Genomic DNA, 57,671 nt, shown 5'->3' with positions numbered 1-57,671 from the left:
AACAGCGCGGTTCGCTATCGATCTGGATTGATACTGAGATGCCCTGGCAAGCGGCTCCATCTGTTGATCGACGCGACCGGGATCAAAGATGAAGGCGAACGAGAACGGAACGCCCGCAAGCATGGAGGCTCAAAGAAGCGCCTGTGGCGTAAGTTTCACCTCGGTTTGAACGAAGGAACACTCACGAAAAGTAACTTCGTCGACGTACCTATGCTGCCCGATCTTCTGGACCAGATCCAATCCGACCAAGAGATTGCCAACATGATCGTTGTTGGGGCGTACAACACACGCAGATGTCACGTAGTGATCGCCAAAAGGGGAGCCGCCGTCATTATCCCACTGCGTAATAAAACCCAACTTTGGAAACCAATTACGGCGCGCGAAACGAAACTGTGAGGGCATGCAAGTGTCTTGGACGTGCACAACTAGGGTCAGGACTTATAGCGGTTAGATTACGACTGCTGCAAGGGCGATGGCTGAGAGGAAGGTCTTCGGGAACCATTCGTAGCGGGTTGTCGTAAGACTTCGGGAAGAAGGGCCCCAGATGCGTTATCTGCGCGTCCATCAGCCTGAAGAGATCAAGCAAGTTCACCGCTCAGTTTTCGAACCATGAAACACGCCGCAACGCGGAAATCAATTGGTCCGGACCCTAGCGCGTGAATGGCTTTCGGTCCCAACTAATCGAAAGCCAGTTCATGATCTCCTTCAAAGGCGCACAATATCCCAAGAATGCGATTTTCTTTGCTGTGTTCTTCTATTTTCGATACGGTTTGTAGTACCATGACCTCGAAGATATCATGCCCGAGGTTGGCGCTGCGGCAGATCAACGATGCTGAACTGTTGGGTGACAAAATACGCTAGTTCAATCGCCGATGTCGCGCGGAGGCGAAAGGGACCGTCCGACCGTTCCTAGAGATTGGACGATACATACATCAAGGTGAAAGTAGCATGGGTTTGTCTCAATCGAGCCGTTGACTCCCACGGCAAGGCACTGGGCTTCATGTTTTCACAGTGTCAAAGCGAACTCGCCGCTACCAAATTCTTCGCGTGGAAGCTGGAGGCCAACGGCCTTCCGAGAAAGATCATCATGGACAAAAGCGGAGCGAGTACGGCTGGCATCAAAGTTAAAAAAACAAGATGCTGAAGGGCTTAGGCTGCCCGATCACTATCGAAATGGTTAGGCGGAAGTATCTGAATAACGTCGTGAAATAGGACCATTGCTTTATTAAGAGACGAACTCGGCCGATGATAGGGTTCAAGTCCTTCGCCATAGCGGCGGCTAGACTTGACGGGTTCAAAGTGGCGCATATGATCCGTAAAGGTTAGATTATGTCCGGAATCTGTTCGTTTCGTCAATTCGCAGAACTGGCGGAATGAGCCGCGGGTTCGGTGCAGACTCTTCGGTCAATAAGACACTTTGCAACAGATCCCCGCCTGATCGTGGAAACGGCGTGGGTTTATGCCGATTATCACTGATAAACAGACCAATTTTTAATGTCTGCTAGAACTTTACTCCCAGTCATACAAAAGCTGATCTTTCTTGGTGTTCGAAAACGCCTTGTGAAGGACTGCAAATACCAGAAGTATAGCGGACATGACATCAGACCCTGTCAGGCCGGACCAAGATGAGGACGACACAGCGCTCGGGCCTCCAAGCATCTATGATGCCGACCCGTCGGAAGAGGATGACCTTTGGTTTCTGCCTGACGACGGTGACGGAGAGGTGGAAGAAGATTTCCTGCTACCGGGGCCAAGGGCAGATCGTCGCCTGCTGTTCGATCCACGCGATTGGCGGGCGGCGCAGGCCGAGCTTTCCTACGAACTGGCCGATCTGGCTGCCACGTTCGGCGCATTGGATGAGCGTCTTAGGGCCGGACCCAAGGGATGGACTCATCGGTTGGCCCTTATGGATGTCTCAGATTTGGGTTGGTGGACCGGTGATCGCATCGGCGTCGATCGGCTGGCTTTATGGACGGGTTTGCGCATTGGGGCGACCGGAGAAGATGTGCAGGCGCTGTTTCGTGCAGGTTGGGCTGTCCGCCGATTGACCTCGGGGGCGGGTCCGTCGGAAGGGGGATGGGCCTTGGGTCTGACGGCGTTTCTGGATCGACTGGCTCAGGGAATCGAGGAGGTTCCAGAAGCGGTTGCCGATCTGGCTGAAGTGATGGAGAACGCCGAGGGCCTGCATCCGGTCACGCAGGCTGCAATCGGGTTTCATGCTTGGCGAGCGCTGTCTGAAAGGGTTGGGCAGGACACCGAAGCCGCAATCATCGCCGCCCGGCTTGGCGCGACTATGGGCCGGGGCGGAGCGATGTTCATGCCGCTGGCGCTGTCTGGGCCCGGAGCCTTGCGCGGGGTGGGGGCGACGGATGAAAAGCTGTCGGCGTGGATCAAGGGGGCAGGGCAGGCGGTTCTGGCTGGACTATTGCACCTTGATCGCGTGAACGCGTGGGAGGACCGTGCCCGTGACGCCATCCACGACCTGAGCGGGCGCACGCCGCCCTTGTTGATTGATGTTCTCAGGTCATGGCCCATGGTTTCAGCGCCTTTGGCACAAGAGTTGACGCAAGCCTCTCGTGCGGCGGTTCAGCGCAACATAGATCGCTTTACAGATCGGGGTTTGATCCGCGAAGTGACGGGGCAGGGACGTTATAGGGTCTGGACGGCTGCGCTGTAGTCCATGATCCAATCGCGAAAAGCGCGGGCCGAAGGCCGCAGGGCTGCGTGTGACTGGTATATCAGGTGATACGCCTCTTGGCCTGGGACTGTGACCCCGTCCAGACATGGCACCAGACCAGACAACGACATGATCCGATCTGACGCCGGGGTGCGGGCCAGCGCGATGCCGCCTCCGCTGGCGGACAGTTCTGCGGCCATTATTGAATTATCAGCGAAGAAGTACCGGGCTTGCCCTGCTGGTAACCGAAGAGCTTCGAAAAGGTGTGGCCAGCTTGCGCGGTGCGTAGACACCTCAATCAGAGTAAACCTGAGCAGGTCTTGAGGCTGATTTATCTGGGCCGCCACGTCCGGGGGCGCAACTGGGTAAAGATGTTCGCGAAGCAATTCATCCCCTTCGGTTCCAAATAGGGACGGGTTTCCAAAAACAACCTGAAGGTCGGTAAACCGGTTAGCAAAGTCAGAGATCACGTTTCCGGTGGTCAGTGACAAGTTGATCTGCGGATATGATGCATGGAAGTCCGGCAACCCTGCCGCCAGAACCCCATGCGCGAACAGCAACACGGACTGAACGTAAAGCCGTTGTTCCCTTGTTTCCCCAAACAGTCCGGTCGTCGCAGTTTCAAGCATCAAAAGCGATTGCTGAACCGACGGCAAATAAGCGCGACCAGCTTCGGTCAGGGTGACGGAATGCGCGTGACGGCGGAACAAGGGTGTCCCAAGCTGCGTTTCCAGCGCCTTGACCTGCTGGCTGACGGCTGCGGCCGACATGTTCAATTGCGCGGCTGCGCGAGAGAAGCTCTCGGTTCGTGCGGCCGCCTCAAACACGCGCAACCAATTCAGGGACGGGATACGGGTCGCCATGCGACATAGGCTAAGCTGAACTTAGCCTGACAGGCAAGAGATCGCGTTCTGTGAAATTTGAGCCCTGCCTTATCCTCTACCAATAATGCATCGGGGAGGAGCACACATGTCTGATCAAACCGCCAAACATCAGTCTGCGCTGACCCAAGCGCAGTCGGCCCGCTATTGGGAAGACGGCTTCCTGTTTCCTCTGAGCGTATTTTCCGAGCAAGAAGTGTCTGAGATACGCGCCGAATTCGAAGAAATCGAACGAGACTGGCGGGACGCGGATCTTCCGTTGCCGTTTAATACTTACAATCGGGTCAATGCACATTTGGTCATGCCGATGGCGGCGCGTATTGCGCTTGATGCCCGTGTTCTGGATGTGGTTCAGGGCGTATTGGGGCCGGACATCATGATCTGGTCTGCCGAGTTCTTCATCAAAGAACCTGGGACCAAGCACTCGGTTGGGATGCATCAGGACCTGACATATTGGGGTATGGGCGAAACACCGGATCAGGTGACTGCGTGGATCGCCCTTTCGCCGGCAACCGTGGAAAGCGGATGCATGGATTTTGTGCGGGCAAGCCACAAAAATCCGATTCTGCCGCATAACGACACGTATTCGGAAACCAACCTGCTGTCGCGCGGACAAGAGATCGATGTCGAGGTTGCCGAAGAAGACAAGACCCACATCGAATTGAGGCCCGGACAGATGTCTTTGCACCACGGTTTGACGATACATGGTTCGGGGCCAAACCAGTCAGATGACCGGAGAATTGGTCTGGCGATTCGGTATCTGAACCCAAATGCAAGGCAGCTCATTGCTGAACGTGATTACGCGATGCCAGCGCGGGGAGGGGACGCACAAAGCAATTTTCTGCAAGTCGAGCCGCCAAAAGCACTGTTCTCGAAAGAGGCGCTCGCCCTCTATGAAAAAGTACGACAGGATCAAAGCAAGGCACTGGCGCAAGGCGCTGACAATTCGGTTCCGCTTTATGCGGCGACCTAAGCGGTGTTTACCGGCCAACGCCGACGTAGCTTTGAAACCCGGCTTTCAGGGCCGCCCGTTTGGAATAGATGTTGCGCAGATCGACCATCTGCGGCGACTTCATCGCAGCCGCAAGTTCCGGCAGGTTAAGCGCGCGGAACTCGTTCCACTCGGTCAGCAGAACGACAACATCTGCGCCTTCGGCAGCAGAGTAGGGATCGTCACACCATTCAACACCGGGAAGCAAGGCTTCGCCCTCGGCGCGGCCTTGCGGATCGACGACGCGAACCGTCGCGCCGCCACCGATCAGGGCCGGTATGATCGCTAGCGACGGGGCATCACGCATATCGTCTGTGTTTGGTTTGAAGGTCACGCCGAGGACAGCAACGGTTTTTTGATTGAAGCTGTCACTACACGCGTCGCGGATCTTCTCGATCATCCGCTTTTTGACCCCGTCATTCACACGAATAACCGTTTCGGTGATTTGCATGGGATATGCATGTTCCTGCCCGATCCGGGCTAGAGCGGCGGTGTCCTTGGGAAAACAGGAACCTCCATAACCGGGTCCTGCATGTAGGAATTTGTTACCGATCCGACCATCCAGACCAATGCCGCGGGCAACTTCTTTGACGTCAGCATTCACGCGTTCGCACAGTCCCGCGATTTCATTGATGAAGGTGATCTTTGTGGCCAGAAAAGCGTTCGCCGCATATTTTATCATCTCGGCGCTTTCCAGATCCGTTGTCAGAATTGGGAAGTCGCGAAGGTAAAGCGGGCGATAAATCTCGGCCATGACTTCGGCGGCGCGTTCACTTTCGACGCCCACGACAACCCGATCGGGTCGCATGAAATCGTCAATCGCGGCCCCCTCACGCAGAAATTCGGGATTTGAGGCGACGTCAAAATCAGCGCCAGGATTGGCGTCTGAAACAACCGTGTGAACTTGGCGGTTCGTCCCGACCGGAACCGTCGATTTGGTGACAATGACGGTATAGCCTGTTACGGCCTGGGCAATCTCTTCTGCGGCGGCCATGACATATGTCAGATCGGCGTGGCCATCGCCCCGGCGGGTCGGAGTTCCGACCGCGATAAAGACTGCGTCAGCACCATCGACGGCAGCGGCAAGGTCGGTGGTAAAGCTTAGGCGGCCTGAGGCCACGTTTTTTGCCATCAGCGCGTCAAGCCCGGGCTCATAGATAGGAACCTTCCCTGCCTGCAGCATTTCGATCTTCTGGGCGGCTTTATCGACGCAAACTACGTCGTGGCCAAAATCCGAAAAACACACGCCCGATACCAAACCGACATAACCGGTTCCGATCATCGCTATACGCATATTTCGTTTCCTTTCTCCGAAATGACGGACCTGGCGCGTATTCACGCAGGAAAGTTCCGCCGCTTTCAACGCTTGCTGACGGCCTTGGCTTGCAATCCGGGGTATCTTGCTGTTTCTGAGAGTGCAATCAGCCAGATTGAGTTTTGTGGAACGCGACGATGACAAAAACTGCACTTATTACCGGTATTACAGGGCAGGATGGATCATATCTGGCCGAATTTTTGCTGGCAAAAGGCTATGAAGTTCACGGTATCAAGCGCCGGGCGTCCTCGTTCAATACGCAGCGCATAGATCATATTTATCAGGATCCGCACGTCCCCAACCCGCGTCTGCACCTGCATTACGGTGACCTGAGCGATACGTCCAACCTGACCCGAATCATTCAGGAGGTTCAGCCGGACGAGGTGTATAACCTTGGCGCGCAATCTCACGTGGCGGTCAGCTTTGAATCGCCCGAATACACAGCCGACGTGGATGCGATCGGCACGTTGCGCTTGCTGGAGGCCATCCGGTTTTTGGGTCTGGAAAAGAAAACACGGTTCTATCAGGCGTCTACATCCGAACTTTATGGTCTGGTTCAGGAAACCCCACAGCGTGAAACCACGCCGTTCCATCCGCGTTCACCCTATGCGGTAGCCAAGTTGTATTCTTACTGGATCACGGTGAACTACCGCGAAGCCTATGGCATGTATGCGTGCAACGGTATCCTGTTCAATCATGAAAGCCCGCGCCGGGGCGAAACCTTTGTGACACGCAAGATCACCCGCGGTCTGGCGAATATAGCGCAGGGCCTCGAGGACTGCCTGTATATGGGCAATATCGACAGCCTGCGGGATTGGGGCCACGCCAAGGACTATGTGCGGATGCAGTGGCTGATGTTGCAACAGGATCAGCCCGAAGACTTCGTTATTGCCACCGGTGTTCAGTACTCCGTTAGGCAGTTTATCGAATGGTCGGCTGACGAGTTGGGAGTTTCGCTTGAGTTCACGGGCGACGGTGTGGATGAGATCGCAACTGTCAAATCTGTTCGCGGCGATAAGGCGCCTGCGCTGAAGCAGGGCGACGTGGTGATGCGGATCGACCCTCAGTATTTTCGCCCTGCCGAAGTTGAAACCCTGTTGGGCGACCCGTCAAATGCCAAAAACAAACTGGGGTGGGAGCCTGAACTGACCGTTCAGGAAATGTGCGCCGAAATGGTGTCGGAAGACCTCAAAACAGCCAGACGTCACGCTCTGCTGAAAGAGCATGGGTTCGATCTGCCTGTCAGTCTGGAAAACGGCTGAGGAGGGGCATATGCGCAAAATCTACGTTGCCGGGCATCGCGGTATGGTCGGAGGCGCGATCCTGCACCGTCTAAAAGATCGCCAAGCGGCGGGTGAAGCGCTCTCGCTGATCACGCGCACCCATGCGGAACTGGACCTGACCAACCAGTCTGCTGTGCGTGATTTCATGCAGGCGGAACGCCCCGACGTTGTCATTCTTGCTGCGGCCAAAGTGGGCGGAATTCACGCGAATAATACGTACCCTGCCGAGTTCATTTATGAAAACCTGATGATCGAGTGTAACGTCATCCATCAGTCATTTGCCGCAGGCGTAACCTCTCTGCTGCAACTGGGTAGCTCGTGCATCTATCCGCGTGCTGTCGCACAGCCGATGCGTGAAGACGCCCTGCTAACTGGCGTATTGGAGCCGACCAATGAACCCTACGCGGTAGCAAAAATCGCCGGAATCAAACTGTGCGAAAGTTATAACCGCCAGCACGGGGTCGATTATCGCTCGGTCATGCCGACAAACCTGTACGGGCCCGGTGATAACTTTCACCCGGAAAACAGTCATGTGCTGCCTGCTTTGATCCGCCGTTTCCACGAAGCGCATCGGGACGGGTTGGACGAGGTGGTTATCTGGGGCACTGGTAAACCGCGTCGAGAGTTTTTGCATGTGGATGACATGGCCGAGGCATCGCTGTTTGTACTCGACCTGCCCCGCGATGTTTATGAAGAGAATACGCAACCCATGCTGAGCCACATAAACGTCGGATGCGGAGACGATATCTCGATCGCTGAACTGGCTGCAATGGTCGCCAAGACGGTCGGATTCACCGGGCGGATTGCGCAGGATGCCAGTAAACCAGACGGGACCATGCGCAAACTAATGGATGTCTCCCGGCTTGCCGACATGGGGTGGCGCGCGCAGGTCAAACTTGAAGAGGGAATACGCGAAACCTATGCGTGGTTTCTTGAACAGGGCGATGCTGACCTTCGGGCCAAATAGCCGCCCAAACCAGCGTCTGGGCGGCATTGCGGGCGTTACCGCCAGCGGCCAATGGCAGTAAGCGCAGGCGCGTGCAGACCCGGATCAGAGTTGACCGAAAAGACTTTGTACACCACCTGCAAGTCCGACGGTGCATCAATCCCCATAAAGCGGCTGGTGCTGCTGCCACTACCGCTGACGACCGGAGCGGAACCCGCCGCAAAGGCAATCGGAAACGTCCAGACGTCGGTCCCGCTGGCGAACAGAGAACCGTCTGACGCTGTGCAGGAAGTCGGTTTCAGTGTCGCGGTGCAGATTTGCGTGCCGTCTGCAAACCGAACATAGTCCCCGTCAGGTGTTGTTCCGCGTTCAATGACCGCTCCGGTCGGTGCGTCGCCATTTGCAGATACTGTGCCCAACAGGTTGCCGGGGCCGTAGCCGAAGTCTGCGCGCATCAGGCGACCCGGCGTTGTATCATCTGAACTGTTTTGAACGGCTGCACCGCTTGCAATGGCAGAGGCCGGGTCAAAGCTGAGCGCGTCGGTCCAGTTGCTTCCGTCCGGTGAGACCTTGATGGAAAATCCTGTGGTGCCGGACAGCCCCATTTCTGCATGACCGGTCCAATTTGATTGAAATAGCAAAGATGCAGTTTCGCCCGCGTTGGCCTTGTTGATTTTCAACTGATGACCTTGCCCATCATGGCTGAGCAACGACGCGGAAGACCGAACAGACAGACGATTTGTTTCGTCATATGTCGCGGAAATGCCGATCCCTTTCAGGTTTTGGGTTGCAATAGGGGCATCAGCCCAATCTGACCCGTCCCAGACGATCAGCCGGGATTGGCTTTCATTCCAGGCGCGCCATCCTGATACTGGGCTTACGAAATGCCACGCATTGTCCAGCCACGCGGCCAGTTTGCCAGCTTGCCCTGCCCAGTCACCCGTAGGCGCCGCCCCCAGAGCGTGAACTTCTCCCTGATCCGGTGAGGGCGGAGGATTGATTGCGCCTGTCGAGGCGACGCTCAACTGTACGATCACGTCCAGTTTCCTGAGTGCTTCATTATGCGTGACGTGTTTCTGTGCCTGCGATTGTTGAATAAATGGCAAGTCCAGTCGGGGTGAGTTTTGTGACACGGGGTCCTCCTGTGGCCGTCGAAATGACATACGCAATGTGGGCCACAGTGAGTGCAGAGATGTGAAGCCTTCCCGATTTGCACGAACGCATCAGAAAAGAATTGTTAATTATTGGGGATTGGACCCGGTCGGCACGGGGCTGGCTTCAGTTGCTGCCACCAGCCCGGTGCTTGGTCATGGGTATCCGTGTGCGTTAGGCGGCCCTTACTGAGCCGCCTTGTCCGCAGAAATCACTTCGTGAATGTATTCGCGCAGGTCGTCACGCAGATCTTCGCGAGACAGTGCATATGCGACCGTTGCCTGCAGGAAGCCGGACTTGGATCCGCAGTCAAAACGCTGACCTTCGAACTTGTAGCCAAAAACCGGAACACCGTTTCCGATATCTTCGGCGATCGCATCGGTAAGCTGGATTTCGCCACCGCTGCCCTTTTTCTTCTGGTTCAGGTTATAAAGAACCGATGGTCCCAGGATATAGCGCCCGATTACGGCCAGGTTGGACGGCGCGTCCTCTGGTTTGGGTTTTTCCACCATGCCTCGGGTGCGCACGACGGATCCGATATTCTCACCAACATCCAGCACACCATAAGATTGGGTTTTTTCATGCGGAACTTCCATGGCCGCAACCATATTGCCGCCGGTCTCTTGGTAGGCTTCGACCATCTGCTGCAAGCAGGGCTTTTCGGCGGCGATCACATCGTCTGGCAGCATAACGGCAAAAGGCTCGTCCCCGATCAGGCGGCGCGCGCACCACACGGCGTGCCCAAGACCCAGCGCCTTGTGCTGCCGGATATAGGCAATCGCACCGCTCTCCATGTTGGTGGCATTAAGCGTTTCAAGAAGGTCCGTCTTACCTTTGGCCTTTAGCTCTTGCTCAAGGATGTGGTTGTGGTCGAAATAGTCTTCGAGCGCGGATTTCCCCCGCGAAGTTACGAAAATAAACTCGGTGATACCGGCCGCACGCGCCTCGTCGATTGCATATTGTACAAGTGGTCGGTCGACCAGCGTCATGATCTCTTTGGGGACGGACTTAGTTGCCGGCAAAAAGCGTGTACCCAGACCCGCAACTGGAAAAATCGCCTTGGTGACCTTGCGTGCCATGTTACCTCTCAAGTTAAAAAAATTTGCCCGAAAATCGCTTTGCTCTCGTGGCTTCGTCTTAGGCTGTGCGCGCAGAATGATCAACGCCGTTTGATGCAGGATGCTGCGTTATGAGAAATGGTGCCATCACGAGGATTGGGAGTCAAAATGAACTGCGGCAACATGCAGCGGGAAAGCTGAGTATTTTTGCCAAAAAGGAAACAATAATATCGAATAGTGGAAAATTGTTTGCCTACTATCTGATTGATTTGTTCAATCCCTAGGCGGAATTGAAAAACGCCCGAAGCCTGTAGACAGGTGTCGGGCGTCTTTGCTTACGCGTTGGCCATGATTGCCTCAAGTGGATCGTGTTCGGCCACAAAATGATCGGGCTTCACCTCGTTTAATTGAGGCACATAGTCTGTCTGCCCTGCAGACAAACGGCTGGGCAGGAACCGCAACGCCGCTTTCGGATCCATTGGTGAAGGAAGTTCACCCGGCAGTTTAAGCCTCTGGCGGCTGCGCTCGACATCCGGGTCCGGGATTGGCACCGCAGAGATCAATGACTTGGTGTACGGGTGAATAGGTTCGGAACAAATGGCCTCACCATCACCCAATTCGACGATCCGGCCGAGATACAGAACCATGATCCGGTTTGATACGGCACGAACCACGGACAAGTCGTGGCTGATAAAGATCATCGACAGGCCAAACTCCTGCTGGAGCTCGCGTAACAATTCGACAATCTGGGCCTGAATCGAAACATCCAGCGCGGATACGGCCTCATCACAAATGATCAGCTTGGGCTTGTTGATCATCGCCCGCGCGATACCGACTCTTTGGTTTTGTCCGCCGGACAGTTCATGCGGGTAGCGGTTGATCATGTTTGCTTTCAGGCCAACCCTCTCCATCATCTCGGCAACCATCTTCTTACGCTCCCGCTCTGTCAGGTCGGGGCGATAGGTCTTAAGTGGTTCAGCGATCGAAGCTGAGATTGTCATTCTGGGATCCAGACTGGCCAGCGGGTCTTGGAACACGATCTGCAAATCCTTGCGGTATTTGTTCAGTTCCGCCCGCTTTAGTCCAACGATGGGATGACCGAGCCAACTGACATTACCGCCGCTGGGTTCTATAAGCTGTAGTACGGCGCGCGCCAATGTCGACTTGCCGCAGCCCGACTCGCCCACGACACCCAAGGTTTCGCCCTTGCGGATGTCGAAGGTCACACCATCAACTGCTTTCAGAGGTACCTTGCGTCCGAACAGACCGCCAGAGACATGGATCGGGAAGTGAACCTTGACGTCATCGACCTTAAGCAAAGGTTCTTCGGTTTTACCAAGCGCCTTGGGTGCGTCCCCAGCATCAATGCGCGGCATCGCTTCCAGTAGGGTACGGGTGTATTCGTGCTGCGGTGCGCGAAAGATTTCGCGCGTGTCGCCAGCTTCGACAAACTGTCCCAGACGCATCACCTGAATACGGTCGCACATACGCGCAACAACACCCATATCATGCGTGATCAGGGCGATGGCCGTGCCTTCGTCCTTTTGCAGGCGGACCATCAGGTCTAAAATGTCCGCCTGAACCGTTACATCCAGTGCCGTTGTCGGTTCATCCGCGATCAGCAGTTTAGGACTGCACAGCATCGACATTGCGATCATGACACGCTGACGCATGCCGCCCGACAGTTCATGCGGGTATTGGTCCAGACGACGCTTTGCCTCAGGGATGCGAACACGATCCAGCCATTCAAGACACCGGGCACGGGCTGCATTTCCTTGCAAGCCTTCGTGAACCTGTAGCACTTCGCGCATTTGCTGGCCGATCCGCAAATGCGGGGTCAATGCGGTCAGCGGATCCTGAAAGATCATGCCAACGTCGTCGCCCCGGATCTGGTTCAGCTTGTTCACGGGCAGGTTCAGGATTTCCTTGCCGTTCAGCAAAGCCGACCCGCTGGCGCGCCCGGCCGGAGGCAGCAGCCCCATCGCAGCCATAAACGTCTGGCTTTTACCCGATCCGCTTTCGCCAACGATGCCCAGACACTCGCCTGGATTGATGTCAAAGCTGATGCCCTTGACGGCTTCGACAACACCATCCGGTGTATCGAATTGCACGCTCAGGTCCTTTACAGAAAACAGACTCATTTCAGCGATCCTTCGGGTCCAAGGCGTCACGCAGGCCATCGCCGATGAAGAACATCGTGATGATGATGGCGACGTAGAATGTCAGGGGGAACATCAATTGCCAGAGGGTTCCGTAGCCCATAGTACCAGCACCCTCGGCGATCAGACGGCCGAGTGAGGTATAGGGTTCCGAAATTCCCAAACCCAGGAACGAGATAAAGCTTTCGGTCAGGATCATCTCGGGCACCAGCAACGAGGCATAGACAATCACAACACCCAACAGGTTCGGCAGGATGTGGCGATACATGATGGTGAACTCACTAACGCCAGCGGCGCGTGCGGCCTCAATGAATTCACGGTTTTTCAGGGTTAGTGTCTGCCCGCGAACGATCCGCGCCATCGTCAGCCACCCAACCGCGCCAAGGGCGATGAACAGCATAAAGAACGACCGGCCCGCCACGACCAGAAGCAGGATGATGACCAGTGTGGCCGGGATCGCCAGCAAGATGTCAACGAAACGCATCATGATGCCGTCGGTGCGGCCACCGATATATCCGGCCGCAATCCCATAGCAGGTTCCCACGATCAGCGCGGTCGCGGCCCCGATCAGCCCCACCAAAAGCGATGTGGTGGTCGCCTGAATGACACGGCTGTACAGGTCGCGCCCCAGATCATCGACGCCAAAGAAATGCCCGGTCTCGACCGAAGGCATCCCCATGCCCCGGACGTCACCCATGACATTCCAGTCGATTTCTTCGTTATTCCACACGGCAAAATAAGGCCCGATTAGCGTGAACAGAACGATCAGACCCAGAATGAACAGACTGGCCATTGCAGCCTTATTGCGGACAAACCGCATACGCGCGTCCTGCCAGAGCGAGCGGCCCTGAATGACCGTATAGTCGGTGATATCCTCGGCCAGATGCGCGGCTTTTTGTGATTTTCCAAGCATTGCCCGCCCCTCAGTAACGAATTTTCGGATCGAACCAGGCATAGGCCAGGTCGGTCAGCAGGTTCACCAGCACGGTCAGAACGCCATACAGGATCGTGACGCCCAAGAGCACGGCATAGTCTCGTGATAGGGCGGACCCCACATAGGCTTGTCCCAACCCACCGGTTGAAAAGTAGATGTCGACAAAGACCGAACCGGTCAGAACGTAAACAAAAACTGGCCCAAGATAGGATACGACCGGCAGAAGCGTGGGTTTCAGCGCGTGCCGCCAAATGACGGTTCTTGTCGGCAAGCCCTTGGCGCGTGCGGTGCGGATAAAGTTCGAGTTCAGAACTTCCAGCATCGAAGATCGGGTGATCCGGGCGATCGACCCCATGTAAGAGGTCGCCAGAGCGATCACCGGCATGATCAGGTAAGGCCATTGCCCTCCGTTCCATCCGCCCCCGGGCAACCAACCCAGCCAAAGGGTGAAGGTCAGGATCAGGATCGGCCCCATGATGAAGTTCGGCAGCGCCTGTGCCGCGATCCCCAAACCAACTGCGAAATAGTCGATCCAGCTATTGTGCTTGATCGCAGCAGCGATCCCAAGGCTGACACCCACGGCCGTCGCGACAAGGAAGGACAGCGAGCCATAAGTCAACGAAATTGGAAAGCCCTGCGCGATGATGTCATTCACGTCGCGGTCCTTGAACTTGAAGGACGGGCCGAAATCAAAATGCACGACAATGTTGTACAGATAGTCCCAAAGCTGTTTCCACAACGGCTGGTCCAGCCCGTACCGCGCTTCGATATTGGCCAGAACCGCCGGCGGCAGTGGCCGCTCTGACGTGAAAGGTCCACCGGGTGCGAAGTGCATCAAAAAGAAACTTGCAACGATCAGCAAAAGGATCGTTGGGACGGCGATCAGCAACCGCCGGACGATATAGGCAAGCATTTCATGCCCCCAATTATTGGCTTTGCCCCAAAGAGGTCTCCGGGGCAAAGCGTGATCAACAGATGATTATTCAGCGATTTTGTAGAGGTTCTTGGAGTACCAGTTCTGCTCTACGTTATTGACCGGCCAGTTCCCGACGTCGCTGTCCATCATGTAGACGCCAGCATAGTGGTAGATCGGGATTACAGGGGTCTCTTGTGCGATGATCCGCTCGACTTCGGTATACAGAGGCGCGGCATCGTCCGATGTTTTGGCTTGGGCCAAAAGCTCATCAACTTTGGCATTGTTATACTTGCCGTCGTTGTAGCCTGAGTCCGATTGCAGCAGGTCCAGGAAGGTTGAGGCTTCGTTATAGTCGCCACACCAAGCGCCACGGGCCAGATCGAAGTTCTGGTTGCCGCGCTCTTCCAGGAAGATCTTCCATTCCATGTTGGCGAGTTCGGCGTTTACACCCAGCTTCTGCTTCCACATCTGGCTAAGCGCCACGGCGACTTTCTTATGAGCTTCCGAGGTGTTGTAGACCATCTCAAAGCTCAGTGGATTGTCAGGACCATAACCTGCGGCAGCCAGCAGTTCTTTGGCCAGTTCGTCGCGTTCCTGCTGAGACATCGAAGCCATTTCAACTTCGGGAACAGTGAACCCGGCGGTCGCCTCAGGGGCAAAGGTGTAAGCCTGAGGCTGGCCACCTGCCATGATGTTTTCCGTGATGATCTTGCGATCTACTGCCAGCGACAGCGCTTGGCGAACATTCGGGTCCTTGAATGCTTCGGGGCCACCGTCGGATAGGTTGAATGTGTAGTAATAGTTGCACAGGCGCGGGAAGCTAATGGCTTCGTCCGGGTGCTCTTTCTGCAGGCGTGGGAATTGACCTGCGGGAACCTCGGTGCGGTCCAGTTCACCAGCCAGATACCGGGTCAGGGCGACGTTTTCGTCGTTGATGACCAATGCGACAACCTTGTCGACGATAGTGTTGTCGTTGTCCCAGTACATTTCGTTACGCTCGCGAACCGAGCGTTCCTGCGGCAGGTGTTCGGTCAGAACATAAGCCCCGTTCGAGACGATGTTTTCAGGCTTGGTCCACGCGTCGCCAAACTCTTCGATGACTTTCTGCGGGGCAGGGAAGGTCGTGGAATGCGTGGTCATCTGCGCAAAATAGGGCAGAGGGGCGCTCAGCTTGATTTCAAGCGTGTGGTCGTCAATTGCGGTGACGCCCAGCTCATCCACAGGTTTATCGCCTGCAATGATTTCAGCCGCGTTTTCAATCGACATCAGTTCCATGAACCAGGCGTAAGGCGAGGACAGCGCAGGATCGACGGCGCGTTTCCATGCGAAGACAAAGTCACCAGCGGTTACCGGGTCACCGTTTGACCACTTGGCGTCATCGCGAAGGGTAAAGGTATAGACGTCTTTGGTGTCGTTGGTGGTGAATTCGGTGGCGACGCCAGGAACCAGATTACCGTCTTCGTCCTGGTTCATCAGACCTTCAAACAGGTCGCGCACAATCTCGGCGCCCGATACGTCCTCGACGACCTGCGGGTCGACCGAGCTGTGTTCGTCCAGAATACGATAGGTGAATGTCTGATCATCCGCCAATGCTTCGCCGGTTTCAGGGTGCGTTCCGGCGGCCAGTGCCGCGCCGGTGATCATGGTCGAGGTCAGCAGCCCCGCCAGCGTTGTCCGAATATGTTTGTTCATATTTTTTACTCCCGTTTTTTGGCGGCATTGTTGGCCATCCCAACAAGATGGCAGAGAGCCGCCTTGTTTGTCCGACTGCGAAAGAGCGTGTACAGGTCCGAAAATTGCTGAATTGGTTCGCAAAATGGGCTGCGCCGCAGTCTTTCGGTTTTCAGTCGGGAACGTGGTTGCAAAAGTCGCCTTTCACTGAAGCCGACGTTGGCATTATTTAAAAAAAGGTTAAAGCCTCTGCCCGCAAATTAGGCAGTTGTATGCGAATTGTGAAGGAAACGGTGGGGCGCCGGAAATATTATGATGAAACTAGATGCGTTCTTAACATTTTCGTGAACGGTGGCAGCGCAGGACGGCGCCTGACGCTGCGTAAGCCTTTTGACAAACGGCCTCACATATCGCGAATCGCTATCGGCTTAGGGTTGTTTTCATATCTGCGGCAGGGAAACAGGTGGGCACCTGACCGGTCGCTTCCTGCCAGCGCCCGATCGAACGACGGGTTTTGAACCCCGCAAGGCCGTCCGCACCGCCAACGTCATGCCCCTTATGTTCAAGGGCGCGCTGCATAGCTGCGATGTCCGAACGATAGAGATCACCCACTTTGCCCCACTGACCTTGGAAATCGCCGACACCGTATTCAATCCGATCCCCGACATGGCCGACGAAAAGGGCATAAAGATCGCTTTTGTTGTATTCCTTCAGAACATAGAAATTCGGCGTCACCAGAAAGGCCGGGCCACTTCGTCCCGCAGGCATCATCAGGAATCCTTCGCCAGAAAGCTCATGTTGCGGGAAAGGCTTGCCCGAAACTCTGGAAACCCCCATCTTTGCCCAGCCCTGTATTGGGCGTCCCTGATCCGGCCCTTCAAGGGCGCAGGATATGGACTTTGGCACAGAAACCTCGAATCCCCAGTCGCGGCCGGACACCCAGCCATGTTGCGCCAGATAGTTCGCAATAGATGCCATCGTATCCTCGGGCGATGTCCAAATATCGGATCGTCCGTCGCCATTGCCGTCCGCCGCAAAGGTCAAAAAGCTTGACGGCATGAACTGTGGTTGCCCCAGCGCACCGGCCCAACTGCTTTTCATTTCACCCGGCGGCGCATGCCTCGCTTCGGCGATTTGCAATGCCGAGATGAGCTCGCCCGCGAAGTACTCGGATCTGGTGCTCATGAAGCCCTTTGTTCCCAGCACTTCGAAGACGTTATGTCGGATCGGGACCTGACCGTATCCGCTTTCCCGCCCCCAGATGGCCAGAATGATGTGGGATGGAACACCGGTCTTGATCTCAATCTGGGTAAGGGTTGTCGCGTGGCGCTGTGCCATCTTTCGGCCGACGGATGTTGCGCCCTGCACTGTGTTGGCCTTGAAATACCGTGCAGGTGAGCCGAATTCGGCCTGTTTCTGCTGTTTAGGTATTTTTTGTGTCCCCCCCGGAGGGATCAGATCGGGCAGTTTCCAATTAAGGGTAACGCCGTTAAAGGCGCGCTCCATCGTGCGTCGGGAAACACCTTTGGCTTTGGCTTGTGGCCAAACGGTTTCCCATAACCACGTCTGGAATTGCCGCTCAACCGCTCCGCGGTCCAGTGCGGTTGCGTTTGTGGGAAGACACCAGAGGCCAAGTATCACGATAAGCCAACGCATGTGCATAAGGTCTCGCCTGAGGATTGCAGCAAGTCAACACCGACGTCTGACGGCAATTGTCTGCGCGTAATTCCGCGGTTGATCATACCGGGTGCAGGACAATCCCCGGTTACGAAAAACCTTGAGAAAACTCGGAAGTCTGCCGATAGTTGCCTGTAATCAGAGGCAGGAAAGGACAGACAGGAGTGGCCACTATCAGGTTCACAAACGTGTGGCAGACACTTGGTATTGCGATCACAGTTTTCGCTCTTTGCTCGCACGCAGCCTGGGCGAGTGACAGTTTCCTGGATCCACGTGGCCCAATCGCCGAGGTTCAGAGGCTTCACCTGCTGCGCGCGACGGTCCTGATCATGTTGGCGGTTTTGCCTGTTTTGGTTCTGGTACCCTTGATTGCCGTGCGTTACCGGCGACGCAAAGAAGGTGCCGCCGAGTATCGGCCAAACTGGGACTTCTCGTCCCCACTTGAATTCGTCATGTGGGGTATTCCGGTTCTGATCGTGGCCGTATTGTCCTTCTATCTTTGGAAAGCCACCCATCGTCTGGATCCGTATACAGCGCCCTTTGGTGAAACACCTGCCTTAAATGTGCAGGTCGTGGGATTGGATTGGAAATGGCTGTTTATCTACCCGGACCTAGGCATCGCCAGCGTTGGCGAGATGGGGATACCCGTCAAACAGCAGATTGCGATGACGTTGACCACGGACACCGTGATGCAATCTTTCATGATCCCCGCTCTGGCAGGCCAGATCTATGCCATGCCGGGAATGACAACCAAACTGCATGTTGTGGCAGACGCCCCGGCGACCATGCAGGGTGAAAATACACAATATAACGGCCGGGGCTTCACCAAGCAAAAGTTTCAGACCCTGGCCATGCAGCCAGACGCATTCTCCGATTGGGTCGACACTGTCCGGGCCAACGGAATTCCCTTGACCGCAGACACATACCGAACATTGGCCATGCGCACGGACCGAGATGAGGTGCAGGCCGCTTTGGGTACATCTGACATGCCGGATAATGCACTGTATTTCACCACAGAAGGCGCGGATTTGTTTCAGACAATCCTGCACCGATACCACCACGGAGAACCGTTGCCCGCAGATCAACAGCCGGGAACGGCAGAATACGGGCAGGAGGCGCAGCAATGAGTTCTGCGGATACGAGTTTCTTTGGCCGACTAAGCTGGGAGTCGTTCCCTCTGGCCGGCCTCATCCAAACTCCGAACGCGAATGAAATCGTCGCCAATGCCGCTGCGGGCGTTGTGATCGTTGGTATTCTGGTTGTTGTCGGCGCCTTGACGTGGTTCCGCCTTTGGGGACCACTTTGGCGCGATTGGCTGACAAGCGCAGACCACAAGAAAATCGGCATCATGTATATTGTCTTCGCGATTGTGATGCTGGCGCGCGGGGTCCTTGAAGGCGTGGTCATGCGCGCGCAACAAGCAGCGGGTCCTGGCGACGGGTTTCTTGAAGCCGAACACTTTGCCGAATTGTTCAGCACGCATGGCACCATCATGATCTTTTTCGTGGCCGTGCCTTTTGTTTTCGGACTGGCGAACTTTCTGGTTCCCTTGATGATTGGTGCGCGCGACGTCGCATTTCCCGTGATGAATCAGATCAGTCTTGGTCTGACAGTCTCGGCGGGGATGATGCTGATGGTTTCTTTGCTTGTCGGTGAATTCTCGACCGGGGGCTGGACGGCTTATCCGCCCTATACGGGTGCCGCTTTCAATCCCGGAGTTGGGCCGGACTACTGGATTTGGGCAATCGTTGTTTCGGGGATCGGGACGACGCTGACCGGGATCAATTTCGCGGTCACGATTTACAAGTTGCGTGCGCCGGGCATGAAATTCATGCGTTTGCCGATGTATTGCTGGACGATTATCTGCAGCTCGATCCTGATCGTATTTGCGATGCCGCCGCTGGGTGTCGCGGCCTTGATGCTGGCCGCCGACCGGTACCTGGATTTTCATTTCTTCACCAATGACCTTGGCGGCAACATGATGAACTATGCCAACCTGTTCTGGCTGTTCGGGCACCCCGAGGTTTATTTGCTGGTTCTTCCCGCATACGGAATTTATTCCGAGGTTTTCGCGACATTCTCGGCCAAGCGGCTTTACGGCTACAATTCCTTGGTCATCGCGACGATGTCCATTGCGGTGCTGTCCTTCACCGTCTGGCTGCACCACTTTTTCACAATGGGTCAAAGCGCGCTGATCAATGCGGTCTTTGGTATTGCGACCATGCTGATCGCTATCCCCACCGGGGTAAAAGTGTATGACTGGATGGCGACCCTGTTCCGGGGACGTATTCGGTTTTCGGTGCCGATGCTCTATGGTTTGGCGTTCCTGATGCTCTTTGTCATCGGGGGGCTTTCGGGCGTGATTCTTGCAAACCCGACCGTGGATTATCAGGTTCACAACACGCTGTTTCTGGTTGCCCATTTCCACAACGTGCTGCTGCCCGGGGTCCTGTTTGGCCTACTGGCAGGGTATAATTACTGGTTCCCCAAAGCCTTCGGGTTCCGCCTGAACGAAATCTGGGGCCGTATCACGGTTGTCTTGTGGACGGTCGGTTTCATGCTGACGTTCCTGCCCCTTTACTTTGTTGGCCTGATGGGGATGCCGCGCCGGTCTTTCAGTTGGGAAGACCCGAGTTTTCATCCCTATATGATCGTGGCCGTTTTGGGGTCTCTGGTTATTTTGTCTGCCCTGCTTGCTGTAGTGGTGCAATTGTGGGTCAGCATTCGGGACCGCGAGAAAACCCGCGTCCCGGTTGGCGACCCGTGGGATGCCCGCACGCTGGAATGGTCAATTCCCGCACCCCCTCCGCCATACAATTTTGCCATTATTCCGCATGTCACCGACCGCGATGACTTTGCCGCCGCAAAGGAAAGGGGCACGGCTTATCCGGCGCCGGACGCTTATGAGGACATCACCCTTCCACGCAATACACGGATTGGATTCATACTCTGCGTACTCAGCGGCGTTTGGATGTTTGCCTTGGTTTGGTGGATCTGGTGGTTAGCGGCGTTGGTCACCATTCTGATGTTGTTGTCTTTCGTTGCGTGGACGTTCAAAACGGACATCGAAGAGGTTATTCCAGCCGCGCAGGTTCAAGAGGAGCATGAGGCCTGGCTGGATCTTGTCCATGCCTCTGCCCCTATTAATCGCGACTTTGAAATCTCGTCGGAAAATCGGGGGCGCGCGGGTCCGGACCTGGAGGTCGCCACATGAAGCGCGCACCAACACACAGTTATCCCGGCCTGAACCTTGGTCGTCGGCATCCGGGTGCTGACAAGGCCAGCGAAGTTGTCACCTTCGGTTTTTGGGTCTTCCTGATGAGCGATCTGGTCTATTTCGGGCTGATGTTCGCCATTTATATCACCATGATCGACGCTCAGGCAGGTGGGCCGGGACCGCACGAACTGTTTGATCTAAAAAGCATCTTTGCGCAAACCCTGATCCTGCTGACAAGCAGCCTGACGGTCGGGCTGGCGATGTTGGCCCTGAAATACAACCTGCCGCGTTCGCGGATCGTGCTGTGGTTCGGCGTGACCTTGGTATTGGGGCTCAGCTTTTTGGTGCTGGAAATCCGCGACTTTGTCGCCATGGCGGACAAAGGCGGCATCCCGCAGCGCAGCGGATTTCTGTCCGCGTTTTATGGTCTTGTGCCGCTGCACGGTCTGCACGTCGCCGCCGGGTGTCTGTGGCTGATTGTTTTGGGCATCCAATTGCGACTGATGGGGCTGACGGATTTGCTGATGTCGCGCGTGGTCCGGCTGGCGCTGTTTTGGCATTTCCTTGATCTGATCTGGATCGGGATCATAACGATCGTTTATTTCGGAGGCCTGACCTATGGATAGACGCAGCGAAATGCACAGGCGCGAGCGGCGGCGTTATGTCATTGGTTACGGCGGTTCACTTTTACTGACGATAGCCGTCTTTTCCATCGCCTATGTCTTTGGGATCGAAACCAAAGGGGTCTATCTGGCAATCGGCCTTCTTGGGCTGGCGCAACTTATCGTTCAACTGGTTTATTTCCTTCATATCGACCGTCGGCGCAGTAGCCGCGAAGACCTTGACCTAGTGCTGTTTTCGACGCTGGTCCTTCTGATCATCATCGTTGGAACAGTCTGGATCATGGGCAATCTGGCAGTCCGTATGCATACCATTCCGATGTGACCAAACCGCGATTAATAACGGAGACCGTCAAAATGAAATCCTTTAAAACCGTCGCGGCGGTGGCAATGCTGATTGCTGTGGGCGTTGGCCTGCTAATGTTCTGGCGCCATCAAGAACGGTACCCATCAACCAAGGATGCCTATGTGGGGGCCAATATCGTCAATGTGGCCGCTCAGGTCACGGGGCGGGTGGACGAGGTCGCGGTCGTGGAAAATCAGGCAATCAAGGTCGGCGACTTGCTGTTTACAATTGACGACACCCAATTCAGCGCGTCGGTGGATCAATCCAGGGCTAATCTTGGCAGCGCCGAACAACAGGCGGAATCCTACGCCACTCAGATCGCTGCAGCCGAAGCTTTGGTTGCATCTGCACAATCGGCCTTTGAAACGTCCAAGAAAAATCTTGAACGTTCCAAGGCTCTTTTTGCGACCGGTGATCTGGCGCAGGCGTCATTGGATCAGGCGACCTCGGATTTCGCGCAAGTCTCAGCCCGGCTGACAACCAGTCAATCAGGTCTGTTGGCCTTGCAAAGCGGTTTGCAGGCCAAACAGGACGATGTTCTGTCCGCTCGGGCTCAGTTGGAGATTGACGAGGCCAATCTTGCCTGGACCAAAGTTTTTGCAACCGCGGATGGATGGATCGCTAACCTGACATTGCGCCCCGGCTCCGCCGTACCCGCAAACGCGCCTCAGTTTTCGATTGTTGAATCCTCAGAATGGTGGGTGGACGCGAATTTCAAGGAAACGTCGCTGTCACGTATCAGACCCGGACAGCCGGTGAAAATTCAAATCGACATGCTGCCGGGGGTGACACTTAGCGGGACAGTCGACTCCATCGGCCGCGGTTCGGGGGATACGTTTTCATTACTGCCTTCCGAGAATGCCACTGGTAACTGGGTCAAGGTTACGCGCCGCTTTCCAGTGCGGGTCAAACTTGATCCAACGGATGCCCCGTTGCGTGCAGGAGGCAGCACGAAGGTCACGGTAGATACGACCTCGGATCAGGCCGGGGAATGACACCGTCGACCGCAGGCCACGTCAATCGGGTGATCGTCGTCGCCGTGGTGCTGAGCGCCATTCTCGAGGTGTTGGACAGCACGATCGTCAATGTCGCGCTGCCTCATATTCAAGCAGCTTTCGGCGCAACCACCGATCAGGCAACATGGATTCTGACCAGCTATATTGTCTCGGCCGTTATTGTCATGCCCCTGACCGGGTTCGTTGCCCGCAGGGTAGGACGACGGCGATTGATACTGTCGGCTGTGATCGGTTTTGCCTCCATGTCGGTCATGTGTGGGCTGTCCTGGAGCCTGGAAACCATCGTGGCTTTCCGGTTGGCACAAGGCATGTTCGGGGCTTTCCTAATTCCCTTGTCCCAATCCATTTTGTTCGATGCCTTCCCGCGCGAGAAACGAGGACAGGCAATGGCCGTCTTTGGGCTTGGGGTCGTCGTTGCACCGGTACTTGGCCCAACGATTGGCGCGATATTGACCGAGTATTTCTCGTGGCGAATGGTGTTTTTCGTAAATCTGCCGGTTGCCGCTATGGCGTTGTTGCTTTTGGCCGGAGAACTACCGGACGACGAAACCGAAGATGTGCGGATCGACTGGAAAGGTCTGGCGCTGTTGGCGATTGGGATCGGTTGCTTGCAATTTGTTTTGGATCAGGGGGAAACCAAGGACTGGTTGTCCTCGCGCGTCATTCAGATTGCACTGATTGCTTCGGTTCTGGGCGCGCTTGGGTTCCTTGTTCACGGTCTGTCCTCGAAAACGCCGGTTGTCGACCTTCGCCTTTTTGCAGACCGAAACTTTGCCCTTTGCAATCTGGTAATCGCAGGATTTGCAATCTCGCTGTTTGGTGGAATTGCCATATTGCCAACCTTTGTACAGAACCTGTTGGACTACCCGGTTATCGAGTCCGGCCACCTATTCATCCCCAGAGGCATCGCGGCGGGCGCTTCAATGGTTTTGACGGGCGCTGTTTTGTCATCCCGGTTCGATCCTCGTGTTCTGGCCGGGCTTGGCATGCTCCTGACCGCTATTGGGAATTTCATGCTTGGTGCGCTTAATCTGGACGCGGGGTTTTGGCAGTTGGCCTGGCCGGGCGCTGTAAGCGGGCTGGGCATGGGTCTTGTGTTTGTCCCCATGTCTATTCTGGCGTTTGAGAGCATTTCGCAAGCGCGCCAGGATGAGGCTTCGGGTCTGTTCAATGTCACACGACAGCTTGGATCATCGGTTGGAATTTCTTTGGTTGGAACATGGGTCGTTCGCGGATTGCAGACCAATACATCGGTGCTGGGCCAAAACGTAACGCCGTACAGTACTGCTGCGCAGAACTATCTGGGACCGCTTGGTTTGACGCCGGACAGCGCAGAGGGCGCGGCAATTCTCGGTCAGGAGGTTTCTCGGCAGGCCGAGTTGATCTCTTATCTGACCGTATTCAACAATTTGGGTTTGTTGGCGTTGGCGACGATACCATTGCTGTTGTTCTGCAGGGCTCCAAAGCCGGGGGCGCAGGTCGCTGTGCACGCCCATTAGCGGGTGATGACAAGCCCCAGCCAAAGGGCTGACCAACACAGGATGATGCTTAGGAAGATGTTGCCTGCGGCCAATGCAATCGTGCGCTCTCGTCTCAGTTCCAAAGATTGATAGGCGAAACTGGAAAACGTCGTGAACCCGCCACAAAAGCCAAAGACCAATCGCCTTTCGTGTTCGCCCATATCGGCGGGACCCCCAAGATAGCCGATCCACAAACCCAAAATTAGGCTTCCCAGCACATTGACGATCAGCGTCGACACTGGAAGATCGTGCCGGATCATCAATGCGATTGCATGGCGCAAAACAGCGCCCAGCCCTCCGCCCAGACCAAACATCGCGTGAAGGAACAGGTCGTTCATTCGCCTGACCTCTGGCCAAGGGCATGCCGTCCGATCCATTCGCCAAGGATGGCCGCTGCGATACCGATGACGACTTCTAGTGCGGCTGCGGTTGCTGCGTTCACGACGCTGGTTTCCGCCAGACGTTCGAGCTCCTGGACAAAAGACGAGAAGGTGGATAACCCGCCGCAGAACCCGACGGCGCCAAAATGCAGCACATGAGCATGAACGCGATGTCGGATCGAATAAAGCCAACCCAGAACGAAACACGCCACGACATTGATCCCGAAGGTCGCGGTAAAAATCGGGGCACCCGGGATCGTCGTTGAAAGGCTTTCGCGCAACAGCGAACCAGCGGCCCCACCGACAAATACGGCCAAAAACATAAGGGCCCAGGTTCGAAACGCTGGTCGCGTCTTTATTACAGCCAATGATCCCGCCCAAGTTTACCTGTCTTTCCAGATACAGACAGCAAACAACGTGATCAACAGAAGACCCGACTTCACAATGAAGCCCTTTTTTGTGAAGTGCGGCGTAAACTCTTGCAAGCAAACGTGGATCTGCTCAACGATTGGGTAAGACTATGACGGTATCGGAGAGCACGATGATTGTACGCAGACTCTATTACATCCTCAGCTATGTTTGCTTGCCGTTAACTCTGCTCTGGGGTTTCTTCTGGCCGCCGGCCTACTGGTTGCTGATTGTGCTGGTGCCTTATGCGGTGATCGGGCTTTACGACATGCTGACCACCAAGCACAATGTCCTGAACAATTACCCTGTTCTAGGCCACTTCCGTTACATGTTGGAATTTGTAAGCCCTGAAATCCGCCAGTATTTTGTTGAGACCAATGAAAGCGGTCGGCCCTTCAACCGAATTATCCGGGGTCTGGTGTATTCACGGGCGAAAGGTCAGGTCGATACTCAGGCCTTCGGCACCCAATATGACATCATGACTGTCGGGTATCACCGGGCAAATCATTCTCTGGCCCCCAAAGACGTACCGGAAAGCGAAGAGCGCGTTACATTGGGCGGCCCGCAATGCAAACAACCTTATAGTGCATCCCGCCTGAATGTCTCGGCCATGAGTTTCGGGGCGCTTAGTGCGAATGCAATTCGGGCACTGAATGGCGGCGCCAAGGACGGTGGGTTCGCTCATAACACGGGTGAAGGGGGGTTGTCGCCGCATCACTTGGCCGAAGGCGGAGACATCATCTGGCAGATTGGCACTGGCTATTTTGGGTGTCGAACCCATGAGGGCGGTTTCGACAAGGACAAATTCGCTGAAAAGGCCCGAAATCCCGTTGTTAAAGCGATTGAGATCAAGCTGTCTCAGGGGGCGAAGCCATCGCATGGCGGTGTATTGCCTGCGGCAAAAGTAGATCAGGAAATCGCGGATATTCGCGGCGTTCCGCTGCATCGGGACGTAATCTCTCCGCCCATTCATTCTGCTTTTGACGGGCCGACCGGGCTGCTGGAGTTTGTTCAGCACCTGCGGGACATGTCGGAAGGTAAGCCTATTGGTTTCAAGTTGTGCATCGGTCGCCCATCAGAATTCATGGCGATTTGCAAAGCGATGCTGGAAACTGAAATCCTGCCGGATTTTATCACGATCGACGGTTCCGAAGGGGGTACGGGCGCGGCCCCTGTTGAATTTACCAACAGGTTGGGGATGCCGTTGAACGAAGCGTTGATCTTCGTGAACAACTGTCTGCGCGGTATCGGTTTGCGGGATAAAATTCGGATCATCTGCTCGGGCAAAGTGGCCACCGGGTATGATATGGTGGAAAAATTCGCTCTCGGAGCGGACATGTGCAACGCCGCCCGCGCGATGATGTTTGCAGTTGGATGCATTCAGGCCCTGCATTGTAATACCAACCGCTGCCCGTCCGGTGTGGCAACACAGGACCCGGTGCGGGGGCGTGCCGTGAACGTTCCTCAAAAACGCCAACGCGTGCACAGGTATCATGACGCGACGCTCGAAAGCTTCCGTGAGCTGTTGGGCGCCATGGGCAAAAGCACCGTGTCAGAATTGCGCCCGTCGGACATTCGACGCCGAACCGCAGACGAGCGAGAGCGTTCGTATGGGGAACTCTACACATTTCTGGAGGAAGGGGCGCTGCTGACGGAGTCAATCCCTGCAGAGTTCAAAACCGACTGGGACATGGCACAGGCATCCCGGTTCTAAATTTTTTCAAGAACCGCCAAGGATTGACCTTTGTGATCCGTCTTACCATTCGTGATGCGCATGAGTACTTCGGATGAGGATCTGGCAATGGCCGCCGCCAATGGTGACGCGAACGCGTTTGCCGCCCTGTTAGAGCGCCATTACGACCGGATTTTCCGATTGGCGTTCCGCCTTTTGGGACGCGCCGACCAAGCCGAGGACTTGACGCAGGACATCTGCCTGGCATTACCAGCCAAGATCACGGACGGTGTGCGGTTCTCATACGCAATTGCTGGCTTTGGACAATTGCTGAGGGGTGGGGCGTATCTTGGGGGTTGGACCTTTGATGATGCAATCCGCCTGGCCAATACTGCGCGCGGCGAAGACCCGTTTGGCTACAGAGCCGAAGCCGTCACGCTGATGCGCCTTGCGCAATCATTGGGTCGGTGAGCAGGGATGGGCGCTGTCAGACAGCGCCCATTTTCGATCGCGTCTAGAACGACCTTGGATTGTTTGCGGCGTGGGTGTGGATCTTACGGATACTCCACTCGACCGCGTCGCGCATTGTCTTGCCCAGGGCGACATCGAAAGCTGTGACCAAGTCTTCAGTTTGATCACTGGCGGCAACGACGTTTTCCTGGAACGAACTGGATGCGATGATCTTGTCCTCAAACTCATCGATGATCTTGATGTTCATCCGAACCTCGACCCGCACGGTCGAGGAATTGTCGGTCTCGCTCACGACTATACCTTGGAATTCGCGCAGGTCGGGAACAACAACATAGTCTGCTCTTAGGCCAACAGTTGATCTGCCGACGGCGGCCACTTTGCCGCTGTTTTCGAAACTCTCAACCAACAAAGTCTGAACGATCAGTGGTGCGCGATCTACCCATCGGGCCCTAGATAAGTACTGCACTTGCAAGGGGGTGGGCTGAATTGCGATCTGATCCGTGTTGACTGCCGCAGTCGCCGAAGGCTCTTCGACAACGATTTGCCTTTGGACGCGCGGCAGGGACGAGGAAAAGGTGCTTTTCGGTGTCAAAAGATAAAGATCGTTTGGCTTGGATGCCTGCTGAAGCGTACCCAGTCCGGTGCAACCTGCTAACGAAACGATCGCCAGAGCGGTAAGAAATGACCTGATCATTGGCGAAACTCCGATGCTTGGGTCCCCAGTAAGAAGCGTGCGGGATCCCGTTCAACCTTGTCCACCAACCGGTCCAGGCTGACGACCAAACGCTGAGACTCTTCGATGAAGCGCGTGAACTGGGGTAAGCCAACCCGCAAAAAGTCGGACAGTTGCCGGCGGTTGTCCTGCACGATGCCGTCGATAGTTCCCAGAAGTTCTGAGGCGGATTGTGACGCACTTAAGATATCGTCTGAGATTTCGTCCAAACGCTCGGTGACGTTGGTAACGGTGGATGCCACCTGATTGGCCGCATTGCGGATATCTGCCATCACCTGACCGACATCCTCGTCAATTATGCGATTGGCCGAGTCAAAAGCGCGTTCTGCCGATGTCAGCGTTTTTTGAGCGGTTTCCATCGCACCCGTAACGGAGCCAAGGGTCTCGTTCGCGTTAAGGAATGTTTCCGTCGCCGTCGCCAGTGCCACCGAGCCTTCATCGGAAAGACCGGTCAGATTTTCAGCCAGGGTCGACGCCCGGTCAAGAAACGGTTTCAGGTCCTGTTGAATGACCCTGTCGGCGGACTCGATGGTGGTTTTCGCGCTTTGCAGGGTCTCAGTTGCCGATTCAGACGCGGTTTTCACGCTGTTAAGCGTTTCCGTTCCCGTCGAAAGCGTGGTTTCTGCAGTATCGGCGAGTTGATCCAGACGTTTCGAGAATGCCGAAATTTCTTTGGCAGCGCCGCCAAGATCCGAGGAAAGTGATTCAAAGTCTGAAAGTGTCTTGTCCAACCGGCCCGTTGCCTGTGCCACGTTTTCCAGAATATCCGATACTGCCGCACGGTTTTTCTCATCCACGATCTTGTTGACGTCCTCAAGCAGTGTGATCGCTTTTTCCAGAAGCAGCGGCGCGCCTTCGAACAGGGATTGAATCGCACTTCGCTTGCTTTTGATCAGGCTGTCTTGCGGAAGACGCTCTGCAGTCGGAGAGCCCCCCGTCAGTTCCACGTAACTGACTCCTGTGACCCCCAGGGACTGAAGTTGCGCAATTGTTTCGTTCGTGACAGGGATTTCTGCGTCAATTTCAATGCGGACCCGCACTTTTGATGGGTCTTCTTCATCCAGATCCAACGAGATCACCTGACCTACGGGAAGACCATTGAAACTGACCCCGCCGGCCGCCGACAGGCCCGATACGTTGTCGAATAGCACGTCGTAATAGGCGTATTGGCGCGACACTTCGAATTTTGCCAGCCACAGGAAGAACCCAAATGCGCCGAGAATACCCGCAAGGGTAAATGCGCCGATCAGGATATAGTTCGCTCGGGTTTCCATAACGTTTACCTGTCTTGCCCCTTCTCTTGCGCAGCACGCGCGCGGGGGCCCGTAAAGTATTCCTGAACCCAAGGATGATCGACTTTGGTCATTTCTTCAATCGGGCCTTCAACAAGCACGCGTTTTTCTGCAAGAACTGCGACGCGATCACAAATGGCATAGAGGCTGTCCAGATCATGTGTGACCATAAAGACCGTTAAGCCGAGAGCGTGTTGCAATTCGCCGATCAACTCGTCATAGGCCGCGGCACCAATCGGATCTAGACCGGCTGTCGGTTCATCAAGAAAAACGATTTCCGGGTCCAGCGCGAGCGCCCGCGCAAGTGCAGCGCGTTTACGCATCCCCCCCGACAGTTCGGACGGAAATTTTCCGCAGCTCAATTGCGGCAGCCCAACCAGACTGATTTTTAGCCCACCAAGCGCGGTCATCAGGCTTTCGCTCAGGCCTGTATGTTCGCGCATCGGGGCCATCACGTTTTGAAGGACAGTCAGCGACGAAAAGAGTGCGCCGTCCTGAAACGCCACCCCCCAACGTTGTTCGATCCGCTGTCGTTCCTGCTCGGGGCCGTTCAAAACGTCGACCCCCAGCACGTCGATGCTGCCAGCTGCAGGTTTGTTCAGCCCGACGATTGTACGCAATAAAACCGACTTGCCCGTGCCAGAGCCGCCGACGATGCCCAAAACTTCGCCGCGCCAGACATCCAGGTTCAGATCCTGATGGACAACTTGCGGGCCGAATTGATTGGTCAGATTGCGAACGCGAATTACGGCCTCGCGTTTTGTGTCGGTCTTTGCGGTCTTCTCAAGGGGTGTTCCGTCCATTTCAGACCCCCATGACTGAGAAAAAGATTGAAAACAGAGCGTCCAGCGCAATGACCATGAAGATGGATTGAACGACCGAAGCGGTCGTGCGCTGCCCAACGCTCTGGGCCGAGCCTTTGACCTGCATTGCCTGCCAACAGGCGACGACACCGATGACCAGCGCAAAGAATGGCGCTTTGATCATCCCAATGGCAAAGTGCCAGATGCCGGTGTTTTCCTTCAGCCGGGTCGCAAACATCCCCGGGCTGACGTCAAGGTCGATCCAGCTCATCAATCCCCCGCCAAACAGGGCGGCCATGTCAGCTATGAAGCCCAGGATCGGCAGCATGATCAGCAGGGCCACGACGCGGGGGATCACCAGAACTTCGATCGGGTCTAACCCCAAGGTTCGCATCGCGTCGATCTCTTCCTGCACTTTCATCGAACCTATTGAAGCCGTGAATGCAGATCCAGACCGGCCCGCCACAATAATGGCCGTCAGCAGAATGCCCAATTCTCGCAAGACCGAGATTGAGATCAGTTCGACGACAAAAATTTCGGCGCCAAACTGCTTGAGCTGCGTTGCACCCTGAAAAGCCAGAACAACGCCGATCAGAAAGCCCATCAAGGCCACTATCGGGATCGCCTTGAAACCGACCTCCTCCATCTGCGACACCAATGCTGCACGGCGCAGCCGGCGCGGCATCAGGACAGTTCTGAACAGCCGATGCAAGGTCAGGCCCAAAAACCCAAGAATCGACAGGCTGTCGTTCCAGCCTCCAACCGTTCGTTTGCCAATACTCTCAACCCAGTCGGCAAAGGTGCGGTGATGTGTTGCGGCACCTGGTTCGTCGGGGATGTTTTTGGAAACCGTGTCAATCAGGTCGGAATACGCAGATGTCACACCCTGAAACTGAACATCTGCCCCAGATGCCTGAACACGGCGCGCAAGATCGGCGACAAGCCAGGCGCCCCCGGTGTCCAGAGCCTGCACATCCGTCAAATCCAACACAACCGAGGTCCCGTCAGGTTTGAACGAAGAGAAAGCGTTTTCAACGCTGCTGAGGGACTGCGTTACCAATTCACCTGATACCTTGAGGTAAACGCCGTCGGCGTTCCAGTCAGATTGAATCGCTGGTTGTGTCATGGGCGTATGTGATGTGAAACCGCGTTGCGCTGCAATGCATTTTTGCAGGCCAAACGGGGAATGTGGCTTAACAACAGCGCGTTCGTGACGGTTACCTTGGCCTTGTTTGTCTTGGTCATGAACTTGCTTTGTGCTGGGCAAGGGGCGTTTGGATATCCGCGCGACAATCTTGTTGCCCGCGACCGCGAACCAAGACAGAGTTTGCCCGGACCCACGTCTACGGAATCATGGAGAATGGAATGCGGCGCGCGGGAAATGTCCTGTTCATCATCATAGATCAATTGCGGGCCGACTGTTTGAACGGAGCGTTGGCGGCGCATGTCGACTTGCCGAACCTGCGGGAATTCATGGCGGATGCCGTTACGTTTGACCGCCACTATTCCGTGACGAATCCGTGCGGACCGTCCAGAGCGTCGATTTTGACAGGCCAGTACGCGATGAACCATCGTTCAGTGCGAAATGGAACGCCTTTGCGGCATGACACACCAAACATTGCCACCGAGATGCGAAAGGCTGGGTACGTGCCGTTGTTGTTCGGCTATACCGACACCACGGCAGACCCAAGGGTTCACGACCCCAATGACCCGATCTTGCGATCCTATGAAAACCCGATGCGCGGGTTTGAAGAAGTTGTCGAAATGCGGTTGGAGGAGTCTTACCCTTGGCGATCCCATCTTTTGCAAAAGGGTTATGAATTCGACGATTACTGGGACGTCCATAAACCCGTCGCCCGTGGCGGAGGGAATGCCCGCCTTAATGACCCGGCCATGTACGCTGCCCAGGACAGCGATACGGCGTTCCTGACAGATGTATTCCTGAACAGTATGGCGTCGCGCGTAGGTGAAAGTTGGTTCGCACACTTGACCTATATCCGACCTCATCCGCCGTTGGTGGCTCCCGCACCTTATAACGACATGTATGATGCGACGTCTTTGCCCCTGCCGGTTGGCTTTGCCGAGGCAGACAGCGAGCGGGCTTTGCATCCTTTCTTTGGGCCGACGATGGCCAAACAGACGCCTGCCGATTTCGTTTTGGGTTTTGACCAGGTCGACCCGACACCCGAGAACATCCAGACGCTAAGAGCCGTGTATCTGGGGCTGGCCACCGAGGTAGATCATCACGTGGGTCGTGTTCTCGGGTTTCTCAAGGACAGCGGCCAGTACGACGACACTTTGATAGTCATCACCGCCGATCACGGTGAGATGCTGGGGGACCGACATAGTTGGGGCAAGATGACTGTCTATGATGCGGCCTACCATACGCCTCTGATGATCCGCTTACCTGAAAATCAGGCGCGGGCAGGTGCGGTTGTATCTGAACCAACCGAGTCCATAGATATCACCCCAACCATTCTGGAATGGGTTGGACAAACGATCCCAAACTCGATGGACGGGCGATCTCTTATGCCGGTCCTGCACGGGCAGGTGCCGGATGATTGGCGCAGCTATTCGTTCAGCGAACTGGATTTTTCCCAACCAGAAAGACCAACCATCTGGCAGAAAGAACTGGGAACCGGCCACAGCGACTCATGCCTTGGAATACTGCGCGACCGCCGGTTTACACTGGTTGAGTTCGCCGCGGACGTGTCGCCCATGCTGTTTGATCACGCTGCTCAGGGAGAGATGGAGAACGTTGCTGAAAAGCCAGAATACGCGACTGAACTTGCACGCCTGACGCGCCTTATGTTGCGCCATCGGATGCGAAACATGGATCATACTTTATCCCTTCACTCGATCACGCCAGATGGGCCTATGTCGAAAGACCGGTTTTGAAGTTCACCCCAACCTGTCGCGCCGAACCCCCCTACACCTGCGATAATTCCGGTGTTACGCATGAAAGGTGCGGAGGGCGGATTTGAACATTACTGAAGAACAGATCAAGACTATGACAACCGCGGGCCTTAACCTGATTGGGCAGGGTTTGTCTATTTATGACAATCAGTTACGGCTTGTTGTCAGCAACCGCCCGTTCCAGGCCATGTTTAACCTGCCTGATCAACTTGTCCGACCCGGTTCGCTGTTTCGCGATACAATCCAATACCTTGCTGAAAATGGCGAGTATGGAGATGACGCCAGTGTCGTGGAAATTGTCGAAACGCGCGTCGCTCAGGCCCTGACATTCGAGCCGCATTACCTTGAGCGGGTACGTTCTAACGGTCAGGTTATTTCCGTTGAAGGCGCCCCGTTGCCAAATGGCGGCTGGGTGGCTGTCTATACAGACATAACCAATACCAAACAGGCCGAGGCCTTGCTGCGCGCCCGATCGGTTGAGCTGTCCAGTCAGCTTCTGGACCGCGCCGAAGAACTGTCCGCAACCAATCGAAAACTGGCGGCGACAAACGCAGCTTTGGAAGAGGCCAAGCGTCAGTTGACCGAGATTGAAGCCCGCACGCGCATGACGACCGAGATGATGCCAGCTCATATCGCGCACTTGGATGCCGACGGGCGGTACGATTATTCCAACCGGCGGCTTAATTCCGTCATGCCCGGACGCCCATCCGAGATTTTGGGAATGCATATCGAACGGGCATTGGGCGCGGCCTCTTATGCGCGTGTCCAGCCACACCTAAAAAAAGCCTATGAGGGTGAAACCTCGGTTTTTGAATTCACCGAAGATCAGGGATCCAGACGTATCCGCGTGTCCTTTACGCCAGACAGCGTGGGCGGCGTCTATGTCATGTCAGTCGACATCACCGAAGAGACACAGGCGCGGGTTGCTCTGCAGCAGACACGCAGACGGGCCATGGCCGCACAAATGACAAGCGGGCTGGCGCATGACTTTTCCAACCTGTTGACGATCATCCTGGGAATGCAATCCCGGTTGGACAAGATGGATCTGCCGGAACCTGCACGCGAATTGGTGGCAGCGACACAACAGACGGCCCGGCGGGGTGGGCAACTGCTCAACCGTATCGCCGATATGACAGGTAGCCGGACTCCTCAGCCAAAGGCGACCGATATGCGTGGTCTGTTGGAAGACCTGCGCATTCTGGCATCACCCTCTTTGCCGCGAGGGGTCGGTTTGTCGGTGGTAAACACTCTTCCGGACGAAGCTTTGATGCTGGATCCCGGAATGCTGCAGGATGCGCTGCTGAACCTTGTTCTCAATGCAAGAGATGCGTGTGGCGAAACGGGTCAGATTACGATCAGCGCCCATACAGTAGGTTCGATTTGGGTCGAGGTAACCGTATCGGACACTGGTCCGGGGTTCTCTGTCGATGCATTGAAGAAGGCATTGAACCCATTTTTTACCACCAAGGGCAGCGAAGGGTCAGGTCTGGGTTTGCCGATGGTGTATGACACGGTGAAACTGGCCGGTGGTGATCTGAACTTGCGCAATACCCCGTCGGGGGCTTCGGTTGTTTTGCGATTGCCCTATCGACCGGCGCCACCTGTTCAGGAAGGTATGGTTCTTTTGGTCGAAGATAGTGACGACCTGCGCAGTCAGTTCCGTGACATGTTGGTTGATCTTGGTTTTTCAGTGATCGAGGCGACATCGGTGGATGAAGCCCTGGCGCTTGCGTCAGATATCGAGGATATCGTGCTGGTGCTTTCTGATATTCGTCTTGAAGGGGAAGGCACGGGGTTGGATTTGCTGGATCGGTTAAAGGACAAGTTGCCATGTATCCTGATGACGTCCTTACCTTACTCCGATCCCTTGCACCGAAAGGCGCTGACGCTTGCACCGGTTCTGCGTAAACCTTTTACGCGGGCTCAATTGTCCGCCCTGATCCGTGCGGAGGCTGCGTGATGACTCAACCTTTGGTTACCATCGTCGATGACGAACCCGAGATCCGCCGGATTTTAACTGAAGCGCTCGAAGATGCGGGGTTCAAGACACAGAGTTTTTCACGGGCCCGCGAATTTGAAGCATCGCTGAAACGTGTCACGCCGGATGTCTGTCTTGTGGATTTGTCCTTGCCCGATACCGATGGCCTTGCGCTGGTTCACAGGCTTGCGCTGGAACAGGGTGCGGCGGTGATTATCATTTCCGGCCGTGCGCAAGTGCAGGACCGGGTAACAGGGCTGGAGCTTGGCGCGGATGACTATATCACCAAGCCCTTTGATCCGGCAGAAGTCGTTGCACGCGTCCGGGCAAGGCTGCGGTCGCCACGGTCCCAGGCCACACAGTCTGACGCAGCACGGTTTAACGGATGGACGGCGTATTTCGACCGCTACATCCTTGAGAACAAAACCGGGCAAGAAACCCCGTTCAGCCACGCCGAGGGTGAGGTTCTACGGTTGTTTCTGGAAAGCCCTAAAAGGCTGATAAGCCGAGCCCAAATGCAAGAAGCGTTAGGCGGAGCGGCGGGTGAAAGTTTTGACAGGGCCATGGATGTCAGAATTTCCCGTTTGCGTACAAAGTTGGGTGAAGACCCAAAAAACCCTCGCTTGATCAAGACAATCTATGGTGCCGGCTACATATTCCTAGGGGATGTGGACTGGCTGTAGCGCGGCGGGCGATGGTCCTGAAACTTGCGGAAAGACCAATCGCTTTGCTGTGTATGAAACAGCAAAATTGGCCAGGTTTGGGATCGCTCACTCGCGCAGAGCCTTATCCCTGATCTTGATCACGGGCTGAACAATATATTCCCAAACGGTCTTTTTCCCTGAAAGGATGTCAACTTCCGCAATCATGCCGGGAATGATCTCAATCGACACTCCGTTTGCATCCAAAAACGACTGGCGCGTCTTAATTTCAACAACGAAGACTTCTTCGTCATCCCGTTCAGACCGAGAAATAGTGCTGGCGCCGATCCTGGTTATGTTTCCGTCCAAAGCGCCGTATCGAGCGAAATCATAAGCGGTAATCTTAACCTTTACGGGTTGCCCGGCGTATAGAAATGCGATGTCTTTTGGGGGTACATAAGCTTCCACAAGAAGCGTGTCGTCCAACGGGACAATTTCAATAAGATCTTCCCCACTGCGCGCCAAGCCGCCAATTGTCGTGCGGTGCACTCGATTTACGATTCCTCGTACAGGAGATTTTATCTGGGCGCGGTCTGCACGGTCTTTGAGGGCTGGAATGGCGGGTTTCAAAGCCGCAAGTTCTGCAGTGGCGATCGCAAGGTCTGTCAAAGCGGCGCTGCGGAACCGATTTCGCGTTGCGCGAATTCGATCGTCGATTTCTTCAAGACCGGTCTGTAACCGGTTTGTTACAGCTTCCGCGCGGGTTTTTCTGCCCGACCATTCCGCCTCGCTGCGCCGAAGGGTCAACAGAGTAGTCGCTGGCTCCATTTTCTTTTTCACCAACAGTGTCATGATGGCACGTTCTTCGGCCAATACTCTGAGCGTTTCTTCTGCGGTGACTTGATCGACAAGGCCCTCTTCGTATTCTCGCTGTCGCTGCAAGCGCTGCCGTTCAAGAATGGCAATTTCGGAACGAAGTTCGGTTTGGCGACCGTGATAGAGAGCTGTCTCAGATTTTACCACGTCCGGCGCGCCCTCGATCAGGCTCTTGGCAAAGACCAGATCCCCTTCGTCGATTTCGACTTGCAACCTGTGAACGCGTGCGATCAGACCAAAGGCGTGCTGCTGCTTCTGTTTGAGTTCGCTGTCAATCTGTGTGGTGTCGAACTCCATCAACAGGGTGTCTTTGTCTACCACTTGGCCTTCCAGAACGTGCAGTGACCTGAGAACACCTGTCTCCGTCGCCTCAATTTTCTGGACGTCACCCGAAGGCACGATCCGCCCATCTACCCTGGTCACGTCATCCAGTTCTGTCAGGTACGCCCATAGCGCCGCAGTGACGAGACACGCCACGATGAGCAACAGCAACATTGAACTACGCAAAGGCGCCCGTCCGCGCATTTCCATGGCCAGTGTTGCGAGGTCAGGATGCCGCGGCATTCAGTTTCCTTCCGGTTGGACGCAGATGTTGGGTCAGGATACTTTTGGGGCCATCAGCTGAAATCCGTCCGTTTTCGATTACAATCACGCGATCCACAAGAGCGAGGAGACTGGTGCGATGCGTGACGATTACCATGGTCGTATCCGCCGTCGCTTGTTTCAGCCGTTCGATGACTTCGGACTCTGTCTTTACGTCCATGGCGCTTGTCGGCTCGTCAAACAGAAGAACCGGTGGTCGCCCAATTAACGCGCGCGCTAGGGCTATGGCCTGCCGTTGACCACCAGACAATCCTTCACCGCGTTCGGAAAGTTGCATGTCGTAGCCCGCAGCGGTTCGGGCTGCAAAATCTTCTACTCCCGCGATCCGCCCGGCCTCGACTATTTCCTGGTCGCGGGCCCTGTTTGCACCTGCCGCTATGTTGTCTCGTATTGATCCAGAAAACAGCCAGATGTCTTGTAGAACAGACCCAATGTTCCTTCTAAGATCGCCAGGGTCAATCTGGCGGATGTCCACGCCGTCTAATGATACCGAGCCAGAGTCAGGTTGATAAAGCCCTAGCATCAGGCGCGCGATCGTGCTTTTTCCGGACCCTATTGGGCCGAGAATAGCGACCTTTTCTCCGGGTTGGATATCAATTGAAATGCCTGACAGTGTCTCATCCATTTGATCAGAATACGAAAATCTAACACCCTTAAACGAAATGCGGCCTTCGATATCAGGACGGCTGATCCAGCCTTTTCCCGTGGGGCGTTCGCTTTCCGCATCCATCAAAGTGTTCAGACTGCGATATGCGCTTCTCGCTTGGTTTACGCGGGTCAAAGTCTGGGCGAGTTGGCCAAGTGGCGCCAGCGCCCGCCCCGTCAACATCACACATGCAACCAACGCGCCCATGCTGGTTTGACCGTCGGTAATCAGGAAAACGCCGTAAAAGACAATCAATACTTGAGCGGCTTGCTGTGTGAAGCCCGTTAAGTTCAATGCGAATTGTGTAATCGTTCGACTGCGCATACCATGGGTGGATTGCCTGTCCATGGCAGCGTCCCATCGTGATCGCATCTGTCTTGCTGCAGCTGTCGTTTTGATGGTTTCGAGCCCGGAAACCGTTTCGATCAGAACCGATTGCTTTGATTGCCCGTCGGCAAAACTTTTTTCGGCCAGCCGCGCAAGCAACGCTTGTACCACCAGTCCAGCGACCAGCACAACGGGGACCGACAGAGCTGGGATAATGGCAAGTGAGCCACCTATCGCGTGGATGACGAGGATAAACAAAACGATAAACGGCAAATCGACGACGGCAACAAGAGTGGCGGACGTAAAAAACTCTCGCAGTGTCTCGAATTCTCTGACGGTATTGGCCATGGCGCCTGTCGAACCAGTGCGGGACTTCATCCGAATGTTCAGCAACTGATCGAAGACGCGCCGCCCCATGAGAAGATCGGCCTTTTTTCCGGCCCTATCAATAAACCCGGCTCTTAGAATTTTCAGACAAAAGTCAAAGCCAAGCGCCAAACCGACGCCGATGGTTAAGGCCACCAGGGATTCTGTAGCTTCGTTCGGCAGAACCCGATCATACACCACCATGATAAATACAGATGTGGACAACCCAAGTATGTTTGCCACTACAGCGGCCAGTACAACCTGTGCGTAGGACCAGTGGTTTGCAGACATTGCGGACCAAAACCAGTGACCAGAGACATGCTGAGTTTTAAGTGACGGATCCCTCAGATAGCTGCGACGAAACAGGATCGCATACCCAGTGTACGCCTCCTTCAGTTGCGCTTCCGCGACCTCGGCAATCTGTTCTCCGCGCTGCGGGTCGTAGATGAGGTACTCACCGGTCTTGGTGCGGCCGTGGAAAACAACGGTTCGGTTTCCGGTCATCAGTAAGAGCGCAGGCACCAGGCTTTCGTCGAAGTTCGGCAGTTTCCACTCACCATAGCCAGCCTGCAATCCGGCCTTGTCTGCTGCTTCAATTGCATCCCGGACAGTTAATTCCCCGGCAGGATCCGAGTGTGCTGAAAAAAGAGCTGCGGCTGTTATGGGCCGTTCGAGTTGCGCAGAGATGTGCATCAAACACGTCTCAAACAGTGTGTGTTCCCTGCAATCTTGTAAGCTCATTTGCGCAGATCCTCAAATTGGATGGAAATGCCGAAAAGGTCCAAGATGTCGCCTGTCAGACTGAGCACGGCGTAATTGGTCAGAAAGGTATTTTGCTTGGCAAGGATGAAGCGTTCCTGGGCGTTCACATGGTCGCGTTGCGCATCCAGTATCTCGATCAGGCTACGCCTGCCTATTGTGAATTGCGCGCGGGCAGCGACGACACTTTTGGCGTTTGCCTGAGCTGCAAGACGTGCTGCCCGAAGCCTTTCTGCACCGGCTTGCTGGTCTGATCGAATGAAATCCAGTTCCCGCTGAATTTCTCGGATCAGAGTGTCGCGGGCATACTCCGCTTCTTCGACTCGGGCTTCTGCAATGGCAATAGATGCGCGCCTTTGCCCCGTGCTGTCCAATTCGTATGTAAACGAGAGATCTACCCCGAAGTTTGCATCATTGCTGTTGTCCCGGTCGGCGAATGCCGCGACTTTCACCCCGGGCTGACGCCGTGCGACGGCAGCAGAGAGTTCCGCACGAGCCGCCAGCAAAGCAGCGTCAGCGCGGCGTACTTGCGGGCTGTCGAATATGATCTGACGGTCCGACCGGGTCAAAACAGGAGCGGTAACAGGCTGCGACAACTCACCCGGCTCTTGCCCAAATGCTTCTCGAAACTGAGCCTCGGCGCGCTCCGTTCGCGTCCTTGCGTCTGACAGGCGCGTCATCGCATCGGCTATACGTGAGCGCGCCGTTAAAACGTCGGCATTTGACCCTGCGCCCTGATCTAACCGTGCAACGACTTGATTCAGAACCTCTTTGTGAACGGCCACATTGCGATCTGAGATCATAAGTATCTCACGGCGATTCAATACCAGGACATAGGCCTCAATTGCCGCCAGTGTTAAAGCGGACGCTGTTTGAAGTTGGTCACCGCGGCTTTCCAGTACACGCGCTTTGGCCGCGGCCAGATTGCCCGACGCGGCACCGCCATCGTAAACAAGTTGAGAGATGCGCAAATAAGGGGTTACGTCTGCGAGATCAGTATTCGTCCGCTCGGATCTGGCACTCAAGCCCACTGAGACCTGAGGCAAGAAAGCTCCTCTCGCGGCCTCTTGATTGGCGAAGGCACTTTCGAGTTGGGTCGCACTCTGCGCGAGTCTGGGGTTGGCCTCGACAGCAGCTTGAATTTGTTTACCTAAATCACCCTGAGTCAAACGCGCTGATTTTGGCTGCGCTCCGACACCCACGGCACCATCCGACAAAGAGGCTTCAACCCCCGTGAGATCAGGAAAAGGCGTGCAAGCTGATGTTAATATCATGAAGAGGATGGCCAGAATCCGAGGGCAAGAACAGCGTTCAGGCATGAGTGATCGACATTTCACCATTTTCAAAAAATTCGTTCCTCTGAGCGTTGGCGACAGCACCGAGGAAACTGGAAATATCTGAATTTTGAGTGAATTTATCCCGATCGTCAGCGTGGCTTTGCCGCTTTTGCGCTTGAAAAAGCCATTTGCAGTGACACAAGGAAATCGAATGGGCGAAAACTAAGCTCAACGCGCCGGTCTCGAACAACTTGAGCTTTCCAGATTGGGTCAGTGCATCCAATCTATCCTACGAGATTGCCAACGCGCCGGTGGGCAGTTCGATGCCGCCGTAGTGGCCAATGGTTTCGAATAACCCCATCGCCGCCAATCCACGACAAGCATTGAGCGTCTTTTCGTGGTTTGTGGACCATGCGAGCAAAACCTGAGCACATCCTGTAGGTTTTGAGACAATTCGTCGTTGTCAGAGAAGAACGGTTCATCTTCCGGCTGGGTTGTTAGCAGAGCGGATGTTTCATCAACCAGTAACTGAACATTGTGATGTCTGTCATGGGATGAATATTCGGTGCGCGCGAGTTGAAAGGGGGGGCAGCGCAATTCTGCTGGCACATAGCTTGCCAACCATCGGCCGTCCGTCGTTACAAACGGGTTTGGCGCTTTTTTCTGAAGCGAAAACAGCGCCTTTGGCTCAATCCCGAGGTCTGTTTCCTGAAATATGATTGGAAAAGCAGCAGCAATTTCTGACGCCTCTGTCATGACGATTCTGCTTTGGGTTTTTTGTGTCGCAAAGCGATAGGACGTAAAGCGTTTCCAGCGCCAGTTTTTGTGACGCGCGAAGGAAACGGGCTGTAGTTGGTTTTGTTCCATCTGTGGGCCCATCAGATCAAAAAGGTCGCGGGGTTTTTGCCGACAACCTGCGTTGCATTTACGCCGAAGCTCCGGTCGGATCCGTATGAAGGATATTTTCGGAACTCAGACTGCTCAGGTCACTAAAGCCGGAGAATTCGGCGATGGTTTCGACAGACGCTGAGCCGGGTGCCGTATAATCAACCTTGACGAGGGTGCTATCCTCTCCGTCTGTGGCAAGGACATAGATTTCGTCACCGGCCTGCACGCCGGTCAAGCTTTCTGCTGCTGTCTCGATCGTTCCTTTAGAAAGATCGGAAAGCTGTGTCGCCAAACCTACAAAACCTGTGTGTAGACCAATGGCCTCCCCGATGTTCAGGGTCTCCATTCCGGTTCCGTTGCCGCGCAAAGTTTCGGTATTTAATCCGCTGAACATCAAGGCATCCGACACATCGGCCGCCGGGCCAAGAGTGAAACCGGTGACGATGTCAGTTCCATTGTCTGACGGATCGGCCTCAAACACGATTACATCCCGGCCCGAGCTTGACACGTCAATTGTATCGTCACCGCTCTGGCCTCGGACTACATTGTCCACATCGGTCGAAACCAACGTGTCATTTCCACCCGTACCCAGAAGAAAATCAGTGGGGCCGCCGTCCGGTGTGGTGAGTGACAACTGAATTGGCCTGCCCGGGTCTTGCACCGTCATCGTGAAGGTAACCAAGGGCTGAGTCAGATCGGTGAAGACAGTCGCCGCGCCTCCAAAGCTGACCTCGGCCGGGCCATTCGGATTTGCGAGGAACAAATCGAAATCGCTGTTCTCGTTATCTGAGCCCAGATCAAAGGTTACCACTGACGGATCGAAGCCGAGATCGGCGGTGATGGCCAGACCGCTTGAAATGTCGCGGTCCGGATCGGCATAGATTTCGAAGGTGACAACCGAACCGCTGCGGCCAGCTTCGACAATCGTATAGGCAGCAGGATCGTGTGCCTTAACTTGGTCCGATGCAGGCAGTGGGTCGGTTCCGCCTGAAACATTGGCTTGCGCCTGAAAGTTTAGCGTATCGCCAGCTTCAACCCCTGAAAAGTCTGAAGCCGAAACAGCCAAGGACCAGGTTCCGTCAGTGGCGACGACTGCAGTACCCACAGACAGCGTATTGAGTGTGACGTCCACAGATTGGCCAACACTCAACCCGATAGACGTGCCCGATACAACAACACCGGACGCCGTCGCATCACTCAGATCAATCGCCTTGTTTGAGCCAATGGTATTCAGATTCAATATCGGTCGGAAATCTGTGGTGAGTGGCAATGACGTTGGCAGCGATGTGTTTCCTGCTGCATCCGAGACCGTGGCCGAGATGAAAAACCCGGTACCATCAGACAGTGCGATCAGATCAGCGGTCGGAATTGTTGCCGACCAGTTCCCGCCCGAGACAGTGCCATTATAGGTCTGCCCGTCCAGGGTGACTGAGACGGATTGCCCATCTTCCGCGTTTGTGGCCCCGGATACCGTAAGATCGCTATTTCTTTCGCTGATGTCCAACACCGGACCACCGGGCAGCGCATTCAGAGTGATTGTCGGTGCCGTAAAATCCGTTGCAAAGCTTGTCGCATCTGTGGATTCGTTCCCGACATCGTCCGCGATGGTTGCGGTTACGCTGTAAGTTAGCCCGTCTTGTAGCCCGGCTAAGTCGGTTGCGCTGGCAATATAGGTCCACGTTCCGCCGCTGACCGTCGTTGTGCCGGTGGCATCGACGGTGTTGTCCGGTCTGGTAATCGCAACTGTTACCGTCGCACCATCTTGGGCATCTGAGGTGCCTGCGACTGTCAGGTCTGTGGTCTGTTCGCTTGCGGTCATAACCGCGCCGTCAGACAGCCCGGTAATGGTTATCGCTGGGGCAGTGAAGTCCGTTTGGAAGCTGCTGGTGGCCTGAACGGCGGGGTTGCCTGCCGCATCGGTTACATCGGCTGAAACCGCAATCGTTGCACCGTCGGAAAGCGACGAGAGGTCAGCGGCGGGAACAGTTGCGGTCCAACTGCCTCCAACCGTGGTTGCGGTGTAGGTTTGCCCATTGGCAACGACGGATATTGTTTGACCGTCTTCAGCGTTGGTCGAGCCGGTGATCGACAGATCAGTGCCTTGTTCGACGGCGTTCATGACGGCACCAGAGGAAAAACTGTCTATGCTGAGCGTTGGCGCTGTCACGTCCTTGCCCAATGGCACGCTGGCTTGCGATGCAGACAGACCATCTGTGTCCGACACATCGGCTGTTAGGGTGAAGGATCCTCCATCCGCCAGGGTCAGCAGGTCCGCCGTGGGAATGGTAACGCTCCAACTGCTGCCTGAAACGGCAGTCGTGTAGGTTTGACCGTCAAGTTCAACCGATACGATTTGACCATCTTCAACCCTGTCCGTCGTTCCGGTGATGACCAAGTCCGTTCCACCCTCGATCGCGTTTAACGTTGCCCCGGTCGAAAGAGGTGCGATCGTCAATGAAGGGCCTGTCAGATCGACCGGGACCAGCGCGTTGGTCGGAACTGAGACATTGCCTGCCGGATCCGAAACTACTGCACTGACGGCCACCGGTGTTCCGGTTGTAAGGCCGCTTAGGTCTTGGGATGGAACAGTCGCGCTCCACTGCCCGCCAGACGCGGTCGTGGTGTATGTGCGGCCGTCAAAATTTATCGTGACAACTTGACCGTCGGCTGCGGTAGTCGTGCCACCAAGGGTCAGGTCGTTGTTCAGATCGATCAGCTCGATAGAACCGCCTGAAATCGGATTCAATGTAATTGAGGGGGCCGTGAAGTCTGTACCGAAGCTGGATGAGGCTTGGGCCGCTGGGTTTCCCGCCTCGTCAGTGACATTGGCGGTCACCGCAATAGTGGCCCCATCAGGCAAAGCTGTGAGATCATCTGAGGGGACCGCGACGCTCCACTGCCCTCCTTGTACCGACCCGGTATAGGACTGCCCGTTGATCGTGACTATTACAGTTTGTCCGTTCTCGGCATTGGTGGTTCCGGTGACAACCAGATCGGTTGTTTGTTCTCTTGCGTTCAGCACTGTACCGTCGGAATAGCCGGAAATCGACAATGTGGGAGGAACCGTATCGACGTCGAAGATAACTGTTTCGACAGCCAGTTCTTCGCCTTCGCTATCCAGATTTCGGATTACTACATCATTTACACCTTGGGGCAGAGCAGAGGCCTGAACCGGGGTAAAGGACGCGCTCCAAGTGCCGTCGTCGTTCAGTACCGCGACAGTGGTTGACGACCCAATCGAAACCTCCACGGTTTCTGCCCCTTCCGGTGCGCTGAGGTTCAACGTCGCTGAATTCAGAGCATTGGATTGCGCGCCTGCCAGATTCAAATGTCGATAGGTCGGGGCGGGTGGGGGAGTGTCATCTCCGTCGCCGCCACCGCCGCCGCCTGCAGCGGCCGCAGCGCCTGCTAACCCCAAGCCACCAAGGGCAGCCGCGCCAATACCACCAATCCCGCCAGAGGCTGCGGCACCGCCTGTTTCGGCTATCAAACTGAATTGAGCGATTTCAGCCACCGCATTTTCCGCGATCATGATCGCACCGCTGTCCAAAACCTGCACATTCTCGGATGCGACAATGATTTTGCGGCCATCTGCCATCTTCAGTAGGACATCACCGTTTCCGAGCGGTTTTACCGATCGAACGCCCGGGATGGTTTCGGCGAACTGAAAAGCGTAAAGATCTTCGATGGTAGCTTGCGCCAAAGCGGGCAAAGCCAACAGCGTGGATCCCAGACCGCCGAGGAGGCCCCCTTCGGCGACACGGCGCATTTTCCTGTCCATCCACTTTCGGACATAGGACTTGCGCTTGTGCCCGGTGTTCGTGTTGCTTGACTGGATTTTGACGTCAGATTCTTTGGTCATCTTACCCTCACAAGTGGTGTCCGCGTCCGCTTGAAGGTGCCAGCTCTTGTTCATCTGAGTGTCCCTCCAGTGACTCGTGCGGTCGGACCAGAAAAATTGAGTTAAACTGAAGCCGAACTCCTCGTTTTCACCACAATCCCGCTTTGGTTTCGGGCGGGGCATCAGATCATCCTGGTGTTGGGGCCAGCAGTGGCACAGGGTGATTTGGTATGATGCTTCAGTTCGAAAGAGTGGTTGCAACGGGGAGCGCAGCGCTCGATTCAGGTATCGGCGATACGGCTTTAAAAACATTTAACGGTGACACGTACCTGTACAGCGTTACCGGTCCCGGCGGCGGTGTCGCTGTCTGGAAGCTGTCGGACGGCCTTATTCCGCAGCTGACAGATACTGTTTATTTTAGCGGAGCGTTGGCTACGACCGCGGGGCGTATGGGGTTCCCTGTTTCCTTGGCCGGAGAGGATCAATTGATCCTGAGCGTCAGATACGCATCCGGTCTTGTTGGTTATGCGATGAACCCGGATGGAACGCTGGGGCAGTTACATGAGAGCAGTGGCCTTGTTGGCGGTGGCAACCTGTCTGCAGTCGCGCAGGTGTCGACGTCTCTTGGCGACGTTTTGGTTCTGGCACAGAATGACATTGGGCAAATCGCGACGTACTCAGTTGATGCACAAGGGGATTTGCAACTTGTTCAAATGGTTTCAGCCGCCGTAGATTCGATGCAGACGGTCACGATTGGGGCAAACCACGTTGTCGTCGCGTCCGATTCAATCTCAAGTTCCTTTACGACATTTAGTGTGGATGACGCGACCGGTGGCCTCAGTGCAGTCGATAATAGCGAGGTCTTGGCGACACTGGGAATTGCGGTACCGACCAAGATCGACGTTGTTCAAGCCTATAACCAGTCCTGGGTGATCGTAGCGGGGTCGGAGAGCAACTCGCTGAGTGTAATGAAGCTGACCAGCGACGGACGCCTAGACCCTACAGACCATGTCTTGGACTCCCGGCACACGCGGTTCGAATCTGTTCAGGACCTTTCCGTTGTCAATGTGGATGGGCACGTATTTGTCGTGGCAGGGGGTGGGGATGACGGGGTCTCGTTATTTACCCTGATTCCGAACGGGCAGTTGGTCTATCTGGACAGCTTTGCGGATACGGTGGAAAGCGGTCTGCAAAATGTCGAAGCGCTGAGTGTTGCGCATGTTGGGGATGAGTTGCAGGTGCTTGTCTCTTCGCAACAGGATGCTGGGTTAACACAACTGTCCGTTGCCCTTCCGGATTTGGGTGTAGTGCGCAAAGGGTTCGGAACCGTCCATGGCACAGCCGGGGCGGACAAGCTGAGCGGCGGCATTCTGGACACAGAATTGTTGGGGGGCGCGGGAGACGACATTCTGATAGCGGGCACCGGATCGACGACCATGACCGGCGGGTCAGGCGCGGATATCTTTGTCATGCAATTCGGAAGCGATCCTACGACAATTACCGATTTTCAAGCCGGTCTTGATCGTCTTGATATGTACGATTTCCCACTTCTTCGAACTCCGGGGCAACTGACGTTTACCGCTACGCATCAGGGCGCAAGGATCGGGTACCTTAACGAAAAAGTCGAGTTGATCTCTGCGTCGGGGGGCGGATTGACAGCGGATCAAGTCTTTGGTGCGGGCTTTGACGGGCCTGACCACATACCAGTCGATTTCGGAGATTTCGGCGGTTTAGACCCCGGAAGCTCGGACGGTGTTCTGGGGCCCGTAACCATAAATTCCGAAACCGAAAACCCCGCATTGGCGCAGGCTGAAATCAGATTTTCTTTGGATGGTGGCGGCACGGTCAGTGTGCGCACGGATGAGGATGGACGGTTTGATTTGGGTTTGCCGCCTGGAGTGTTCTCGGGCGAACTGGATATTATAAAGACCTATTCCACGGCGAGCTCAGATATTAATGCGTTGGACGCATTGCAGGTCTTGCGAATGTCGGTCGGGTTGAACCCGACATGGGGAGCGCCAGCACCGGAAAACATCATTGCTGCCGACATAACACGGGATGGAACAGTCAATGCGCTAGATGCCCTTGCCATCTTGCAAACAGCCGTTGGTCAAACGTCCAAGCACTTGCCTCAATGGGTGTTTCTGGATGATGATGCGGACCTTTCGGGCATTACCAGATCGAATGTAGACTACGAGACTGGTGTCGGTGTCACGATTGATGGCGGCGGTTTCGCGACAGATATGACATCTATCCTGCTTGGTAATCTGGAACCTGTTTGAACAGTCGTGACGCTAAGGCAAGTCAAAAATGCTGCCCCGAAATCGTCCAGCCGTTCTAACCAAGCGCGTTGCGCTGTTTTCGTTCGGGCCAGAATTCATCTACGACCACATACGCTGTGATAACAAAGAATGCGGCACTTGCGACCTGCAGCACGCGCGTGATGCTTTTGACATCCGCTTCATCCGAAAATGGGGCGACTGATCCACCGTAGACGATCAAGGCAGTTGTGATCGCCGATCCTGCTGCCGCAGCCAGCGGAGTTTGCGATTTTCCAAGAGCCCCGAGAACAATGCAAAAGAAAAAGCACAGCAGTACAGGTGTCAGAATGACGGGCGCAATAACGTTGATCTCATAGCAAATGATGGAAACTGCCGCGCCCAGCAGGTTCGCGGTCAGCATCGCCTTGGCAACGGTTTTCCCGGCCGCAGGCATCGCTGCTAGCTGTTGGCTGAGAAGCGCGACAAAGAAAAGAACAAGCAGCGCCGACGCTCCGTACAGGAAGAAAGCAATCGCAAACGGCACTGTCACCATGGACATTCTGAAAATGCGCCGGTTTGGATCAAAATCCTGATCAGCAACAGCTTTCTTCTGCGCTTCGGCGGGTGGGGCGGCCGGGATAAGCACGAACATCAGGGTGGATACGAAACCCGCAAAGAACAAGTTCATGGGAATCCAAAACACCAATACAAGCGCCAGATCCTGCGATTGAAGAACAAGATTTGGGATCATCAAAGCACCCATAAGCGCGATGACACCCGGTAATACCCCGGCCCCGGAAACAGACCACGTAAAGGACAGTATGATTCCGATGGCCATTAAGACCAAGAAAACAACCGGATAAGGCGCAAAGACTGACGACAACAAAAACGAGATGAACATCAGTCCAATGGAAAACACGAAGAGCTTCCCAAATGCGGCCAATGGCAAAGCTGCGGGTGCTTGCAGGAACAGAGCTGTGAACACCGCGCCGACAACTGCCAGCGGCCATCCAAGAAACAAACCTAGGGCGAAAACGCCCGTTACCCCAAGTGCCAGACGGAGTACTGCGTGTTTGTCTTCAATACGCATAAGACAGGATCGAAACCAAGCGGATATAGGTACGACCCACCAAGTTCAGAGGCGCATTGTCGCTCAGGTACATGATAACATCTGCTTGCCCATTTAACTGAAACCGTAGGTCATCTTCGGCGTTTCCGGCCTCATAGCCCGGCAATACGATCCTAACCGGGAACCGTTCGGGTTCGCGCAGGAATCCCTTGGTACTGGGTGGGCTTGCAAGCTGGCCGGGTTCATCAGCGCCGCTTAGGGAAACAGCCGCGCTAAAGCTTTCGACCTTGCCTGACACGATTTGACCGGGGTGCATATCCAGAACAACCTCGACAGGAGAACCGACAACGGCGCGGCCAAGGTTGTTTTCAGTGAAATAGGCTTCGATCCAGACATCTGTTGCGTCTAGGAACGTCAGAAGGTCCTGACCCGAGCGGGCATATGTCCCAGGGGCAATAAGCAAGTTCGAAATCACGCCCGTCGCAGGCGCACGCAATTCCGTCCATTCCAGATTCAACTCTGCATCAGCCAGCGCCGCGAGAGCGCGTTGAATTTTTGGGTTCTCCAGCCCCTCATCCCCAAGACGTTGCTTGGCTTTTTCCAGATCGGCCTTGGCATTCTCCAGATTGGCCTCGGACTCGGCCAATTGGCCGCGCGCATCGTCGGCGCGTGAAACAGCAATCAGCCCTTTCTTTTCCAAGGCAAAGACGCGCTCGGTCTGAATGCGCATTGTATCAAGGTCGCTTTGGGCCCGCGCCAATTTTGCCTGTGCCGCGCTGACTTCAGCGGATGACGCGCCCACTTCCTGAGTGGCGGCTTCCAGATCGGCTTCGGCCTTGGCCCGTTCGATTTCATAGGGTCGGCGATCAATGCGTACCAGAACATCCCCGGCTGAAACGACCTGACCGTTTTCCACCAGAACCTCGGTCACCGTCCCGGTGACCTGAGGAACAATCTGGGTTGCAACGGCCTTGACCCTGGCATTGCCGGTAAACGGAGTTTGGCGATCAGCGACCAGATACCAGACCAGAAACAGAAGAATAACCGCAAGCGTCGTCCAAATCGTTTTCCTCATTCCACCGCACCTTCGGTCGAATCCGAGGTTTCTGGCGACGCGTCGATCCAGACCTTGAACAGCTCATAGAAAACTGCAAACAGGACGGGCCCCATGAAAATTCCGATCAAGCCATAAGCCATCATGCCACCCAGAACGCCGATCAAAATGACCAACATCGGGGTTTCCAACCCCTTCGAGATAAAGACCGGGCGAAGGAAACTGTCCATGATACTGACCGGAATGGCGAGAATCGTGAAGATCAATGCTGCGCCGCCTGACATGGAACTCCAAGCGTAAATGATCACGGGCAGCAGAACCAGGCCCGGGCCGATCTGAATGATCGACAGGATAAGGCTTACGAAGGCCAGAGTTGCCGCCGAAGAAATCCCGAAGACAGCCAAAAGTATCCACACAACAATCGCCTGAATCGCGGCGACGCCGATAACGCCTTTGGTGACATTTCGGATCGTTGCCCCCGCCAGGGTGACAAACTCACCACCACGTGGGGCAAAGACACGGTTGGCGAACCGTTGAAGCCCCTCAACCATTTGCGGACCCGGCTTGAATAGCGCGCCCATGATGATGACTGAAAGTGCAAGCCCCAGAAGGCCAATGCCAATACCCAGAACCCTTCCAAACAGCGACTTTGTGACTTCAAGGATTTGAGCACCGTATTTGGCAAGTGCGCCATCCAGGTTTCGCTCAAACATGGTCCAGACTTCGCCAAGTTTATCTCCAATCAAGGGCAATTCCTTGATGCCTTCGGGTGCAGGTGGAATTTTAAGTTCCCCGCGGTCTGCTTGTTCAGCGAAGTCGGAGCCAAGTTCAGCTGCCCCTGAAACGGCGGTGGCGACAGGCCCCAGGGTCAACAGCAGACCCAACAGAACCAAGATTGTGGCCGCAAGCGACTTTCTTCCGCCCAGTTTGCCTTGGAGCCAGTCGAAAACAGGATAGAGCGCAACGCACAGAATTGCCGCCCAGATCACCACGCTTGCAAGTGGGGCAACCATAATCAGCGCGCTATATAGAAACAGTCCTAAGAACAGTAGGCGTATTGCCAGATCGACGATTTTGGCGTCTTGAGTCTTTTCCATTCCATCCCTCCCAAATATTTTTTTATCTGAATATTAGACTCAAAAGTTTGGATATGTACATTTTTTTGGTCTTGGAGGTGCTGTATCGACTTGATGAACAAATATAAATCGGGGCTCGGGTGGCGCCCTTGTTGAGATTCCGTTGAATTCAATGAAGAGAGAGCCGAAGATCTATCCGTCTTTTTCTTCGTCGTCCTGTGAGAGAATTGTATCTGCCACTGTGGTCGCTGCTGTAACGAAGACACCTAAGCCGACGATGATATACGCCATCGTGAAAATTTTTCCGGCTGCTGTTTCTGGCGAAAAATCCCCAAATCCAACGGTCGAGATGGTCACGACCGAAAAGTAGATGGAATCGAGCCAGCTCCAGCCTTCGACGAAGTGATAAAAAACCGAAGCCCATAGGATCATGCCAACCGTGAAGGCCAATATACCCTTCACTCTGCCATCTTTGAATGCGACGCCAATTCCCCGAGTTATTCTGGTAAGTGAGTTCATTGTGCCCTCGTTTTTGTATTTTGTGCGGGCATAGTAATCAGATTTTTGAATATTTCAAAAAGCCCCTGCTTGCTGCGGTTTGGCGGGTTTCTTTGTTGCCTAGGCCTAATATCCTTTCCCGGCCAACCAACAAGGGCGCGCGATTTTGTCAAAGTTTCATATCGCTGTGGAAAGTTTGTGGTAAACACAAAAACAGGTTATGCTGCACCGCAGAAAGATACGAGAGAAGCGGCCATGTTCCGTTTGGAAGGAGCGAAATCGCTGGTTACTGGTATTGCTAATTACCAGTCAACAATTTGGGGCAGTTGGAAACACTCGTCCAATAGTTGCTTTTGCCCAAAAGGAAGGTCTGCGCCAGCGAGATGTCGTTACATCTGCCGAGGGGTTTCACCTGGCTACGGATGTCCCGGTTCATGCTCTACCGTCGGTGGACCCAGCACTGTCTGAAAGAGGATATTCACATGACTACGAATGCTCATTCGAAATCCCTGCAGCTTGGCTCTGATCTGGCCAGGGACGCGGTTGCCGTGAATGAACGTACTGTCGGAGCGGTAGCTAACGCGTTGGATCAGTCCGGAGTTCAGTGGAACTTGCTGTCAAAATCAATGGCTGTGCAGTCCAGCAGGATCATGCAGGACCACACGGACCGAACCCGCCAGTTGGCTCAGAACATGGCAGAGTGTTCCCAACGGCTTTTCTCATCCCGATCAATAGTCAAAGATTGGGGGGAATACCTGAAAGACGTAGGGCAACGGGTCGCCCTGACCATGGATGCCTTGCGCGAACGCGGGGATGTCTTCCTCGAACACGAAGCAGCAGGCTGCCCGCCCGTTCTTATCTATGATTACGAGGTAATCACCGACGGTAGGCACCTCAAACGCCCGTGTAACTATCAGTTGTTGCGCATCCTTCCGCCCGAGGGTGTGACCGTTGAAGATAGCAAGCGCCCATATATCATCATCGACCCGCGCGCGGGCCATGGCGGCGGTATCGGCGGCTTCAAGCATGACAGTCAGGTTGGTGTTGCTCTGGCGAAGGGCCACCCGGTCTATTTCGTCAGTTTTGGACGAGATCCTGTTCCCGGTCAGACGCTGGCGGATGTCATGCATGCCGAGGCAGGGTTTGTTCGAACCGTGCGCGCGCGCCATCCAGACAGCCCGCACCCTGTTGTTACCGGAAACTGTCAGGGCGGATGGGCGACGTTGCTGATGGCTGCGTGCAATCCTGATTTAAACGGTCCATTGGTTCTGAACGGCGCGCCTGTTGCGCCTTGGGCTGGGGCGGTTGGGGAAAACCCAATGCGCTATAATGCCGGGGTTCTGGGTGGGACATGGCAGCCGATGTTCTGGTCGGACTTGGGGGCAGGTCAATTTGACGGTGCCAATCTGGTGATGAACTTTGAGCAGCTAAATCCCAGCCGAAACTACTTTGGCAAGTACTTCGATCTCTACCGAGACCCTGAAGGAGGGAGGCAGCGCTTTATCGATTTCGAACGCTGGTGGGGCGGATATTTCATCCTGAATGAGGCCGAGATCCATTGGATCGTTGAACAGCTTTTCGTCGGCAACCGTTTGGTCAAGAACACGGCTCAGCTCGAACCGGGTGTTCCGGTCGATATCAAGGCGATCAAAGGGCCGATCTTTGTGTTTGCTAGTCAGGGCGACAACATCACACCACCGCAGCAGGCCCTGAACTGGATTTCTGAGACTTATTCCGACGAGGAGGAAATCCGCGTTCGGGGTCAGCGCATCGTCTATATGCTGCACGACGAGGTGGGGCATCTGGGCATCTTTGTTTCGTCAAAAGTGGCACGGAAAGAACATCGAGAGCTTGCTTCTACGCTGGAAACCGTCGAGTCAATGGCACCTGGTCTTTACGAGATGCAGATCGAAAACATCGAGGGTGAAGGCGCCGACAAGGAATTCGAAGTTCGTTTTCACGAGCGTACATTGGCTGATCTCGCCGCGTTGGATGATGGCCAGCAGGATGAAATGAGCTTTGCCGCCGTTGCCCATATGTCAGAAACCCAGTCCAATATTTATCAGACTTTCGGCCGTCCGACCGTTCAATCCTTGTCGACGCCCACTTCGGCAAAGGCGCTTCGTGACTTACACCCCCTGCGCGTGCAACGCGCTGCATTGTCTTCGGCCCAGCCTGCCACGTTGGGTATTAAGTATTGGGCGGACATGGCGCGGGAACACCGCAATCCCGCCGCGCCGGAAAATCCATTTCTGGAACTGGAAAAGATTACGGCGGACTGGATAGAGCAAGTGATGGACTATGGCCGCGACGTTCGCGATGCGTGGTACGAGTTGACATTCTTTTCCCTTTGGAGCGGGCCTTTGGCAGCGTGGTTCGGTCAGAAGAACGCCGCGCACAGAACATTGGTGGATCCGGAAAGTCTGAGGTCATTGCCCGAGGTCGAAGCGGCACTGGCGCACATTAAACAGGGGTCACTGGCCGAAGCTGTCGTCCGTATGCTGATCCTTCTGGTCGACAGCAATCAGAGCTTTCGGGCTGAAATTCTGGACCGGTGGGCCCAAGTCTTCAAACATGATGAACCATTCAAGGGGCTTACGGTTGATCAACGTCATCGCCTGCTGCATGAACAGTCGCTTATAGTGACCTTTGATAAGCAAGAAGCGATAAACACATTGCCTGATTTGCTTCCCCTAAAGAAAGACCGTATGCAGGCGGTTGCACTTCTCCGGCGGATCGCCGGAGAAGTGCAAAAAAAGCCCACTCCTGAACTGTTCGAGATGGTTGATGAATTGTGTGACATTCTTGACCTGCCAAAGCCTCAGGATGAAGCGGCACTGGCGCCTGCGAACAACTCTGAGACGCTGCCTGCGCGATCCCCAGCTGATAGAAAAGCCCGCTCAAAATGAAAATCTATGAGAACCGAACATTTGCCCAATTGAATGTAGGTGACGAAGCCAAACTGACGCGTCTTTGCACGGTTGATGACCTCTATGCGTTTGCCTCTGCCTCTGGTGACCACAATCCCCTGCACTTGGCGGCCTATGACGGTGACGGCGATGGGCAACCCGAGGCGGTGGCGCCGGCTTTGTGGCCCGCCGGTTTGGTCGCCGCTGTGTTGGGTAACGTCTTGCCGGGGGCGGGGACTCAAACCCGCCGGGCGGACCTGTCCTTCCACATTCCTGTTCTTGCCGGTGACGAATTAACGGCGTTTGTTTCGGTTGCCGAAAAGCGCGATGATGGCGATCTGATCTGCACCGCCGAGGTGCGCCGCGTCGGAGATAACGCCTTGGTCCTGAGCGGTACGGTTCAGGTCACGCCCCCGGCCCAGCACATGGAGTTCGACTCGATCGAAGTTCCGGGCCTTGTCGTTCAGCGCCATCGTCATTTCGACGCGCTGCTTGAAAAGGCAAGACCTTTGGACCCTATGCCTACGGCGGTGGTTGCGCCCGAGGATGGTAACTCGCTGAGTGGTGCGCTGCTGGGTCATGCCAACAGCATCATCACGCCGATCCTTGTTGGGGACCCTGACAAGATCAAGGCCGCGGCAGCAGAGATAGATGCGGATATCTCCGATCTCGAAATCGTCGAGGCTCAGGGTCACGGGCTTGCCGCACATCGCGCGGTGGACTTGGTGGTTGAAGGGAAAGCGCAGACCCTGATGAAGGGATATCTGCATACGGATGAGCTGTTGCATGCCGTCTTGCGCCGGGAAAACGGATTGCGAACTGGTCGGCGTTTGTCTCATGTTTTTGTGATGGATGTGCCGGGGATGCCAAGACCTATTATGGTGACAGACGCGGCGGTGAATATCGCGCCAGACCTCGAAACCAAAGCCGACATCGTTCAGAACGCAATTCATCTGGCGCTATCCATCGGGATCGAAACGCCGAAGGTCGGTGTTTTGTCGGCCGTTGAAACCGTAAACCCGCATATGCCTTCATCCGTGGATGCAGCGCTGCTTTCAAAAATGGCTGAACGCGGACAGATTACCGGCGGGTTGGTCGATGGCCCACTTGCGATGGACAACGCGGTTGATCTGAAGGCTGCCCGCACCAAGGGTATCACGTCCGAAGTCGCCGGATCAGCAGATATTCTGGTCGCCCCGAATATCGAGGCAGGCAACATGGTTGCGAAACAGCTTACCTTCATTTCTCATGCCGAGGCTGCGGGTATCGTGGTGGGGGCGGGCGCCCCAATCATCTTGACTTCGCGGTCCGATGATGATGCCTCACGTTTGGCGTCCTGTGCGGTTGCAGCGCTGCATGCTTATGCAAACAAAGGTAAGCTCTATGGCTGATCATGTATTGGCGCTGAACGCCGGGTCTTCGTCACTGAAATTCGCGTTGTACGAAGTCACTGAGGAAAACCGCCCCAGCATGCGCTGGCGAGGCCAGATCGAGCGTTTGGGGGATGCCCCTAGATTGTTGGCTCAGTCTGCCGGGGGTCGGTCGATCAACCGCCCGCTGTCGAATACCCAGAGCCACGATGAAGCTATCCACGCTTTTCTGGAAATGGCGCGGGAATATCTTCCGGATATCCATGTGAAAGCAATCGGCCATCGGGTTGTCCACGGTGGCACGGTCTATTCCGAACCGGTTCTTATTGATGAAACGGTCATAGACACATTGACGGGGTTTGTTCCTTTCGCCCCTTTGCATCAACCTTATTCTCTGGCTGGTATCCGGGCGGCCAGCGCTGCATTCCCGGATACCATTCAGGTGGCGTGTTTTGATACCGCCTTCCATCGAACGCACCCTTGGGTCAACGATACTTTTGCCTTACCGCAAAGTTACTATGAAAAAGGGGTCCGGCGCTATGGATTCCACGGGCTGAGCTACGACTATATCTCAGGGAAGTTGAAAGAGATCGCACCGGGTCTGTACGATGGCCGCGTTGTGATTGCGCATCTGGGAAATGGTGCATCCATGTGTGCGGTCTCGGGCGGGCGCGCGGTTGCCTCGACGATGGGATTCTCGGCGCTGGATGGTTTGCCGATGGGGACGCGCAGCGGTCAACTGGATCCCGGTGTGGTGCTGTACATGATGCAGCAGGATGGAATGTCGGCGGATGAAATCGCCGAAGTTCTTTATCGCAAGTCCGGTCTACTGGGCCTGTCGGGTGTTTCGTCTGATATGCGCACGCTTTTGGCTGCTGATACGCCGGATGCCCGCAAGGCTATCGACTATTACGTGTTCCGCATCCGCCGGGAATTGGGCGCGCTGTCCGCCGCGTTGGAAGGTATTGACGCGCTGATCTTTACGGGTGGCGTCGGCGAGAATTCGGCCCCGATCCGGCAGATGGTTTGCGATGGAATGCGCTGGATCGGAATCGAAATGGACCACGCGCGAAACGCGGATGGCGGCACAGTCTTGTCGACGGATTTTAGCCGTGTCCGCATCCTGTCGATACCAACCAACGAAGAAATGGTAATCGCGCGCGCCGCGGTCAAACTGATGCAATAAGGTTAGTCGCCAGACTTTTTTCGAGATTTAGAGAGTTTGATCAAAGCGCCCAATAGGGCGCTGACGATCTCGGGCGTCACGGCCCCAAGCGGGTCGCGCCGCAAACCTGTAACGGCGTCGCGTGCCTCGGCCAAGTTGTCCTTGATCTCGGTCTCAATGTCTTGCAGCGCCAGGTCCCGAAGCTCAACCACAGCAGAGATGTCGGTTTGTGATGACATGGAGTTGGCGAACAGTGCCAATAACAGCGCCACCACCAGATCGACGCCGGCCATGATCAGTGCTGCGACCGCGTTTGACACAGACGCAGACAGCCAGAAAAAGCCTGCGACGTTCAGCATTACAAACGCTAGGCCAATAGCCAGCCCCGCAGCGCCATAAAAACCGGTGCGTTTGGCCGCTACTGCGACTTGTCTTTGAGCAATCAGCCTTTCGGCACGCAGGATGATTGAAAGATTGCGGGATATGCGGCTCATGTGCGGGCTCCTACCGGGAACGGCCAACCAGATAGCCAAGCGCGAAAACGCCAAGCGCAAACAGGATCGGCTTTTTGTGCGGCAACTCCCCAAGTTCGGTCAGAACGTCGTCCATCTGGTCTGACCAGTTTTCAATCGTGTCGATCAGACTGTCGGAATGGTCTTCCTTTGGTTCCGCCTTCTCGGCCTTGGTTTGTTGGGCAAGTTGGCGGCGAAGTTCGGCAACTTCGGCTTCCAGCTCTGCTTTTGTCACCATCGTTCAGGTCCCTCTACCGCGTTGTACCGCATGTTAGTCGGTTTTTCTGTTTTAGCAAAAGGGGCTTATCGGGCGGTAAGACAGATCGCTGCCGGGAAAGCGGGATCAGCCAGCCCGGCACCAAACGCAGTCGTGGTCGGACAGGGGCGTTCCGTCGTCAGCAATCGAAGGAAGAATACCAGTGCCACGGCATTTGAGCCCTCGGCCCGCCAACCAGTCCAGTTTCATCACCCGGTCGGGGTGGGGCGTAATCAGGCTGGGGC

General features: G+C 55.3%; 46 protein-coding genes and 2 pseudogenes (1 of these 48 running past the window's edge). 21 read left to right on the top strand and 27 right to left on the bottom strand.

Annotated elements, in window-relative coordinates; translation table 11 throughout:
• From RUESEDTHA_RS18935 to RUESEDTHA_RS18925, 3 genes and pseudogenes are all read left to right on the top strand, one after another.
• A pseudogene (locus tag RUESEDTHA_RS18935) lies at positions 1-422 on the top strand (transposase) (its annotated part extends 64 nt beyond the left edge of the window); the annotation flags it as partial.
• A gap of 273 nt (positions 423-695) precedes the next feature.
• A pseudogene (locus RUESEDTHA_RS18930) lies at positions 696-1,326 on the top strand (IS6 family transposase).
• 268 nt (positions 1,327-1,594) lie between these two features.
• A complete protein-coding gene (locus tag RUESEDTHA_RS18925; RefSeq protein ID WP_180888228.1) occupies positions 1,595-2,677 on the top strand; it encodes a helix-turn-helix domain-containing protein in 1,083 nt (360 codons plus the stop codon).
• Here RUESEDTHA_RS18925 and RUESEDTHA_RS18920 read toward each other — a convergent pair.
• A complete protein-coding gene (locus tag RUESEDTHA_RS18920; protein ID WP_180888227.1) occupies positions 2,650-3,540 on the bottom strand; it encodes a LysR family transcriptional regulator in 891 nt (296 codons plus the stop codon). The two genes, RUESEDTHA_RS18925 and RUESEDTHA_RS18920, sit on opposite strands and share 28 nt — an antisense overlap.
• A 106-nt stretch (positions 3,541-3,646) precedes the next feature.
• On the opposite strand from RUESEDTHA_RS18920, the gene RUESEDTHA_RS18915 reads away from it, so the two are divergent.
• Positions 3,647-4,531 (top strand): phytanoyl-CoA dioxygenase family protein, encoded by an 885-nt coding sequence (locus tag RUESEDTHA_RS18915; RefSeq protein WP_180888226.1) that lies wholly within the window; start codon positions 3,647-3,649, stop codon positions 4,529-4,531.
• A gap of 7 nt (positions 4,532-4,538) precedes the next feature.
• Here the strand turns inward: RUESEDTHA_RS18915 and RUESEDTHA_RS18910 are convergent, their stop codons facing one another.
• Positions 4,539-5,843: a UDP-glucose/GDP-mannose dehydrogenase family protein gene (locus RUESEDTHA_RS18910; protein WP_180888225.1), complete on the bottom strand. Its 1,305-nt coding sequence runs from the start codon at positions 5,841-5,843 to the stop codon at positions 4,539-4,541.
• Positions 5,844-6,001: 158 nt separating this feature from the next.
• On the opposite strand from RUESEDTHA_RS18910, the gene gmd reads away from it, so the two are divergent.
• Both gmd and RUESEDTHA_RS18900 read left to right on the top strand, forming a co-directional pair.
• The gene (gmd, locus tag RUESEDTHA_RS18905; protein ID WP_180888224.1) at positions 6,002-7,126 is read left to right on the top strand and encodes a GDP-mannose 4,6-dehydratase; all 1,125 of its coding nucleotides are present in this window, start codon (positions 6,002-6,004) and stop codon (positions 7,124-7,126) included.
• 10 nt (positions 7,127-7,136) lie between these two features.
• Positions 7,137-8,114, top strand: a complete 978-nt coding sequence (locus RUESEDTHA_RS18900; RefSeq protein ID WP_180888223.1) for a GDP-L-fucose synthase — start codon at positions 7,137-7,139, stop codon at positions 8,112-8,114.
• A 35-nt stretch (positions 8,115-8,149) separates the two neighbouring features.
• Here RUESEDTHA_RS18900 and RUESEDTHA_RS18895 read toward each other — a convergent pair whose 3' ends face one another.
• The 7 genes from RUESEDTHA_RS18895 to RUESEDTHA_RS18865 all read right to left on the bottom strand — a co-directional run bounded on the left by RUESEDTHA_RS18895 (position 8,150) and on the right by RUESEDTHA_RS18865 (position 17,639).
• The gene (locus RUESEDTHA_RS18895; protein ID WP_180888222.1) at positions 8,150-9,226 is read right to left on the bottom strand and encodes a DUF2793 domain-containing protein; all 1,077 of its coding nucleotides are present in this window, start codon (positions 9,224-9,226) and stop codon (positions 8,150-8,152) included.
• A 204-nt stretch (positions 9,227-9,430) separates the two neighbouring features.
• Positions 9,431-10,324 (bottom strand): UTP--glucose-1-phosphate uridylyltransferase GalU, encoded by an 894-nt coding sequence (galU, locus tag RUESEDTHA_RS18890; RefSeq protein ID WP_180888221.1) that lies wholly within the window; start codon positions 10,322-10,324, stop codon positions 9,431-9,433.
• 314 nt (positions 10,325-10,638) lie between these two features.
• Complete coding sequence (locus tag RUESEDTHA_RS18885) at positions 10,639-12,444, bottom strand: ABC transporter ATP-binding protein (RefSeq protein ID WP_171125186.1); 1,806 nt, start codon at positions 12,442-12,444, stop codon at positions 10,639-10,641.
• A 1-nt stretch (position 12,445) separates the two neighbouring features.
• On the bottom strand, positions 12,446-13,375 hold the full coding sequence (locus tag RUESEDTHA_RS18880; RefSeq protein ID WP_170389022.1) for an ABC transporter permease subunit: 930 nt from the start codon (positions 13,373-13,375) through the stop codon (positions 12,446-12,448).
• A gap of 10 nt (positions 13,376-13,385) precedes the next feature.
• The gene (gene oppB / locus RUESEDTHA_RS18875; protein WP_171212408.1) at positions 13,386-14,309 is read right to left on the bottom strand and encodes an oligopeptide ABC transporter permease OppB; all 924 of its coding nucleotides are present in this window, start codon (positions 14,307-14,309) and stop codon (positions 13,386-13,388) included.
• 66 nt (positions 14,310-14,375) lie between these two features.
• Positions 14,376-16,004: a peptide ABC transporter substrate-binding protein gene (locus tag RUESEDTHA_RS18870; RefSeq protein ID WP_180888220.1), complete on the bottom strand. Its 1,629-nt coding sequence runs from the start codon at positions 16,002-16,004 to the stop codon at positions 14,376-14,378.
• 399 nt (positions 16,005-16,403) lie between these two features.
• On the bottom strand, positions 16,404-17,639 hold the full coding sequence (locus tag RUESEDTHA_RS18865) for a lytic murein transglycosylase (protein ID WP_180888219.1): 1,236 nt from the start codon (positions 17,637-17,639) through the stop codon (positions 16,404-16,406).
• A 185-nt stretch (positions 17,640-17,824) separates the two neighbouring features.
• On the opposite strand from RUESEDTHA_RS18865, the gene RUESEDTHA_RS18860 reads away from it, so the two are divergent.
• The 6 genes from RUESEDTHA_RS18860 to RUESEDTHA_RS18835 are packed head-to-tail and all read left to right on the top strand — an operon-like array spanning position 17,825 to position 24,358.
• A complete protein-coding gene (locus tag RUESEDTHA_RS18860) occupies positions 17,825-18,787 on the top strand; it encodes a cytochrome ubiquinol oxidase subunit II (RefSeq protein WP_255431824.1) in 963 nt (320 codons plus the stop codon).
• Positions 18,784-20,874 (top strand): cbb3-type cytochrome c oxidase subunit I, encoded by a 2,091-nt coding sequence (locus RUESEDTHA_RS18855; protein ID WP_180888218.1) that lies wholly within the window; start codon positions 18,784-18,786, stop codon positions 20,872-20,874. Before RUESEDTHA_RS18860 ends, RUESEDTHA_RS18855 begins: the two co-directional genes overlap by 4 nt.
• Positions 20,871-21,503, top strand: a complete 633-nt coding sequence (locus RUESEDTHA_RS18850; RefSeq protein WP_180888217.1) for a cytochrome c oxidase subunit 3 — start codon at positions 20,871-20,873, stop codon at positions 21,501-21,503. The genes RUESEDTHA_RS18855 and RUESEDTHA_RS18850 overlap by 4 nt, the downstream gene beginning before the upstream one ends.
• Positions 21,496-21,822 carry a cytochrome o ubiquinol/quinol oxidase subunit IV gene (locus RUESEDTHA_RS18845; protein WP_180888216.1) on the top strand — a complete coding sequence of 109 codons (327 nt, stop codon included), beginning with the start codon at positions 21,496-21,498 and terminating at the stop codon, positions 21,820-21,822. Before RUESEDTHA_RS18850 ends, RUESEDTHA_RS18845 begins: the two co-directional genes overlap by 8 nt.
• Positions 21,823-21,854: 32 nt before the next feature.
• Positions 21,855-22,838: an HlyD family secretion protein gene (locus RUESEDTHA_RS18840; RefSeq protein WP_180888215.1), complete on the top strand. Its 984-nt coding sequence runs from the start codon at positions 21,855-21,857 to the stop codon at positions 22,836-22,838.
• Positions 22,835-24,358, top strand: a complete 1,524-nt coding sequence (locus RUESEDTHA_RS18835; RefSeq protein ID WP_180888214.1) for a DHA2 family efflux MFS transporter permease subunit — start codon at positions 22,835-22,837, stop codon at positions 24,356-24,358. Before RUESEDTHA_RS18840 ends, RUESEDTHA_RS18835 begins: the two co-directional genes overlap by 4 nt.
• Here the strand turns inward: RUESEDTHA_RS18835 and RUESEDTHA_RS18830 are convergent.
• Both RUESEDTHA_RS18830 and RUESEDTHA_RS18825 read right to left on the bottom strand, forming a co-directional pair.
• Positions 24,355-24,717 (bottom strand): CrcB family protein, encoded by a 363-nt coding sequence (locus RUESEDTHA_RS18830; protein ID WP_171212401.1) that lies wholly within the window; start codon positions 24,715-24,717, stop codon positions 24,355-24,357. The genes RUESEDTHA_RS18835 and RUESEDTHA_RS18830 overlap by 4 nt on opposite strands.
• The gene (locus RUESEDTHA_RS18825) at positions 24,714-25,082 is read right to left on the bottom strand and encodes a CrcB family protein (protein ID WP_180888303.1); all 369 of its coding nucleotides are present in this window, start codon (positions 25,080-25,082) and stop codon (positions 24,714-24,716) included. The genes RUESEDTHA_RS18830 and RUESEDTHA_RS18825 overlap by 4 nt, the downstream gene beginning before the upstream one ends.
• A gap of 218 nt (positions 25,083-25,300) precedes the next feature.
• Here RUESEDTHA_RS18825 and RUESEDTHA_RS18820 point away from each other — a divergent pair, with 218 nt between their 5' ends.
• Positions 25,301-26,881: an FMN-binding glutamate synthase family protein gene (locus RUESEDTHA_RS18820; protein ID WP_180888213.1), complete on the top strand. Its 1,581-nt coding sequence runs from the start codon at positions 25,301-25,303 to the stop codon at positions 26,879-26,881.
• Between the two features lie 60 nt (positions 26,882-26,941).
• Positions 26,942-27,310, top strand: coding sequence for a YfbK domain-containing protein (locus RUESEDTHA_RS21065; protein ID WP_370456819.1), 369 nt, complete (start codon positions 26,942-26,944; stop codon positions 27,308-27,310).
• Positions 27,311-27,353: 43 nt separating this feature from the next.
• Here the strand turns inward: RUESEDTHA_RS21065 and RUESEDTHA_RS18810 are convergent, their stop codons facing one another.
• From RUESEDTHA_RS18810 to RUESEDTHA_RS18795, 4 genes are read right to left on the bottom strand one after another with little or no spacing between them, the layout of a single operon-like run.
• A complete protein-coding gene (locus RUESEDTHA_RS18810; RefSeq protein WP_171123408.1) occupies positions 27,354-28,004 on the bottom strand; it encodes an ABC-type transport auxiliary lipoprotein family protein in 651 nt (216 codons plus the stop codon).
• Positions 28,001-29,317 carry an MlaD family protein gene (locus RUESEDTHA_RS18805; RefSeq protein WP_180888211.1) on the bottom strand — a complete coding sequence of 439 codons (1,317 nt, stop codon included), beginning with the start codon at positions 29,315-29,317 and terminating at the stop codon, positions 28,001-28,003. The genes RUESEDTHA_RS18810 and RUESEDTHA_RS18805 overlap by 4 nt, the downstream gene beginning before the upstream one ends.
• 5 nt (positions 29,318-29,322) lie before the next feature.
• Positions 29,323-30,138 carry an ABC transporter ATP-binding protein gene (locus tag RUESEDTHA_RS18800; RefSeq protein WP_180888210.1) on the bottom strand — a complete coding sequence of 272 codons (816 nt, stop codon included), beginning with the start codon at positions 30,136-30,138 and terminating at the stop codon, positions 29,323-29,325.
• Between the two features lies 1 nt (position 30,139).
• Complete coding sequence (locus tag RUESEDTHA_RS18795) at positions 30,140-31,264, bottom strand: ABC transporter permease (protein WP_180888209.1); 1,125 nt, start codon at positions 31,262-31,264, stop codon at positions 30,140-30,142.
• Positions 31,265-31,503: 239 nt separating this feature from the next.
• Here RUESEDTHA_RS18795 and RUESEDTHA_RS18790 point away from each other — a divergent pair, with 239 nt between their 5' ends.
• From RUESEDTHA_RS18790 to RUESEDTHA_RS18780, 3 genes are all read left to right on the top strand, one after another.
• On the top strand, positions 31,504-33,036 hold the full coding sequence (locus RUESEDTHA_RS18790; RefSeq protein WP_180888208.1) for a sulfatase-like hydrolase/transferase: 1,533 nt from the start codon (positions 31,504-31,506) through the stop codon (positions 33,034-33,036).
• Positions 33,037-33,148: 112 nt separating this feature from the next.
• Positions 33,149-35,014, top strand: coding sequence for a PAS-domain containing protein (locus RUESEDTHA_RS18785; RefSeq protein WP_370456820.1), 1,866 nt, complete (start codon positions 33,149-33,151; stop codon positions 35,012-35,014).
• Positions 35,014-35,715: a response regulator transcription factor gene (locus RUESEDTHA_RS18780; protein ID WP_171123397.1), complete on the top strand. Its 702-nt coding sequence runs from the start codon at positions 35,014-35,016 to the stop codon at positions 35,713-35,715. Before RUESEDTHA_RS18785 ends, RUESEDTHA_RS18780 begins: the two co-directional genes overlap by 1 nt.
• A gap of 87 nt (positions 35,716-35,802) precedes the next feature.
• On the opposite strand, the gene RUESEDTHA_RS18775 is transcribed toward RUESEDTHA_RS18780, so the two are convergent.
• Genes RUESEDTHA_RS18775 through RUESEDTHA_RS18750 form a run of 6 tightly spaced genes read right to left on the bottom strand, consistent with a single transcriptional unit; the run spans position 35,803 to position 45,277 of the window.
• On the bottom strand, positions 35,803-37,113 hold the full coding sequence (locus RUESEDTHA_RS18775; RefSeq protein WP_180888206.1) for an HlyD family type I secretion periplasmic adaptor subunit: 1,311 nt from the start codon (positions 37,111-37,113) through the stop codon (positions 35,803-35,805).
• Positions 37,097-39,232, bottom strand: a complete 2,136-nt coding sequence (locus RUESEDTHA_RS18770; protein ID WP_255431823.1) for a type I secretion system permease/ATPase — start codon at positions 39,230-39,232, stop codon at positions 37,097-37,099. Before RUESEDTHA_RS18770 ends, RUESEDTHA_RS18775 begins: the two co-directional genes overlap by 17 nt.
• On the bottom strand, positions 39,229-40,524 hold the full coding sequence (locus RUESEDTHA_RS18765) for a TolC family protein (protein WP_255431822.1): 1,296 nt from the start codon (positions 40,522-40,524) through the stop codon (positions 39,229-39,231). Before RUESEDTHA_RS18765 ends, RUESEDTHA_RS18770 begins: the two co-directional genes overlap by 4 nt.
• 37 nt (positions 40,525-40,561) lie before the next feature.
• Positions 40,562-40,810, bottom strand: a complete 249-nt coding sequence (locus RUESEDTHA_RS18760) for a hypothetical protein (RefSeq protein ID WP_180888204.1) — start codon at positions 40,808-40,810, stop codon at positions 40,562-40,564.
• Positions 40,798-41,394 carry a SapC family protein gene (locus RUESEDTHA_RS18755; RefSeq protein ID WP_180888203.1) on the bottom strand — a complete coding sequence of 199 codons (597 nt, stop codon included), beginning with the start codon at positions 41,392-41,394 and terminating at the stop codon, positions 40,798-40,800. The genes RUESEDTHA_RS18760 and RUESEDTHA_RS18755 overlap by 13 nt, the downstream gene beginning before the upstream one ends.
• 58 nt (positions 41,395-41,452) lie before the next feature.
• On the bottom strand, positions 41,453-45,277 hold the full coding sequence (locus RUESEDTHA_RS18750; RefSeq protein ID WP_180888202.1) for an Ig-like domain-containing protein: 3,825 nt from the start codon (positions 45,275-45,277) through the stop codon (positions 41,453-41,455).
• A gap of 209 nt (positions 45,278-45,486) precedes the next feature.
• Between RUESEDTHA_RS18750 and RUESEDTHA_RS18745 the strand changes: the two genes are divergently transcribed.
• A complete protein-coding gene (locus RUESEDTHA_RS18745) occupies positions 45,487-47,538 on the top strand; it encodes a dockerin type I domain-containing protein (protein ID WP_180888201.1) in 2,052 nt (683 codons plus the stop codon).
• Positions 47,539-47,593: 55 nt separating this feature from the next.
• Here RUESEDTHA_RS18745 and RUESEDTHA_RS18740 read toward each other — a convergent pair whose 3' ends face one another.
• The 4 genes from RUESEDTHA_RS18740 to RUESEDTHA_RS18725 form a co-directional block, all read right to left on the bottom strand.
• A complete protein-coding gene (locus RUESEDTHA_RS18740; RefSeq protein WP_180888200.1) occupies positions 47,594-48,607 on the bottom strand; it encodes a DUF2955 domain-containing protein in 1,014 nt (337 codons plus the stop codon).
• Complete coding sequence (locus tag RUESEDTHA_RS18735) at positions 48,597-49,661, bottom strand: HlyD family secretion protein (protein ID WP_171123361.1); 1,065 nt, start codon at positions 49,659-49,661, stop codon at positions 48,597-48,599. The genes RUESEDTHA_RS18740 and RUESEDTHA_RS18735 overlap by 11 nt, the downstream gene beginning before the upstream one ends.
• Positions 49,658-50,737, bottom strand: coding sequence for an AI-2E family transporter (locus tag RUESEDTHA_RS18730; protein ID WP_180888199.1), 1,080 nt, complete (start codon positions 50,735-50,737; stop codon positions 49,658-49,660). The genes RUESEDTHA_RS18735 and RUESEDTHA_RS18730 overlap by 4 nt, the downstream gene beginning before the upstream one ends.
• A 171-nt stretch (positions 50,738-50,908) precedes the next feature.
• Positions 50,909-51,235, bottom strand: a complete 327-nt coding sequence (locus RUESEDTHA_RS18725) for a potassium channel family protein (protein ID WP_180888198.1) — start codon at positions 51,233-51,235, stop codon at positions 50,909-50,911.
• Positions 51,236-51,696: 461 nt separating this feature from the next.
• On the opposite strand from RUESEDTHA_RS18725, the gene RUESEDTHA_RS18720 reads away from it, so the two are divergent.
• From RUESEDTHA_RS18720 to RUESEDTHA_RS18710, 3 genes are read left to right on the top strand one after another with little or no spacing between them, the layout of a single operon-like run.
• The gene (locus tag RUESEDTHA_RS18720) at positions 51,697-54,123 is read left to right on the top strand and encodes a DUF3141 domain-containing protein (protein ID WP_180888197.1); all 2,427 of its coding nucleotides are present in this window, start codon (positions 51,697-51,699) and stop codon (positions 54,121-54,123) included.
• Complete coding sequence (locus RUESEDTHA_RS18715) at positions 54,120-55,514, top strand: bifunctional enoyl-CoA hydratase/phosphate acetyltransferase (RefSeq protein ID WP_180888196.1); 1,395 nt, start codon at positions 54,120-54,122, stop codon at positions 55,512-55,514. Before RUESEDTHA_RS18720 ends, RUESEDTHA_RS18715 begins: the two co-directional genes overlap by 4 nt.
• Positions 55,507-56,679, top strand: a complete 1,173-nt coding sequence (locus tag RUESEDTHA_RS18710) for an acetate/propionate family kinase (protein WP_180888195.1) — start codon at positions 55,507-55,509, stop codon at positions 56,677-56,679. Before RUESEDTHA_RS18715 ends, RUESEDTHA_RS18710 begins: the two co-directional genes overlap by 8 nt.
• A gap of 2 nt (positions 56,680-56,681) precedes the next feature.
• Here RUESEDTHA_RS18710 and RUESEDTHA_RS18705 read toward each other — a convergent pair whose 3' ends face one another.
• Both RUESEDTHA_RS18705 and RUESEDTHA_RS18700 read right to left on the bottom strand, forming a co-directional pair.
• Complete coding sequence (locus tag RUESEDTHA_RS18705; RefSeq protein ID WP_180888194.1) at positions 56,682-57,152, bottom strand: hypothetical protein; 471 nt, start codon at positions 57,150-57,152, stop codon at positions 56,682-56,684.
• Between the two features lie 10 nt (positions 57,153-57,162).
• Positions 57,163-57,408, bottom strand: a complete 246-nt coding sequence (locus RUESEDTHA_RS18700) for a hypothetical protein (protein ID WP_180888193.1) — start codon at positions 57,406-57,408, stop codon at positions 57,163-57,165.
• Between the last annotated feature and the right edge of the window lie 263 nt (positions 57,409-57,671).

Origin of the sequence: Ruegeria sp. THAF57 (assembly GCF_903914075.1) — a bacterium.
In the GTDB taxonomy this organism is placed as follows: domain Bacteria; phylum Pseudomonadota; class Alphaproteobacteria; order Rhodobacterales; family Rhodobacteraceae; genus Ruegeria.
This window is presented reverse-complemented; position numbering and strand designations above follow the sequence as displayed.

Excerpts from the sequence above, each read along its gene's own strand:
- RUESEDTHA_RS18925 (WP_180888228.1), top strand. The coding sequence starts at position 1,595 with ATGACATCAGACCCTGTCAGGCCGGACCAAGATGAGGACGACACAGCG.
- RUESEDTHA_RS18920 (WP_180888227.1), bottom strand. The coding sequence starts at position 3,540 with ATGGCGACCCGTATCCCGTCCCTGAATTGGTTGCGCGTGTTTGAGGCG.
- RUESEDTHA_RS18915 (WP_180888226.1), top strand. The coding sequence starts at position 3,647 with ATGTCTGATCAAACCGCCAAACATCAGTCTGCGCTGACCCAAGCGCAG.
- RUESEDTHA_RS18910 (WP_180888225.1), bottom strand. The coding sequence starts at position 5,843 with ATGCGTATAGCGATGATCGGAACCGGTTATGTCGGTTTGGTATCGGGC.
- gmd (WP_180888224.1), top strand. The coding sequence starts at position 6,002 with ATGACAAAAACTGCACTTATTACCGGTATTACAGGGCAGGATGGATCA.
- RUESEDTHA_RS18900 (WP_180888223.1), top strand. The coding sequence starts at position 7,137 with ATGCGCAAAATCTACGTTGCCGGGCATCGCGGTATGGTCGGAGGCGCG.
- galU (WP_180888221.1), bottom strand. The coding sequence starts at position 10,324 with ATGGCACGCAAGGTCACCAAGGCGATTTTTCCAGTTGCGGGTCTGGGT.
- RUESEDTHA_RS18885 (WP_171125186.1), bottom strand. The coding sequence starts at position 12,444 with ATGAGTCTGTTTTCTGTAAAGGACCTGAGCGTGCAATTCGATACACCG.
- RUESEDTHA_RS18880 (WP_170389022.1), bottom strand. The coding sequence starts at position 13,375 with ATGCTTGGAAAATCACAAAAAGCCGCGCATCTGGCCGAGGATATCACC.
- oppB (WP_171212408.1), bottom strand. The coding sequence starts at position 14,309 with ATGCTTGCCTATATCGTCCGGCGGTTGCTGATCGCCGTCCCAACGATC.
- RUESEDTHA_RS18870 (WP_180888220.1), bottom strand. The coding sequence starts at position 16,004 with ATGAACAAACATATTCGGACAACGCTGGCGGGGCTGCTGACCTCGACC.
- RUESEDTHA_RS18865 (WP_180888219.1), bottom strand. The coding sequence starts at position 17,639 with ATGCGTTGGCTTATCGTGATACTTGGCCTCTGGTGTCTTCCCACAAAC.
- RUESEDTHA_RS18855 (WP_180888218.1), top strand. The coding sequence starts at position 18,784 with ATGAGTTCTGCGGATACGAGTTTCTTTGGCCGACTAAGCTGGGAGTCG.
- RUESEDTHA_RS18850 (WP_180888217.1), top strand. The coding sequence starts at position 20,871 with ATGAAGCGCGCACCAACACACAGTTATCCCGGCCTGAACCTTGGTCGT.
- RUESEDTHA_RS18845 (WP_180888216.1), top strand. The coding sequence starts at position 21,496 with ATGGATAGACGCAGCGAAATGCACAGGCGCGAGCGGCGGCGTTATGTC.
- RUESEDTHA_RS18840 (WP_180888215.1), top strand. The coding sequence starts at position 21,855 with ATGAAATCCTTTAAAACCGTCGCGGCGGTGGCAATGCTGATTGCTGTG.
- RUESEDTHA_RS18835 (WP_180888214.1), top strand. The coding sequence starts at position 22,835 with ATGACACCGTCGACCGCAGGCCACGTCAATCGGGTGATCGTCGTCGCC.
- RUESEDTHA_RS18830 (WP_171212401.1), bottom strand. The coding sequence starts at position 24,717 with ATGAACGACCTGTTCCTTCACGCGATGTTTGGTCTGGGCGGAGGGCTG.
- RUESEDTHA_RS18825 (WP_180888303.1), bottom strand. The coding sequence starts at position 25,082 with ATGTTTTTGGCCGTATTTGTCGGTGGGGCCGCTGGTTCGCTGTTGCGC.
- RUESEDTHA_RS18820 (WP_180888213.1), top strand. The coding sequence starts at position 25,301 with ATGATTGTACGCAGACTCTATTACATCCTCAGCTATGTTTGCTTGCCG.
- RUESEDTHA_RS21065 (WP_370456819.1), top strand. The coding sequence starts at position 26,942 with ATGAGTACTTCGGATGAGGATCTGGCAATGGCCGCCGCCAATGGTGAC.
- RUESEDTHA_RS18810 (WP_171123408.1), bottom strand. The coding sequence starts at position 28,004 with ATGATCAGGTCATTTCTTACCGCTCTGGCGATCGTTTCGTTAGCAGGT.
- RUESEDTHA_RS18805 (WP_180888211.1), bottom strand. The coding sequence starts at position 29,317 with ATGGAAACCCGAGCGAACTATATCCTGATCGGCGCATTTACCCTTGCG.
- RUESEDTHA_RS18800 (WP_180888210.1), bottom strand. The coding sequence starts at position 30,138 with ATGGACGGAACACCCCTTGAGAAGACCGCAAAGACCGACACAAAACGC.
- RUESEDTHA_RS18795 (WP_180888209.1), bottom strand. The coding sequence starts at position 31,264 with ATGACACAACCAGCGATTCAATCTGACTGGAACGCCGACGGCGTTTAC.
- RUESEDTHA_RS18790 (WP_180888208.1), top strand. The coding sequence starts at position 31,504 with ATGCGGCGCGCGGGAAATGTCCTGTTCATCATCATAGATCAATTGCGG.
- RUESEDTHA_RS18785 (WP_370456820.1), top strand. The coding sequence starts at position 33,149 with ATGACAACCGCGGGCCTTAACCTGATTGGGCAGGGTTTGTCTATTTAT.
- RUESEDTHA_RS18780 (WP_171123397.1), top strand. The coding sequence starts at position 35,014 with ATGACTCAACCTTTGGTTACCATCGTCGATGACGAACCCGAGATCCGC.
- RUESEDTHA_RS18775 (WP_180888206.1), bottom strand. The coding sequence starts at position 37,113 with ATGCCGCGGCATCCTGACCTCGCAACACTGGCCATGGAAATGCGCGGA.
- RUESEDTHA_RS18770 (WP_255431823.1), bottom strand. The coding sequence starts at position 39,232 with ATGAGCTTACAAGATTGCAGGGAACACACACTGTTTGAGACGTGTTTG.
- RUESEDTHA_RS18765 (WP_255431822.1), bottom strand. The coding sequence starts at position 40,524 with ATGATATTAACATCAGCTTGCACGCCTTTTCCTGATCTCACGGGGGTT.
- RUESEDTHA_RS18755 (WP_180888203.1), bottom strand. The coding sequence starts at position 41,394 with ATGGAACAAAACCAACTACAGCCCGTTTCCTTCGCGCGTCACAAAAAC.
- RUESEDTHA_RS18750 (WP_180888202.1), bottom strand. The coding sequence starts at position 45,277 with ATGACCAAAGAATCTGACGTCAAAATCCAGTCAAGCAACACGAACACC.
- RUESEDTHA_RS18745 (WP_180888201.1), top strand. The coding sequence starts at position 45,487 with ATGATGCTTCAGTTCGAAAGAGTGGTTGCAACGGGGAGCGCAGCGCTC.
- RUESEDTHA_RS18740 (WP_180888200.1), bottom strand. The coding sequence starts at position 48,607 with ATGCGTATTGAAGACAAACACGCAGTACTCCGTCTGGCACTTGGGGTA.
- RUESEDTHA_RS18735 (WP_171123361.1), bottom strand. The coding sequence starts at position 49,661 with ATGAGGAAAACGATTTGGACGACGCTTGCGGTTATTCTTCTGTTTCTG.
- RUESEDTHA_RS18730 (WP_180888199.1), bottom strand. The coding sequence starts at position 50,737 with ATGGAAAAGACTCAAGACGCCAAAATCGTCGATCTGGCAATACGCCTA.
- RUESEDTHA_RS18725 (WP_180888198.1), bottom strand. The coding sequence starts at position 51,235 with ATGAACTCACTTACCAGAATAACTCGGGGAATTGGCGTCGCATTCAAA.
- RUESEDTHA_RS18720 (WP_180888197.1), top strand. The coding sequence starts at position 51,697 with ATGACTACGAATGCTCATTCGAAATCCCTGCAGCTTGGCTCTGATCTG.
- RUESEDTHA_RS18715 (WP_180888196.1), top strand. The coding sequence starts at position 54,120 with ATGAAAATCTATGAGAACCGAACATTTGCCCAATTGAATGTAGGTGAC.
- RUESEDTHA_RS18710 (WP_180888195.1), top strand. The coding sequence starts at position 55,507 with ATGGCTGATCATGTATTGGCGCTGAACGCCGGGTCTTCGTCACTGAAA.
- RUESEDTHA_RS18705 (WP_180888194.1), bottom strand. The coding sequence starts at position 57,152 with ATGAGCCGCATATCCCGCAATCTTTCAATCATCCTGCGTGCCGAAAGG.
- RUESEDTHA_RS18700 (WP_180888193.1), bottom strand. The coding sequence starts at position 57,408 with ATGGTGACAAAAGCAGAGCTGGAAGCCGAAGTTGCCGAACTTCGCCGC.